Annotated in this window: 56 protein-coding genes and 1 tRNA gene (1 of these 57 running past the window's edge); 23 read left to right on the top strand and 34 right to left on the bottom strand. The window is 67.5% G+C overall.

All coding sequences use genetic code 11. The features are described 5' to 3' along the window. A protein-coding gene (locus A5771_RS05825) for a potassium channel protein (protein WP_064854250.1) crosses the window boundary here: on the top strand, nt 1-718 show its 3' portion. It extends 1,031 nt beyond the left edge of the window; only the last 718 of its 1,749 coding nucleotides appear in the window; its start codon lies beyond the left edge, outside the window; it ends in the stop codon at nt 716-718. Here the strand turns inward: A5771_RS05825 and A5771_RS05820 are convergent. The 5 genes from A5771_RS05820 to A5771_RS05800 form a co-directional block, all read right to left on the bottom strand. After that, complete coding sequence (locus tag A5771_RS05820) at nt 678-1,667, bottom strand: tellurite resistance/C4-dicarboxylate transporter family protein (RefSeq protein ID WP_064854249.1); 990 nt, start codon at nt 1,665-1,667, stop codon at nt 678-680. The genes A5771_RS05825 and A5771_RS05820 overlap by 41 nt on opposite strands. 6 nt (nt 1,668-1,673) lie before the next feature. Further along, nucleotides 1,674-3,092 (bottom strand): adenylosuccinate lyase, encoded by a 1,419-nt coding sequence (gene purB, locus A5771_RS05815; protein WP_064854248.1) that lies wholly within the window; start codon nt 3,090-3,092, stop codon nt 1,674-1,676. 42 nt (nt 3,093-3,134) lie between these two features. Beyond that, nucleotides 3,135-4,556, bottom strand: coding sequence for a Re/Si-specific NAD(P)(+) transhydrogenase subunit beta (gene pntB / locus A5771_RS05810; RefSeq protein ID WP_064854247.1), 1,422 nt, complete (start codon nt 4,554-4,556; stop codon nt 3,135-3,137). A 34-nt stretch (nt 4,557-4,590) separates the two neighbouring features. Then, on the bottom strand, nt 4,591-6,114 hold the full coding sequence (locus A5771_RS05805) for a Re/Si-specific NAD(P)(+) transhydrogenase subunit alpha (RefSeq protein WP_064854246.1): 1,524 nt from the start codon (nt 6,112-6,114) through the stop codon (nt 4,591-4,593). 118 nt (nt 6,115-6,232) lie between these two features. Further along, nucleotides 6,233-6,862 (bottom strand): TetR/AcrR family transcriptional regulator, encoded by a 630-nt coding sequence (locus A5771_RS05800; protein ID WP_064854245.1) that lies wholly within the window; start codon nt 6,860-6,862, stop codon nt 6,233-6,235. A gap of 76 nt (nt 6,863-6,938) precedes the next feature. On the opposite strand from A5771_RS05800, the gene A5771_RS05795 reads away from it, so the two are divergent. From A5771_RS05795 to A5771_RS05785, 3 genes are all read left to right on the top strand, one after another. Continuing rightward, nucleotides 6,939-7,757: an alpha/beta hydrolase-fold protein gene (locus A5771_RS05795; RefSeq protein WP_064854244.1), complete on the top strand. Its 819-nt coding sequence runs from the start codon at nt 6,939-6,941 to the stop codon at nt 7,755-7,757. Between the two features lie 220 nt (nt 7,758-7,977). Beyond that, entirely contained in the window at nt 7,978-9,771 is a 1,794-nt protein-coding gene (locus A5771_RS05790; protein WP_131808896.1) for a hypothetical protein, read from the top strand. Between the two features lie 38 nt (nt 9,772-9,809). Further along, nucleotides 9,810-11,771: a hypothetical protein gene (locus tag A5771_RS05785; RefSeq protein ID WP_064854242.1), complete on the top strand. Its 1,962-nt coding sequence runs from the start codon at nt 9,810-9,812 to the stop codon at nt 11,769-11,771. Between the two features lie 37 nt (nt 11,772-11,808). Here A5771_RS05785 and A5771_RS05780 read toward each other — a convergent pair whose 3' ends face one another. Genes A5771_RS05780 through A5771_RS05750 form a run of 7 tightly spaced genes read right to left on the bottom strand, consistent with a single transcriptional unit; the run spans nt 11,809 to nt 18,165 of the window. Next, complete coding sequence (locus tag A5771_RS05780; RefSeq protein ID WP_131808895.1) at nt 11,809-12,402, bottom strand: hypothetical protein; 594 nt, start codon at nt 12,400-12,402, stop codon at nt 11,809-11,811. Between the two features lie 39 nt (nt 12,403-12,441). After that, nucleotides 12,442-13,710: a phosphoribosylamine--glycine ligase gene (gene purD, locus A5771_RS05775; RefSeq protein WP_064854240.1), complete on the bottom strand. Its 1,269-nt coding sequence runs from the start codon at nt 13,708-13,710 to the stop codon at nt 12,442-12,444. A 39-nt stretch (nt 13,711-13,749) separates the two neighbouring features. Further along, nucleotides 13,750-14,619 carry an SDR family NAD(P)-dependent oxidoreductase gene (locus A5771_RS05770; RefSeq protein ID WP_064854239.1) on the bottom strand — a complete coding sequence of 290 codons (870 nt, stop codon included), beginning with the start codon at nt 14,617-14,619 and terminating at the stop codon, nt 13,750-13,752. Then, the gene (locus tag A5771_RS05765) at nt 14,616-15,044 is read right to left on the bottom strand and encodes a carboxymuconolactone decarboxylase family protein (protein ID WP_064854238.1); all 429 of its coding nucleotides are present in this window, start codon (nt 15,042-15,044) and stop codon (nt 14,616-14,618) included. The genes A5771_RS05770 and A5771_RS05765 overlap by 4 nt, the downstream gene beginning before the upstream one ends. A 10-nt stretch (nt 15,045-15,054) precedes the next feature. After that, nucleotides 15,055-15,918: an NAD(P)-dependent oxidoreductase gene (locus tag A5771_RS05760; protein ID WP_064854237.1), complete on the bottom strand. Its 864-nt coding sequence runs from the start codon at nt 15,916-15,918 to the stop codon at nt 15,055-15,057. Beyond that, entirely contained in the window at nt 15,915-16,667 is a 753-nt protein-coding gene (locus A5771_RS05755) for an SDR family oxidoreductase (protein WP_064854236.1), read from the bottom strand. The genes A5771_RS05760 and A5771_RS05755 overlap by 4 nt, the downstream gene beginning before the upstream one ends. 31 nt (nt 16,668-16,698) lie before the next feature. Beyond that, nucleotides 16,699-18,165: an aldehyde dehydrogenase gene (locus A5771_RS05750; RefSeq protein WP_064854235.1), complete on the bottom strand. Its 1,467-nt coding sequence runs from the start codon at nt 18,163-18,165 to the stop codon at nt 16,699-16,701. A gap of 165 nt (nt 18,166-18,330) precedes the next feature. Between A5771_RS05750 and A5771_RS05745 the strand changes: the two genes are divergently transcribed. From A5771_RS05745 to A5771_RS05710, 8 genes are all read left to right on the top strand, one after another. Further along, nucleotides 18,331-18,942, top strand: a complete 612-nt coding sequence (locus A5771_RS05745; RefSeq protein ID WP_064854234.1) for a TetR/AcrR family transcriptional regulator — start codon at nt 18,331-18,333, stop codon at nt 18,940-18,942. 14 nt (nt 18,943-18,956) lie between these two features. Beyond that, complete coding sequence (locus tag A5771_RS05740; RefSeq protein WP_064854405.1) at nt 18,957-20,177, top strand: cytochrome P450; 1,221 nt, start codon at nt 18,957-18,959, stop codon at nt 20,175-20,177. Then, nucleotides 20,178-21,005, top strand: a complete 828-nt coding sequence (locus A5771_RS05735) for an SDR family oxidoreductase (RefSeq protein WP_064854233.1) — start codon at nt 20,178-20,180, stop codon at nt 21,003-21,005. Then, complete coding sequence (locus A5771_RS05730) at nt 21,002-22,357, top strand: cytochrome P450 (RefSeq protein WP_064854232.1); 1,356 nt, start codon at nt 21,002-21,004, stop codon at nt 22,355-22,357. Before A5771_RS05735 ends, A5771_RS05730 begins: the two co-directional genes overlap by 4 nt. 14 nt (nt 22,358-22,371) lie before the next feature. Next, a complete protein-coding gene (locus A5771_RS05725; protein WP_064854231.1) occupies nt 22,372-22,578 on the top strand; it encodes a ferredoxin in 207 nt (68 codons plus the stop codon). Nucleotides 22,579-22,581: 3 nt separating this feature from the next. Next, nucleotides 22,582-23,133 (top strand): hypothetical protein, encoded by a 552-nt coding sequence (locus tag A5771_RS05720; protein ID WP_064854230.1) that lies wholly within the window; start codon nt 22,582-22,584, stop codon nt 23,131-23,133. Next, nucleotides 23,130-24,368, top strand: a complete 1,239-nt coding sequence (locus tag A5771_RS05715; protein ID WP_064854404.1) for a cytochrome P450 — start codon at nt 23,130-23,132, stop codon at nt 24,366-24,368. Before A5771_RS05720 ends, A5771_RS05715 begins: the two co-directional genes overlap by 4 nt. A gap of 140 nt (nt 24,369-24,508) precedes the next feature. Then, nucleotides 24,509-25,636 (top strand): NDMA-dependent alcohol dehydrogenase, encoded by a 1,128-nt coding sequence (locus A5771_RS05710; RefSeq protein WP_064854403.1) that lies wholly within the window; start codon nt 24,509-24,511, stop codon nt 25,634-25,636. 73 nt (nt 25,637-25,709) lie between these two features. On the opposite strand, the gene A5771_RS05705 is transcribed toward A5771_RS05710, so the two are convergent. Further along, complete coding sequence (locus A5771_RS05705; RefSeq protein ID WP_064854229.1) at nt 25,710-26,240, bottom strand: YceI family protein; 531 nt, start codon at nt 26,238-26,240, stop codon at nt 25,710-25,712. A 113-nt stretch (nt 26,241-26,353) separates the two neighbouring features. Between A5771_RS05705 and A5771_RS05700 the strand changes: the two genes are divergently transcribed. After that, entirely contained in the window at nt 26,354-26,758 is a 405-nt protein-coding gene (locus tag A5771_RS05700; RefSeq protein ID WP_064854402.1) for an HIT family protein, read from the top strand. Nucleotides 26,759-26,761: 3 nt separating this feature from the next. Here the strand turns inward: A5771_RS05700 and A5771_RS05695 are convergent, their stop codons facing one another. Both A5771_RS05695 and A5771_RS05690 read right to left on the bottom strand, forming a co-directional pair. Next, nucleotides 26,762-28,219 (bottom strand): sensor histidine kinase, encoded by a 1,458-nt coding sequence (locus A5771_RS05695; RefSeq protein WP_064854228.1) that lies wholly within the window; start codon nt 28,217-28,219, stop codon nt 26,762-26,764. 53 nt (nt 28,220-28,272) lie between these two features. After that, entirely contained in the window at nt 28,273-28,992 is a 720-nt protein-coding gene (locus tag A5771_RS05690; protein WP_064854227.1) for a response regulator transcription factor, read from the bottom strand. Nucleotides 28,993-29,100: 108 nt separating this feature from the next. Here A5771_RS05690 and A5771_RS05685 point away from each other — a divergent pair, with 108 nt between their 5' ends. Further along, complete coding sequence (locus A5771_RS05685; RefSeq protein WP_064854226.1) at nt 29,101-29,847, top strand: hypothetical protein; 747 nt, start codon at nt 29,101-29,103, stop codon at nt 29,845-29,847. Nucleotides 29,848-29,900: 53 nt separating this feature from the next. After that, nucleotides 29,901-29,975, top strand: a tRNA-Thr gene (locus A5771_RS05680). Between the two features lie 15 nt (nt 29,976-29,990). Here A5771_RS05680 and A5771_RS05675 read toward each other — a convergent pair. The 4 genes from A5771_RS05675 to A5771_RS05660 all read right to left on the bottom strand — a co-directional run bounded on the left by A5771_RS05675 (nt 29,991) and on the right by A5771_RS05660 (nt 33,549). Next, nucleotides 29,991-30,854: an alpha/beta fold hydrolase gene (locus A5771_RS05675; RefSeq protein ID WP_064854225.1), complete on the bottom strand. Its 864-nt coding sequence runs from the start codon at nt 30,852-30,854 to the stop codon at nt 29,991-29,993. 29 nt (nt 30,855-30,883) lie between these two features. After that, nucleotides 30,884-31,774: an SDR family oxidoreductase gene (locus tag A5771_RS05670; RefSeq protein ID WP_064854224.1), complete on the bottom strand. Its 891-nt coding sequence runs from the start codon at nt 31,772-31,774 to the stop codon at nt 30,884-30,886. 2 nt (nt 31,775-31,776) lie between these two features. After that, nucleotides 31,777-32,592, bottom strand: a complete 816-nt coding sequence (locus A5771_RS05665) for an SDR family oxidoreductase (protein WP_064854223.1) — start codon at nt 32,590-32,592, stop codon at nt 31,777-31,779. A gap of 66 nt (nt 32,593-32,658) precedes the next feature. Continuing rightward, nucleotides 32,659-33,549, bottom strand: coding sequence for an enoyl-CoA hydratase (locus tag A5771_RS05660; protein WP_064854222.1), 891 nt, complete (start codon nt 33,547-33,549; stop codon nt 32,659-32,661). A 63-nt stretch (nt 33,550-33,612) separates the two neighbouring features. Here A5771_RS05660 and A5771_RS22505 point away from each other — a divergent pair, with 63 nt between their 5' ends. Both A5771_RS22505 and A5771_RS05655 read left to right on the top strand, forming a co-directional pair. Then, a complete protein-coding gene (locus tag A5771_RS22505) occupies nt 33,613-33,783 on the top strand; it encodes a hypothetical protein (RefSeq protein ID WP_109401038.1) in 171 nt (56 codons plus the stop codon). Further along, nucleotides 33,784-35,205 (top strand): alpha,alpha-trehalose-phosphate synthase (UDP-forming), encoded by a 1,422-nt coding sequence (locus A5771_RS05655; protein WP_064854221.1) that lies wholly within the window; start codon nt 33,784-33,786, stop codon nt 35,203-35,205. It abuts the gene before it with no gap. A 1-nt stretch (nt 35,206) separates the two neighbouring features. On the opposite strand, the gene A5771_RS05650 is transcribed toward A5771_RS05655, so the two are convergent. The 13 genes from A5771_RS05650 to A5771_RS05590 form a co-directional block, all read right to left on the bottom strand. Next, on the bottom strand, nt 35,207-35,746 hold the full coding sequence (locus A5771_RS05650; RefSeq protein WP_082947075.1) for a hypothetical protein: 540 nt from the start codon (nt 35,744-35,746) through the stop codon (nt 35,207-35,209). Nucleotides 35,747-35,763: 17 nt separating this feature from the next. Next, nucleotides 35,764-36,252 (bottom strand): hypothetical protein, encoded by a 489-nt coding sequence (locus A5771_RS05645; RefSeq protein ID WP_064854401.1) that lies wholly within the window; start codon nt 36,250-36,252, stop codon nt 35,764-35,766. Beyond that, nucleotides 36,249-36,914 (bottom strand): hypothetical protein, encoded by a 666-nt coding sequence (locus A5771_RS05640; protein WP_064854219.1) that lies wholly within the window; start codon nt 36,912-36,914, stop codon nt 36,249-36,251. Before A5771_RS05640 ends, A5771_RS05645 begins: the two co-directional genes overlap by 4 nt. Then, complete coding sequence (locus tag A5771_RS05635; RefSeq protein ID WP_064854218.1) at nt 36,911-38,602, bottom strand: MCE family protein; 1,692 nt, start codon at nt 38,600-38,602, stop codon at nt 36,911-36,913. Before A5771_RS05635 ends, A5771_RS05640 begins: the two co-directional genes overlap by 4 nt. 6 nt (nt 38,603-38,608) lie before the next feature. Beyond that, entirely contained in the window at nt 38,609-39,796 is a 1,188-nt protein-coding gene (locus tag A5771_RS05630; protein ID WP_064854217.1) for an MCE family protein, read from the bottom strand. Next, on the bottom strand, nt 39,793-41,127 hold the full coding sequence (locus tag A5771_RS05625) for an MCE family protein (protein WP_064854216.1): 1,335 nt from the start codon (nt 41,125-41,127) through the stop codon (nt 39,793-39,795). The genes A5771_RS05630 and A5771_RS05625 overlap by 4 nt, the downstream gene beginning before the upstream one ends. Next, nucleotides 41,124-42,182: an MCE family protein gene (locus A5771_RS05620; RefSeq protein WP_064854400.1), complete on the bottom strand. Its 1,059-nt coding sequence runs from the start codon at nt 42,180-42,182 to the stop codon at nt 41,124-41,126. The genes A5771_RS05625 and A5771_RS05620 overlap by 4 nt, the downstream gene beginning before the upstream one ends. After that, nucleotides 42,169-43,206 (bottom strand): MCE family protein, encoded by a 1,038-nt coding sequence (locus A5771_RS05615; protein WP_064854215.1) that lies wholly within the window; start codon nt 43,204-43,206, stop codon nt 42,169-42,171. Before A5771_RS05615 ends, A5771_RS05620 begins: the two co-directional genes overlap by 14 nt. After that, nucleotides 43,206-44,378 (bottom strand): MCE family protein, encoded by a 1,173-nt coding sequence (locus A5771_RS05610; RefSeq protein WP_064854214.1) that lies wholly within the window; start codon nt 44,376-44,378, stop codon nt 43,206-43,208. Before A5771_RS05610 ends, A5771_RS05615 begins: the two co-directional genes overlap by 1 nt. A gap of 39 nt (nt 44,379-44,417) precedes the next feature. Next, nucleotides 44,418-45,260 (bottom strand): MlaE family ABC transporter permease, encoded by an 843-nt coding sequence (locus tag A5771_RS05605; protein ID WP_064854213.1) that lies wholly within the window; start codon nt 45,258-45,260, stop codon nt 44,418-44,420. 7 nt (nt 45,261-45,267) lie between these two features. Next, nucleotides 45,268-46,032, bottom strand: coding sequence for an MlaE family ABC transporter permease (locus tag A5771_RS05600; RefSeq protein ID WP_013830557.1), 765 nt, complete (start codon nt 46,030-46,032; stop codon nt 45,268-45,270). Nucleotides 46,033-46,243: 211 nt separating this feature from the next. After that, nucleotides 46,244-47,158, bottom strand: coding sequence for a 3-oxoacyl-ACP reductase (locus A5771_RS05595; protein ID WP_064854399.1), 915 nt, complete (start codon nt 47,156-47,158; stop codon nt 46,244-46,246). Nucleotides 47,159-47,238: 80 nt separating this feature from the next. After that, nucleotides 47,239-47,433 carry a ferredoxin gene (locus A5771_RS05590; protein ID WP_064854212.1) on the bottom strand — a complete coding sequence of 65 codons (195 nt, stop codon included), beginning with the start codon at nt 47,431-47,433 and terminating at the stop codon, nt 47,239-47,241. A 192-nt stretch (nt 47,434-47,625) separates the two neighbouring features. Here A5771_RS05590 and A5771_RS05585 point away from each other — a divergent pair, with 192 nt between their 5' ends. Beyond that, nucleotides 47,626-48,804 (top strand): acyl-CoA dehydrogenase, encoded by a 1,179-nt coding sequence (locus tag A5771_RS05585; RefSeq protein ID WP_064854211.1) that lies wholly within the window; start codon nt 47,626-47,628, stop codon nt 48,802-48,804. A 33-nt stretch (nt 48,805-48,837) separates the two neighbouring features. Beyond that, entirely contained in the window at nt 48,838-49,935 is a 1,098-nt protein-coding gene (locus A5771_RS05580) for an acyl-CoA dehydrogenase family protein (protein ID WP_064854210.1), read from the top strand. A gap of 5 nt (nt 49,936-49,940) precedes the next feature. Here A5771_RS05580 and A5771_RS05575 read toward each other — a convergent pair whose 3' ends face one another. Further along, nucleotides 49,941-50,423, bottom strand: a complete 483-nt coding sequence (locus A5771_RS05575; RefSeq protein WP_082947074.1) for a nuclear transport factor 2 family protein — start codon at nt 50,421-50,423, stop codon at nt 49,941-49,943. A 29-nt stretch (nt 50,424-50,452) separates the two neighbouring features. On the opposite strand from A5771_RS05575, the gene fadD17 reads away from it, so the two are divergent. From fadD17 to A5771_RS05555, 4 genes are all read left to right on the top strand, one after another. After that, a complete protein-coding gene (fadD17, locus tag A5771_RS05570; protein ID WP_064854209.1) occupies nt 50,453-51,970 on the top strand; it encodes a long-chain-fatty-acid--CoA ligase FadD17 in 1,518 nt (505 codons plus the stop codon). A gap of 138 nt (nt 51,971-52,108) precedes the next feature. Beyond that, nucleotides 52,109-52,897: a hypothetical protein gene (locus A5771_RS05565; RefSeq protein ID WP_234782963.1), complete on the top strand. Its 789-nt coding sequence runs from the start codon at nt 52,109-52,111 to the stop codon at nt 52,895-52,897. A gap of 39 nt (nt 52,898-52,936) precedes the next feature. Further along, nucleotides 52,937-54,490, top strand: a complete 1,554-nt coding sequence (locus tag A5771_RS05560; RefSeq protein WP_064854208.1) for a succinic semialdehyde dehydrogenase — start codon at nt 52,937-52,939, stop codon at nt 54,488-54,490. Between the two features lie 84 nt (nt 54,491-54,574). Beyond that, the gene (locus A5771_RS05555) at nt 54,575-55,960 is read left to right on the top strand and encodes a PE-PPE domain-containing protein (protein WP_064854207.1); all 1,386 of its coding nucleotides are present in this window, start codon (nt 54,575-54,577) and stop codon (nt 55,958-55,960) included. Here A5771_RS05555 and A5771_RS05550 read toward each other — a convergent pair. Continuing rightward, nucleotides 55,926-56,693: WS/DGAT domain-containing protein (locus A5771_RS05550; protein ID WP_131808894.1), on the bottom strand; the 768-nt coding region annotated here is incomplete at its 5' end. The two genes, A5771_RS05555 and A5771_RS05550, sit on opposite strands and share 35 nt — an antisense overlap.

Below are 56,693 nucleotides of genomic sequence, written 5' to 3'. Positions count from 1 at the left end.
CGAGCTCGTCAACCCGGCCGACGGTGCACCCGACATCTCCGGTGCGGTCGGGTTCATCGCCGGGACCCGCAACGACACCACTAACATCGCCCTGGCCGAGCAGGCCCGGTTGGCCAACCCCGATGTCTACCTGGTGGTCCGGCAGCAGCGAAACACCAAAAAGGCTCTGCTGGAGGCGCTACAGATCGACGAGGTGTACATCGCCACCGAACTCATCGCCCGCGAGACGCTCGCCCGGATCCTCACGCCGGTGTTCTGGAGCTTCGTGGAGCATGCGTTCGGCCGTGACGAGCAGTGGGCCGGCGCGGTGCGCGACCACCTGCAGGAGCGCTGCGGCCGCCGCACCCCCAGCCGCGATGTCATCACGTTGACCGACGAGCACGCTCCGGCCATCACCGACTGGTTGCGACGCGGGATGACCTTGACCCTGGCGGATCTCCTGCGGCGGCCCGACGATCGCGAAACCAGCTTGCCGCTGGCGGCGCTGGTGCTGGTCCATGACGGCGAACACACCTTCATGCCGCCCGACGACACCACCCTGGCCGTCGGAGATCAGGTGCTGCTGGTCGGAAAACGAGACGGTCTGTCGCAAGTAGGGGCGATCTGCCACGATCCGACGACGGTCGAGTACCTCTGCACCGGCCGCGACGTTCCGCTGACCTGGTTGTGGGCGTGGCTCACCGCTCGGCGCCGCCGCGCCGGCGTGCCTCGGGCGTGAGCCGCAGGCGCAGCAATCCGGCGACCGCCACGATCACCCACGCTGTCAACGCATTCCAGAAGAACACCAGCGACACCGTCTGCAAGGCAGCTGACCGGAGTTCTATGGCCATAGCCGCGGTGGCCACCGAGTACATCCCCAGCGGGAAGACCAGCGCCCACCACGCCCCGGTGAGTTGCAACACCGCCGGCCGCCGGTTGACCCGGTGCAGCACGAAGTAGACCAGCGGCGGGATCCACGCACTGGCCAGCACCCACGTCACGATCGTGACGACCCGCACCGGGCCGGCAAGCCACGCCACCGCTCCGGAGTAGATGGTGTGCCCGGCCAGGGTGGCGATCGCCAACGCCCCCATCAGGATCCAATCGTCGGGTGCGAAGCCATCGCGGTCCTTGCGTTCGTGCGCGGTGCGCCACAGGATCAGCCACGTCATCACGAGGTAGACCACGATCGCCAGCACCCAGATCACCACCGCCGCAGGCGCCCAGCCGCGATCACCGCTGTGCCGGGCGGCCCGCGCGGCAAGGATCGCCAAACCCGACGTGCCCACACTGGCCAGTTCCCAGGCGCCGTGGGCACGAGTGCGCAACTCCCCCAGGCCGCGAGACGCCATGTTGCGGCAGGTCAGGACCGTCAGCGCCAGCCACGCCAGCAGGGCCACGCCACCCAGCACACGCGCCGCGACCGGGTGGGCGGCCACACGAGAATCCAGCACCGCGCACGCGGCGACGAAGGTGAACAACCGCAGCGTCACGTCCGGGTCGCGAAGATCCCAGCGGGGCAGGGCGCGCACGGCGGCCACCGTCAGCATGACCAGCACGACAGCAGCCAGCACCCCGAAAGTGTCGGAGAGCCAACGGTAGTGGTGGTCGCGGGCGCCGATCGACAGGATGCCGGTGGCCATCACCACCGCGAAGGCGTCCGGCGCCGGCCACCGCGTCACGCCCATGCGCGGTTAGAGAATCGCGCCCGGAACGTAGCCGGCCGCCGACGGATACCGCTCGACCAACTCTTGCACCGCCGCAAACACCTGATCGACCTGGTCGGCGGCCGCGCCGGTGAACGCCTGCCGATCGGCGATCGCCGCCTCCAGGGCGGCCCGGTCCAGCGGCAGCCGCTCGTCGGCCGCCAGCCGGTCCAGCAAGTCGGGTTCGGCGCCGCGTTCGCGCATCGCCAGGGCGACGGCCACCGCGTGCTCCTTGATCACCTCGTGGGCGGCTTCGCGGCCCATCCCGGCGCGCACCGCGGCGATCAGCACCTTGGTGGTGGCCAAAAACGGCAGGTAGCGGTCCAGTTCGCGGGTGATCACCGCCGGGTAGGCGCCGAACTCGTCGAGCACGGTCAGAAACGTTTCGGTCTGTCCGTCGACCGCGAAGAACGCATCCGGCAGCGCGACACGGCGCACCACCGAGCAGAACACGTCGCCCTCGTTCCACTGGGCCCCGGCCAGTTCGGCGGCCATCGACGCGTAGCCGCGCAGCACCACCTGCAGGCCGTTGACCCGCTCGCAGCTGCGGGTGTTCATCTTGTGCGGCATCGCCGAGGATCCCACCTGGCCTTCAGCGAAGCCCTCGGTGACCAGTTCGTGGCCGGCCATCAGCCGGATGGTGTGGGCCAGCGACGATGCTCCGGCCCCGAGCTGCACCAGTGCCGAGAGCACGTCGTGGTCCAGTGAGCGGGGGTAGACCTGCCCGACGCTGGTCAAAACCGTTGAGAAGCCCAGGAAGTCGGCGGCCCGGCGTTCCAGCTCGGCGAGTTTGACGGTGTCGCCGTCGAACAGGTCCAGCATGTCCTGGGCGGTGCCCATCGGGCCCTTGATCCCGCGCAGCGGGTAGCGGGCGATCAGCTCTTCCAGCCGCCGCAACGCGATCAGCGTCTCCTGGGCGGCCGAGGCGAACCGCTTACCCAGCGTGGTGGCCTGGGCGGCGACGTTGTGGCTGCGCCCGGCCATCACCAGCTCACGATTGGCCTCCGCGTGCAGAGCCAGCCGGATCGCGACTGCCACTCCGTGTCGGTGCACCAGCCTCAGGGACTGCAGGATCTGCATCTGCTCGACGTTCTCGGTCAGATCCCGGCTGGTCATGCCCTTGTGGATGTGCTCGTGGCCGGCCAGCGCATTGAATTCCTCGATGCGGGCCTTGACGTCGTGGCGGGTCACCCGTTCCCGGTGGGCGATCGATGCCAGGTCGACATCCTCCAGCACCCGCTCGTAGTCGGCGATCGCCTGCTCGGGCACCTGCACACCCAGTTCGGACTGGGCCCGCAGCACGGCCAGCCACAGCCGGCGTTCGGCGACGATCTTGGCCTCAGGCGACCAGATGTCGGTCATCGCGGTGCTGGCGTAGCGGGTTGCCAGCACATTGGGGATGCTCACGAGCAGCTACCCTACCGTCGCGCTTGCGATCGCCGCGGCGCCCTACAGCGCGTGCAGGATGTCCTCGACCCGGTCCTTGGCGTCGCCGAACAGCATCGCGGAGTTCTGCCGGAAGAACAGCGGGTTCTGCACGCCGGCGTAGCCGGATGCCATGGAGCGCTTGAAGACGATCACGTTGTCGGCCTCCCACACGGTCAGCACCGGCATGCCCGCGATCGGGCTGGACGGGTCTTCGGCGGCGGCCGGATTGACGGTGTCGTTGGCGCCGATCACCAGCACGACCGAGGTGTCGTCGAAGTCCTCGTTGATCTCGTCCATCTCCAGGACGATGTCGTAGGGCACTTTGGCCTCGGCCAGCAGCACGTTCATGTGCCCCGGGAGCCGGCCGGCCACCGGGTGGATGCCGAACCGCACGTTGACGCCGCGTTCCCGCAGCTTGCGGGTCAGGTCGGCGACCCCGTACTGGGCCTGCGCCACGGCCATGCCGTAGCCCGGGGTGATGATCACCGAGTCCGCACTGCCCAGCAGCTCGGCCACCCCTTCGGCGGTGATCTCGCGGTGCTCGCCGTAGTCCTTGTCGTCGGACGGGCCGGCCTCGATCCCGAAGCCGCCCGCGATCACCGAGATGAACGACCGGTTCATCGCCTTGCACATGATGTAGGACAGGTAGGCACCCGAGGAGCCGACCAGCGCGCCGGTAATGATCAGCAGGTCGTTGGAGAGCAGGAAGCCTGAGGCCGCCGCCGCCCAGCCGGAGTAGCTGTTGAGCATCGAGACCACGACCGGCATGTCGCCGCCGCCGATCGAGGCCACCAGGTGCCAGCCCAGCGCCAGCGCCAACACGGTCACCGCCACCAGCAACCACAGGTTGGGTTCGATACAGAACCACACCGTCAGCGCCGCGAATGCCAGCAGCGCGCCGACATTGAGCAAGTTCTTGCCCGGCAGCATCAACGGCGCCGACTTCATCCGCGCGGACAGCTTGAGGTTGGCCACGATCGAACCGGTGAAGGTGACCGCACCGATGAACACCCCGATGAACACCTCGGCGGAGTGGATGCCGAACATCCCCTCGGCAGCCATCTTCACGGCGTCCTCGCCGTGCGGATGCGCCTCGACGTGCAGGTAGCCGTTCCAGCCGACCAGCACGGCGGCCAACCCCACGAACGAGTGCAGCAGCGCGATGAGCTCGGGCATGCCGGTCATCTCGACCACTTTGGCCCGCCACAACCCGATCGCGGCACCCACCACGGTGGCCCCGATCAGCAGGCCCAGGCCGAGCGTTCCGATGCCATGGTGGACGGCCAGCGTGATCGTCGCCGCCAGCGCCACCGCCATGCCGACGATGCCGAAGTTGTTGCCGGCCTTGGACGTCTCATGCTTGCTCAGGCCGGCCAGCGCCAGGATGAACAACAGGGCCGCGACGATGTATGCCGCCGAGGCGGCGGTCTGCACAGAGAACATTGCGGGGTCTACTCCAACTTGTCTTGGGCAGGCTCTAGCTGCGGGAGAACATGGCCAGCATGCGGCGGGTCACCGCGAAGCCACCGAAGATGTTGATGCTGGCCAGCAGAATCGCCGCCGTCGCCAGCGCGGTGATCGCCGGGTCGCCGTGGCCGACCTGCAGCAGCGCACCGACCACGATGATCCCTGAAATCGCATTGGTCACCGACATCAGCGGCGTGTGCAGCGCGTGGTGCACGTGTCCGATCACGTAGTAGCCGATCACGATCGCCAGCGCGAACACCGTCAGGTGGACCTGCAACGCGGCCGGCGCCAGCGCGACCAGCACGAACAGCACCGCCGCGGCGGAGACCACCAGTCCCAGCCGTCGCCCGGCCGTCATCGGCGCCTTCGCCGCCGGCGCGGCCACCGGCGCTTCGGCGGCCTTGGCCGGGGCGGCCGAGACCTGCACCGGCGGCGGCGGCCAGGTCAACTCGCCGTCGCGCACCACGGTCATCGACCGCTGCACCACGTCGTCGAAGTTCAGCACCAGCCGGCCGTCCTTCTCCGGCGTCATCAACTTCATCAGGTTGACCAGGTTGGTGCCGTAGAGCTGGGAGGCTTGCGCGGGCAGCCGACCGGCGAGGTCGGTGTAGCCGATGATCGTCACGCCGTTGTCGGTGACGACGGCCTGGTCCTTGACGGTGCCCTCGACGTTGCCGCCGTTGGCCGCGGCCATGTCCACGATTACGCTGCCCGGTTTCATCGACGCCACCATGTCGGCGGTGATGATCCGCGGCGCGGGCTTACCGGGAATGAGCGCGGTGGTGATGATGATGTCGACGTCTTTGCACTGCTCGGCATAGAGCGCGGCCTCACGCTGCTTGTACTCGTCGCCCATCTCTTTGGCGTAGCCGGTCGCCGACACCTCGGCTTCGGGATCTTCGATCGACAGGTACTCGCCGCCCAGGGACTTGACCTGATCGGCGACCTCGGGACGCGGATCGGTGGCGCGCACGATCGCTCCCAGGCTGCCGGCGGCACCGATCGCGGCCAGCCCGGCCACCCCGGCACCGACCACCAGCACCTTGGCCGGCGGCACCTTGCCGGCGGCGGTCACCTGGCCGGTGAAGAAGCGCCCGAACACGTGCGCGGCCTCCACCACGGCGCGGTAGCCGGCGATGTTGGCCATCGAGCTCAACACGTCCAGCGACTGCGCCCGCGAGATGCGCGGTACCGCGTCCATCGACAGCGCTGTGATCGGCCGGCGGGCCAGATCTTCCACCCGGTCCGGGTTCAGCGCCGGCGCCAGCAGGCTGACCAGCGTGGCGCCCGGCTTCATCGCGTCCAGCTGTTCGGTCGAGGGGGCGTTGACTCCGAAGACGATGTCGGCGGCGCGGGCGTCCCCGATGGTCGCGCCGGCTTCGACGTAGGCCTCGTCGGGGAAGTCCGATGCGGCGCCGGCGCCGGCGTCCACCACAACGTCGTAGCCGAGCTTGATCAGTTGAGCGACCGTCGCCGGCGTCGCCGACACACGCGTCTCACCGGGCTGCGCCTCGGATAGGACACCGATATTCATGACGTAGCTCTCCGCATTCGCTTCTCGTAGGCGTTTCTGGGCGTCTGGGCACCCCCCGGTTACCCGCCAGTAGCAAAGTAGCGACAGAGGGGTCGAGGCAGCATACCGTGTGAGGTTCTCAGGCTGACACGGCGCGTTGGTCCAGCGGCGCGAGCAGGTCGATGACGTCGATGAGCGCCGCCCGAGCAACGATCCGGGGCCCCTGCCGGTCGTCGACCAGGGCCGCCATCACCGCTCCGTCGACCATGCAGACCAGGGCATGGGCCATCTCGACCCGGGCGATCCGCCCGGAACGTTCGACGGCTTCGGCGACGGCGTCGGACCGTTGGTGCAGGATGCGGCGCTGGATTTCGCGCAGGGCAGGCTGACGGGCGCAGACGATGGACCGCTCATAGCGCGAGATGAGCTGCTCGGTGGCGTGGAGGCCGTTCTCCGGGTTCTCTCGCGACCCCACCAGCAGGTCCACCAGCATCTCCGCGGTGGTCTCGGCGCTACGGCGCCGGCGGGACAGCCCCGCGATGCGGGCGCGCAGCTGGGCGACCTCCAACATCCCGATGTGCTCCACCGCGCTGGCGATCAGGTCGTCCAGCGAAGAGAAATAGTAGGTGGTGGACGCCAGCGGCAGGCCGGCGCGCTGGGCCACCGCCCGATGCCGCACCGCTTCGAACCCGCCCTCACGCAACAGCTCGGCGGCAGCGCTGATCAGCGCATACCGTCGGCGTTCGCCCTTGGGCGTGACCGCTGTCATCACGCCTAGAGATGCTGCCAGCACAGCTATCGCCGCATCATGGGTTTCGTCTTTTCGGCCGAACAGCGGGGCTGGCATGATGACCGCCATGCCGGAGATGAGCCGACGGGCGGTGCTGCGTCTCGGGGCGGCAGCTGGTGCGGGCGCGCTGCTCGGCGCCCGGCCCGCGGGGGCCACCCCGGCGCTTCCGACCATGACGACGGGCTCGTTCGCTTCGGCGGCGCGCGGTGGCGTCACCACCAAGTGGGCGATCGCCCGGCCGCCGGGGCAGACCGAGCCACTGCGCCCGCTGATCGCGCTGCATGGCAAAGGCAGTGACGCCGCAACGGTGATGGCCGGCGGAGTGGAGCAGGGCCTGGCCGAAGCGGTCGCCGCCGGGCTACCGCCGTTCGCGGTGGTGGCCGTCGACGGCGGCGGCAGCTACTGGCACCGGCGCGCCTCCGGTGAGGACTCCGGCGCCATGGTGACCGACGAGTTGCTGCCGCTGCTGGCCGAGCAGGCGCTGGACACCTCTCGGGTGGGGTTCATCGGCTGGTCAATGGGCGGTTACGGCGCGCTGCTGCTCGGCGGCCGACTCGGTGCGCGCCGCACGGCGGCGATCTGTGCGGTCAGCCCTGCACTATGGCTGTCACCCGGCGCGGCCGCGCCGGGGGCATTCGACGGCGCGACGGACTTCGCGGCCAACTCGGTCTTCGGGATGCCGGCTTTTGCCTCGATCCCGATCCGGGTGGACTGTGGAAACGCTGATCCGTTCGCCGCGGCGACGCAGGCTTTTATCGATCAGCTCCCCAGCCCGCCAGCAGGCGGGTTTTCCCCCGGAGGGCACGATGGGTCATTCTGGAGCGCCCAACTTCCGGCGGAGTTGACGTGGATCGCCCCGCTGTTGACAACCTGAGCTCCACGTCCACCGATTTTGCATATTTCTCAGTGATTGCCGGCACAGGCGCCGACTAGTTCCGGAAACCGGACGCAACCTCCAGCACTTCGGAGAAAGTTGTCTTGTTTACGGGTCGGTAAATTATTGTGTGACGAAGAACACCTGGGTAAATTCAACAGCCTACTCATAAGTAACCCCCCGGTTTCTGAGCGTGACTCGAACGGATTGGACGGCTGTGATGACGAAACGACGGATGCGGGCGGCCGCTGTCGCCGCCACTGCGGGCGGCGGACTCCTGACTGCAGCGCTTCTGCAAGCCGCGGTCACGGTTGCCGCGCCCGGTGAGGATGCCTTCACCATCGACGGCACCGTGTTCGACCCGATACTGAAGGGCGGCGGCCAGGGCTTCAACCTGGTCGCCCCGCTCAATTTGGCTCCGCCGCTGCTGGGCCTGGGCGGCGGGACGGTGAGCCTTGGTAGAACCGGCTTGGATCTCGCTCCGCAGAGCTTTGATCTGTACCACGGCAGCACGGCGGTGGGCAGCATCAGCACCAACGAAACCGTCTCCTATCTATTCGGCCTGCCCAACACCGCGTTCACCGTCCTGGACAGCACCCCCGCCGACGGCGTCGACGCCGCAGCGCTTCCGGTCGCCGGAACCGTCTACGACGTGCTCAACCTGGGCGGCGGCTTCTACAACGTCTACGTCGCCACCCCGGGGGAGCACGGCACCGTCACCGACACCCTGGTGACGCCCTTCGGCAACACCGACCTGAGCGCACTGTTCGCCGACATGAACGCCGCCAACCCCCTGCAGCCCGGCGACGCCTTCGCCGCGCTGCAAGCCGGCGACAGCAGCATCGGCGACGACGCCTTCTCCATCGGCGGCTTCACCTTCAACCCGTTCGGCACCGCTGAGGACGGCACCGTGACCAACGGCTTCACCCCTGTCAGCTCGCTCGCCGCTATTCCACCGCTATTGAATCTCGGCGGCGGCCAACTGGTCATCAGCTCGTCGTTTCCCAACGTGCAGCCCACCCCGTTCGCACCCCAGGACTTCGCCGTCTACAGCGGAACCGGGTCGAGTGCCACCGAGATCGGTACCGCCCACACCGCGGTGGACGTGACGAACCTGTTGGGCATGACCAACACACAGTTCGTCGTCCAAAGCGTCACCGCGGCCGACGGCGTGGAGGCCTCGCAGCTGCCGGCCCTGGGATCGGTCTACGACGCGTTCAACCTCGGCGGCGGCTGGGCGAACATCTACATCGCCACCCCGGACGTCGTCGCCGAAGACGGCACCGTCACCCACGGCACCGTTCACGACACCCTGGTGACCCCGTTCGGCAACATGAGCCTGGACGCACTGTTCGCCGGCTTCAACGCCGCCAATCCGCTCGACCCGGGCGACGCCTTCACCGGTCTGCAGGTCGGCGACAGCTCCTACGGCGAGGACGCCTTCAGCCTCGGCGGTTACGTCTTCGACCCGTTCACCGGGACCGGCGACAATATGGCCGACGGCTTCCGTGCCATTCCAGCGCTGTTCGGCGCCGCGCCGCTGCTGAGCCTCGGCGGTGCCACCGTCGCTATCGGTGCGGGGGTGAACCCGATTAACTTTGCGCCGCAAGACTTCACCATCTACGGCGGGACCGACGACGCCGACCTCGGAACCATCAAGGCCAGCGTGAATGTGGCGAACCTGCTGGGCATGGCCAACACCGAGTTCACCGTCCAAGGCGTCACGGCCGCCGACGGTGTGGAGGACGCGTTGCTGCCGGTGAAGGGAACGGTCTACGACGTCCTCAACCTCGGCGGCGGCTGGCAGAACATCTACATCGCCACCCCCGGCGAAGACGGCACCATCACCGACACCCTGGTCACCCCGTTCGGCAACATCGACCTGAGTTCGCTGTTCGGCATCTTCAACGCCGCCAACCCGCTCGACCCGGGCGACGCCTTCACCGGTCTCGACGACGCAATGTCAACGGCCGCAGGCAGCTTCGACCTCTTCGACCCGAGCAGCTGGTTCTGACGTCCGTCCCCCGTTAACAGAGCGAAAGGTATGTGTCGATGAATCGACGTGTTAAAGCGGCCGCCGTTGCCGCCACAGCCGGTGGCGGGCTGCTGACCGCAGCGTTTCTGCATGCGGCGGTCGCGGTCGCCGACAGCGGATCCAACGCCGGGTTCACCATCGGCGATATCAGCTTCACCGACCCGGTGGCGATCGACGCGCTGACCGGCACGCAGACCGACGGCTATGAAGCTCTCACCCCGATGTTCGCCAATGCCCCGCTGCTCTCGCTCGGCAGCGACAACCTGCTGGGTCTCTTCAGCCTCGGCTCGCAGCAGTTCACCATCGAGGACAGCAGCGGCGAAACGCTCGGCACACTGCTGACCTCGACCAACGTTCAGAATCTCCTGGGCATCGTCACCGCGCAGTTCACCGTCACCAGCAGCACTGCGGCCGACGGCCTGACCGCCGCTCAAGCCGCCGAGCTGCCCGTCGACGGCACGGTGTACAGCATCACCAACCTCGGCGGCGGCTTCGCGAACGTCTACGTTGCCGTGCCCAACGCCGACGGAACGGCCGCGTCCAGCATCACCAACACGTTCGTCACCCCGTTCGGCAACTTCGACCTACCGACCCCCTATGACGCCATCGCACCGCTAGACCCGGGTGCCCCTCTGGAAGCCCTGGGGAACGCATCTGGCATCAGCGGGCTCAGCGACAACGCGTTCACCATCGGGGACACCACCTTCGACCCGGGCAGCGACGGCATCGACATCCCTATGCCGTTGTCCTTGTCCAGCTTCGCGCCGCTGCTGAGTCTGCAGGCCAGCGCCCTCAATATCTCCGGTAGCGGCCTGGAAGGTACCCAGGCGGAGCAGGAATTCACGGTGTACGCCGACGGTACCGACGCCGGCACGGTCCACACCTTCCTCTGGTACTCCGACGTGCTCGGGATCGACAGCACCCAGTTCACCGTCGGCGCCATCGACCCGGCCACCTCCACGCTCGAAAGCGCCCTGGCCGCCGACCTCGACTTCAGCAGCGCCGATTTCACCGCAGAAGACCTGGCGAATGCCTTGGCCGCCAACAGCGACGTCCTCCGCTACGGCACCGGCGAGATCACCAGCGGTGACGTTCTCGTCTCTCTGCTCCCCAGCGACGTCAACGTGACCGGCAGCGGCATCACCACCGATGAGATCGCCAGCGTGCTCAACGGCATCAGCCTTGCCGGCCTGCCCGCCCTCGGGACGGTCTACAGCGTCACCGATTTCGGTGGTGGCTTTGCCAATGTCTACGAAGCCACCCCGGGAACCGGCGGCGGATCGGCCACCATCACCAACACCCTGGTCACCCCGTTCGGCAACCTCAACCTACCGACGACCTTTGACGCGACCGCACCGCTGGACCCGGCTGCGCCGTTGGGTGCGCTCGCCGCGACGTCTGACAGCGCCGCCCTCAGCGACAACGCGTTCACCATCGGCGGTACCACCTTCGACCCGGGCGCCGACGGGTTCAGCACCGACGCCAGCTATCCGCTGTTCGGTATCGCACCGCTGCTGCAGATTTCCGGCGTCAACGCGCTCGGGGCCTTCCTGCCCACCCAGGACGGCATCTCGGTGTACGACGACAGCGGTGCCGCCCTGGGCACGGTCAGTTTCGGCGAGAACATGTCGAACATTCTCGGGATCGAGACCACCCAGTTCACCGTCACCTCGGTCGACGCGGCCTCCGGTCTCACCGACGCCCAGCTTGCGGACCTGCCGACGCTGGGCACGGTCTACAGCGTCACCGACCTCTGGGGCTTCACCAACGTCTACGAGGCCATCCCGAACGCCGACGGCACCGGCGCATCAAGCATCATTGACACGCTGATCACGCCGTTCGGCAACATCGACCTGTCGGGCATGTTCAGCATGTTCGATGCCGTCGCACCGCTTGACGCGGGCGATGCGGTGTCGGGCCTCGACATGGCCGCTGCCACGGCCGGTTTCGACCTCTTCGACCCGAGCAGCTGGTTCTGACCGGACGGTAATCCCAGCGCCCGGAAGGGCGCTGGGATTACTGGCAGAGCTTGCCCAGTTCGGCAATCCGCGCGTCGAGGTCGCGTCCCAGCTGCTCGCGATCTGAGTTCGGTTGCCCGACAAGGTAACTGAGATTCAGGTGCTCGAGCTCACCGGCCATCGCGCGGGCGGCGGTCACCACGTCGTGCGGCGTACCCGGGTTCGCTTCGAGCCGGCCCCGCAGGTAGGCGGCACTCGCAGTCAGTGACAGCCTCGCGTTGGCGGCCACCGCAAGCTGGGCAACCGGGTTCTGGGGATCGGGATTCTTCAAGTGCATGTTGTTGGCCACCGCCTGACGCGCAAGCACCGCTGCGGCACACACGTCCTTGGTCGCGTCGGCGGCCTTCTGGCCGGAGGACTTGGCCGATCCGGATCCGGGGTGCCACCAGGCGGCCACACCCGCACCGCCCAGGGCTCCGGCGACCAGCGCCACCGCTGCCGCCGCGACCACGGGCCGCCAGCCCGGACTCGCCGGCGCCTTGCCTGACGGCCTTTCCGGCTTGCGCGACGGCCTTTTCACAGGTTCGGGGTGGTCGGTCGGGCTTTCCTCGGTGGCCGACTCCGCGGAGTCCGGCTGACTTTCCTCAGACATAGTGAGCAATCCTACCGTCGGGGTTGCCGAGTTCGCCGGTTAGATCCGAATCTTGTTCTCGGCGGCAGCCAAGCCGATATCGGTGCGGAAGTGGCTGCCCGGCAAGCGAATCGAGCCGATCGTCCGGTAGGCGGCTGCGCGGGCGGCGGTCAGATCGTCACCGGTGCCCACCACCGAGAGCACCCGGCCGCCGCAGGACACCACCGCTCCGTCGTCGCGGTGGGTGGTGCCGGCGTGCAGCACCTGGTCGCCCTCGGCGCCTACGATCACGTCACCGACCCGGGGCCGGCCCGGATAGTTCTCGGCGGCCAGCACGACCGTCACCGCCGCGCCGTCTCGCCAGCGCAGCGCACCGAACTTATCGAGTCCGCCGGTGGCCGCGGCGTGCAGCAGTTGTCCGAGCGGTGACTCCAGCAGGGCAAGTACCGCCTGGGTCTCGGGATCCCCGAAGCGGCAGTTGAATTCGACCACCGCCGGCCCGCTCGACGTCATCGCCAGACCGGCATACAGCAGCCCGGCGAACCGGCTGCCCCGGCGCACCAGTTCGGCCGCGACCGGTGCGACGACGTCGGTGACGATGCCCGCCGCGGCCTCCCGGGACAGCCACGGCAACGGGGCGTAGGCACCCATACCACCGGTGTTGGGACCGGTATCGCCGTCGCCGACGCGTTTGAAGTCCTGGGCAGGCAGCAACGGCACCACCGTGTCGCCGTCGACGATGCAGAACAGCGAGAGTTCGGGCCCGTCGAGAAACGATTCCAACAGCACCGGGTGCCCAGCTTCGAGCAATCCCGCGGCGTGGGCGCGCGCCGCAGCCCGGTCGGGGGTCACCACCACTCCTTTGCCGGCGGCCAGGCCGTCGTCCTTGACCACCCAGGCCGCCTCCCCGGCGTCCGGGCCGAAGCGGCTGAGGGCGGCGTCCAGGTCGGCGGGGCTGTCGACGATCTCCGAGCGGGCGGTGCGCACACCTGCGGCAGCCATCACATCCTTGGCGAACGCCTTGGAGCCTTCGATGCGGGCGGCGTCTTTCGACGGCCCGAAACAGGCGATCCCGGCGGCGCGTACCGCGTCGGCCACGCCCAACACCAGCGGCACTTCCGGCCCGATCACCACCAGATCGGCCCCGACCTCGCGGGCCAGCGCGGTGACCGCCGGACCCGAGGTGATGTCGACGTCGCGCTGCTCGGCCACCGCCGTGGTACCGGCGTTGCCGGGGGCGATCACCAGGTGGTCCACCTTGGGATCGTTGCGCAATGCCAGTAGTAGGGCGTGTTCGCGGGCACCGGAACCGATCACCAAGACGCGCATGGGGCTCACCCTATCGGTGTCCACCGGGCGATCGCCTGATCAGCCGCCCGTCACCATGGTGTGCAGGTCCGCGATCGACCACGGTGCCGAATGCTGGTGATCGCGGTAGCCCAGCACCGCGGGGGCCGGCCGATCGAATCGGCCGACGAAACCTCCGGAAGCCACAAACACCGCCCCGGTCACGCTGCTGGCCAGATCGCTGGCCAGGTAGGCGTACAGCGGGGCCACATAGCCGGCCGGCGCCGGGGCCAGCGAGGCGGCCATGGTGAACTCATCGAGCAGGCCCCTGGCGTGCAGGTCGCGGATGTGTTGTTCGTAGTCGGCGCCGGTCGACAGCCGCGTCTTCGCGCCGGGACAGATCACGTTGGCTCGCACGCCGTACTCGGCGAGCTCGGCCGCCATCGCCAGCGTCAAGGCGTTGACCGCCCCTTTGCCGGCGGGATAGCCGGTGCCGCCGTAATGCCCCAGGGATGCCACCGAACCGCTGTTGACGATCGCCCCGTGTCGCTGCTCGGCCATGATCGGGGCGGCGGCCCGACAGGTGTGGAAAACCGTGCCGAGGTGAGCGTCGAGCAGTTCATGGAATTCGGCGCTGGTGATCGACAGAATCGAGGAGCCGGCCGGTTCGGCCACCCCGGCGCAATTGATGAGAACGTCGACGCTGCCGTATTCCTGCCGGCAGGCCGCCATGAGCGCCGCGGCGGTCCCCTCGGTACCGGCGGCTCCGGCCAGCCCGACGGCCCGCCCGCCCGAGCCGGTGATCGCCGCGACGGCATCGTCGACCGCCTCCTGCTCGCGGCCGTTGACCACCACCCCGGCGCCGCACGCCGCAAGCTGTTCGGCGACCGCCCGTCCGATGCCGAGGCTGCCGCCGACCACGACGGCTCCGCGGGCGGCGAGCAGGGTCACGACTCTCTGTTCATCCGCAGCGCGTCCTCGACGTTGGCCTTTTTGTCTTCGGCCTTGCCGGCCGCGGCGGCCTTGCGCCGCCTGGCCACCACGACGTCGACCGCGCCGTTGAGCGCCGAACCCAGCGGGAACCCCAGATACTGGGTCAGAAAGACCGCCATCTCCTTGAGTTCGGTCTCGGTGAGCTCCCCATTGAGCAGTGCGGCATTGATCTGGATCTCGGCCAAGTCGCGGTTGCCGATCGCGGTCACCGCCGTCAGCGTCATGATCCGTTTGTCGCGCATCGATAATCCGGGCCGGGTCCAGATGCTGCCGAACAGGTGATCCACGGTCAGGTCGAAGTAGGGGTCACCCTCGATGTTGGGCATCTCCCAGCCGTAGACCTCGTTCATCTTCGCCAGGCCGGTGCGGCGCAGTTCGTCCATCGGCTGTCTCCTAATCAGTGGTGTGCGGCACGCCCAGGCCCGCGGCGAGCTCGGCCAGCGCGATCCGGGCCAGCGGGAGCTCCACCCCGGTGGATTCGCCGAGCGCCAGCGCCAGACTCAGGTCCTTCTCCCCCAGTCCGCGGGTGTGGATGAACGCCTGGCGCAGGAAGTGGTCTTCGGCCAGCGGAGCGGTCGAGTCGAGCAGCATGATCGCCCCGGGCCCGCCGGTGAGCGCATCGGTGTGCCGCACCACCCGGCCCAGTGCCTGCAGATCCAGCCCGGCCGCCTCGGCCAGTTTCATCGCCTCGCCGGCCGCGGCGTAGGCGGTGAACGTCAACATGTTGCGCGCCAGCTTCATTCGGGTGCCGGCGCCGGGTTCTCCGGCGTGGATGACCAGCGACGCCCAGCACTTGAACGCCGGCTTGATCTGTTCGTAGATCGCGCGTTCGGCGCCAACCATGGTGGCCAGCTGGCCCTTCTCGGCGGCGCCGGCGCCGCCGCTGACCGGTGCATCGATAACGTGGATGCCCTGCGGCTTGAGCTGCTCGGCCAGCTCGGCGGCCGTGGTGTCGGCGATGGTCGAGTGGATCGCGATGACGGTGCCCGGCTTGGCATTGGCCGCCAGCTCGGCGACCACCTCGCGGACCTGGGCGTCGTCGAGCACCGTGACGCTGATGATGTCGGCGGCTGCGGCGACGTCGGCGACGCTGTCCGCGGGGCCGGCACCGGCCTGCACCAGCGGCGTCATCGCTTCGGTCCGCAGATCGAATACCGTTACGCCACCCGGCCATTCGACCATCCGCTTGGCCATCGGTGCACCCATGTTGCCCAGCCCGATGTAGCCCAGGCGGGCAGCTGCTTGCGTCGCGCTCATGATCGGATGATCTGTCCGCCGTCGACATTGAAGATCTGCCCGGTGATCCACGACGCCGAATCCGACAGCAGGAACAGGCACATCGGAACCAGGTCCTCGGGTGTGCCCATCCGGGCCAGCGGCAGCTGCTGCACCATCTGCTTGACGATGGCCTGCGGGGTGGTGACCCGGTTGGCCTCAGTGTCGATCGGTCCGGGCGCGATCGCGTTGATCCGGATGTTGCGCCAGCCCAATTCGCGGGAGAGCTGCTGGGTCAGGCCGTTGATGCCCACCTTGGCCAGCCCGTAGAAGTTCGCGTAAACCCATGCCGCGGTGGAGGACTGGTTGACGATGGCACCGCCACCGCGCTTGGCCATGTGCTCGTAAACCGCGCGCGTGCAGATCAGCGCGCCGTCCAGATTCACCCGCATGAACTTTTCGTAGTAGTCCCACGGCACGGTCAACAGACCGTCGAGCTTCATGCCGCCGAAGATCGCGGCGTTGTTGACCAGGTAGTCGATCCCGCCGAACTCCGCCACCGCCGCATCGGCCATGGCCTGCGCGGACTCCGGGTCGGAGACGTCGACCGGTACTGCGAGCGCTTTGCCGCCGTCGGCGACGATCTGCTTGGCCACGCTCTGCGCGCCGTCGGTGTTGATGTCGGCAACCACCACCGCGGCCCCCTCAGCGGCCAGCGCCTGGGCGTACGCCTGGCCGATCCCGCCGCCGGAACCGGTGACGATGGCCACCTTGTCGTCGAATTGCCCCATGCGTACTCTCCTTGAATCCCTAGATGTGAAGTCAGTTCGCTGCTGTCGCAATGGCTTTGGTTTCCAGGTACTCCTCGAACCCGGCGACACCCATCTCTCGGCCGTTGCCGGACTGCTTGTACCCACCGAACGGCACGTCCGCCGAATACCAGACCCCGCCGTTGACGTTGACGGTGCCGGCCCGCAGCCGGGCCGCCACCCCGGCCGCCCGATCGGCATCCGCGCCGTAGACCGTTGCCGACAGCCCGTAGGGCGAGTCGTTGGCGATGCGCACCGCGTCGTCGTCGCCGTCGTGCGCGATCACGGTCAGCACCGGCCCGAAGATCTCCTCGCGGGCCACCCGCGCCTCGTTGGTGAGCCCGGCGATCACGGTGGGTTCGATGAAGAAGCCGGCGGGCTGGTCGGCCGGGCGCCCGCCACCGCAGGCGAACTCACCGCCCTCGGCCAGGGCCAGGTCCAGGTAGCTCTGTACCCGGTCACGCTGGCGCGCCGAGATGACCGGCCCACAAACGGTTCCGGGCTTGGTAGGGTCACCCGGCCTGATCGAGCCCATGGTGCCGGCCGCGATAGCGACCGCCTCGTCGTAGCGGGCCCGCGGCACCACCAGTCGGGTGGTGATCGCGCAGCCCTGCCCGGCATGCAGGCAGACCGAGAATCCCGCCACCGAGCAGGCCGCGGCCAGGTCGGCGTCGTCGAGCACCACGAAGGCGGACTTGCCGCCCAGCTCCAGGAAGACCTTCTTGATGGTGGCGGCGGCATCGGCCATCACGCTGCGGCCGGTGGCCGTCGATCCGGTGAACGAGACCATGTCCACCCGAGGGTCTTTCGCGAGCATGGCACCCAGCGCGTGGTCGGTGGAGGTGACGATGTTGACCACGCCCGGCGGGATGTCGGTGTGCTCGGCGATCAGCTCACCGAGCACCGCGGCAACCCACGGGGTGTCGGGTGCGGGTTTGAGCACGATGGTGTTGCCGGCGGCCAGCGCCGGGCCGAGCTTGGCCAGGTTGATCTGGTGCGGGAAGTTCCACGGGGTGATGGCGCCGACGACGCCGACCGCCTCGCGCACCACCGACCGCCGGGTGGGAATGCCCAGTGGGGTGGCGTGGCCGAGATCCTGCGTCCACTCGTAGTTCTCGGCGGTGTCCGCGGCGAACCCGAGGTCGGTGACCGGCCCTTCCAGCTGGGCGCCGGCGGTGAGCATCCGCGGCGCCCCCACCTCGGCGATCGTCAGCTCGCGCAGCTCCTCCACGTGCCCTTGCAGCGCATCGCGCAGCTGGCGCACGCAGCGCACCCGCAGCGCGGTGTTGGTCGACCAGTCGGTGCCGTCGAAGGCTCGCCGTGCCGCGTCGATGGCGAGGTCCATGTCGACGGCGTCGGCGTTGGCCGCCTCGCCGAGCACCTCTTCGGTGGCCGGGTTGACGGTGGCGAAGCCGCCGGCCCCGCCGGGGGTCAGCTTGCCGTCGATGAGCAGCCGGCTCATACCGTCGATTAGCGCCATCAGTCACTCCCGCAGCTTGGGTGCCCGACCAAAATTGGACACTTGTCCGTTCTCGCTGGACCGAACCCTAACCGCAGCATCACCGCTGCCGCAAGCCGGATTGCGAAAAACTGTTGTTTCCCAGTGGACTTGCCCTACCGAGCTGCCGTCGACTACGTTGGACAGGTGTCCAGCGAATCGGTGGCGGCAGTCACATTGGCGAACGGCTCGTCGAATGGCGGGGCCCGCAACCGTCGCCAGGAAGAGACCTTCCGCAAGGTGCTGACCGCCGGCGTGGAGATGTTGCGCGAGAAGTCCTACGCAGACCTGACCGTGCGCGCAGTCGCCGCCCGGGCCAAGGTCGCGCCGGCGACCGCCTACACCTACTTCTCGTCGAAGAACCACCTGATCGCCGAGGTCTACCTGGACCTGGTCCGTCAGGTGCCCTACTTCACCGACGTCAACGAGCCGATGCCCCAGCGCGTCAACCAGGCGCTGCGGCACCTGGCGCTGGTGGTCGCCGACGAGCCCGAGGTCGCGGCGGCCTGCACGGCGGCACTGCTCAGCGGCAGCGGTGACCCCGCGGTGCGCACGGTGCGCGACCGGATCGGCGCGGAGATCCACCGGCGCATCACCTCGGCAATGGGACCGGGCGCGGATCCCCGGCAGGTCTCGGCGTTGGAGATGACGTTCTTCGGCGCCCTGGTCAACGCTGGCAGCGGCGCCTTCACCTACCACCAGATCACCGATCGGCTGGCCTACGTGGTCAGCCTGATCCTCGAATCAGGAGGCCAATGATGGTCCTGCCGGCTATGACTTCCAAGACGTCTGGTCCACCGGTCCTCAACCCCTACGACTACGACTTTCACGAGGACCCGTTCCCGTACTACCGGCGACTGCGCGACGAAGCGCCGGTGTATCACAACGAGGAGCTGAACTTCTGGGCGATCTCGCGTCATCAGGATGTGCTGCAAGGGTTTCGCAACAGCGACGCGCTGTCCAACCGCGACGGTGTCTCGCTGGACCCGGTCTCCCGCGGCCCGCACGCCCAGCTGGTGATGTCGTTTCTGGCGATGGACGACCCGCAGCACCTGCGGCTTCGCACCCTGGTGTCCAAGGGCTTCACCCCGCGCCGGATCCGCGAGCTCGAACCGCAGGTGGTGCGGCTGGCACGCCAGCATCTGGACACCGCGATCCAGCCCGGCGCGCGCGGCACCTGCTCGTTCGACTTCATCAACGACTTCGCCGGCAAGCTGCCGATGGACGTGATCTCCGAGCTGATGGGTGTCCCCGAAGCCGACCGCGCGCGCATCCGTGGGCTGGCCGACGGCGTGCTGCACCGCGAGGACGGGGTGACCGATGTCCCGCCGTCGGCGATCCAGGCGTCGGTGGATCTGATGACCTACTACAACGAGATGATCGCCGACTTCAAGAAGACCCCGGCGGACAATCTGACCTCGGCGCTGCTGGAAACCGAGGTCGACGGGGACCGGCTCGGCGACCAGGAAATCCTGGCGTTCCTGTTCCTGATGGTGATCGCCGGCAATGAGACCACCACCAAGCTGCTGGGCAGCTCCGTGTACTGGGGCCACCGCAACCGCGACCAGCTGACGTCGGTGTTCGCCGACCACTCCCGCATCCCGCTGTGGGTGGAGGAGACGCTGCGCTACGACACCCCCAGCCAGATCCTGGCGCGCACCGCCGCGCAGGACTACACGCTGCACGACACCACAATTCCGGCCGGTGACGTGGTGCTGTTGCTGCCCGGCTCCGGAAACCGCGACGAGCGGGTCTTCGAGTCCCCCGACGAATTCCGGATCGGCCGTGACATCGGCTCCAAGCTGCTCAGTTTCGGCAGCGGCGCCCACTTCTGCCTCGGTGCACACCTGGCTCGGATGGAAGCCCGGGTGGCGCTGGAAGAACTGTTCAACCGGATCAGCGACTACCAGGTCGACGAAGCCAACGCCGTGCGGGTGCATTCCTCCAACGTGCGCGGCTTCGCCGACCTCCCGATCACCGTCAAGGAGGCCTAAGTGCCACGTTTTGATCCACCCCCGGCCCGGCGGCCCGCTATCGTCGCGGGTGCGTCCTCAGGCATCGGTGCCGCCACCGCAGAAGAGCTGGCCCGCCGCGGCTTCCCGGTGGCGTTGGGCGCCCGGCGGACCGAGAAGCTCACCGAGCTGGTCGACAAGATCCGCGGCGAGGGCGGCGAGGCGGTCGCCTTCCCACTGGACGTCACCGACGTCGATTCGGTGAAATCCTTTGTGTCCCAGAGCATCGACGCGCTCGGAGAGATCGAGCTGCTGGTCTCCGGCGCCGGCGACATGTTCCCCGGACGTATCCATGAGCTGAGTACCGAGGCGTTCAACGACCAGATTCAGGTGCACTTGATCGGCGCCAACCGGCTCGCCACCGCGGTGGTGCCGGACATGGTGGCCCGCCGCCGCGGCGACGTGATCTTCGTCGGCTCCGACGTAGCGCTGCAGCAGCGCCCGCACATGGGCGCCTACGGCGCCGCGAAGGCCGCGCTGGTCGCGATGGTCAAGAACATGCGGATGGAGTTGGAGGGCACCGGCGTTCGGGCCTCGATCGTGCATCCCGGCCCGACCCTGACCGAGATGGGCTGGAAGCTCTCCGCCGAGCAGGTGGGTCCGATGCTCGAAGACTGGGCCAAGTGGGGGCAGGCCCGGCACAGTTATTTCCTTCGCCCGCAAGACCTGGCCCGGGCCATCGCCTTCGTCGCGGAGACACCGCGCGGGGCGCACATCGTCGACCTGGAGGTGCAGCCGGAGGCGCCGTTGCACGACACCGCCGCCGACCGTCAGCACCTGCAATTGGGTGAGGAAGGAATGCCGCAATGACCGTCAGTATTGAGGTTCCCCGGGTTTCCGGAGGCGAGGCCGAGCACGGCCACCTCGAGGAGTTCCGCACCGACCCGATCGCGCTGATGCAGCGGGTCCGCGACGAATGCGGGGACGTCGGCTGGTTCGACCTGGCCGGCCGCAAGGTGGTGCTGCTGACCGGCGCCGAAGCCAACGAGTTCTTCTTCCGCTCCACCGACGACGAACTCGACCAGGCCGCGGCGTACCCGTTCATGACCCCGATCTTCGGCAACGGCGTCGTGTTCGACGCGCCGCCGGAACGACGCGCGGAGATGCTGCACAACACCGCACTTCGCGGCGACCACATGAAAAGCCACGCCAGCACCATCGAGCACGAAGTGCGCCAGATGATCGCCGACTGGGGCGACGGAGGCGAGATCGATCTGCTGGAGTTCTTCGCCGAGCTGACCATCTACACCTCGACCGCCTGCCTGATCGGGCGGAAATTTCGCGAGGAACTCGATCACCGGTTCGCCGAGCTGTACTACGAACTCGAACGCGGCACCGACCCGCTGTGCTACGTCGACCCGTACCTGCCGATCGAGAGCTTCCGGCGCCGTGACGAAGCCCGCGTCAAGCTGGTCGAACTGGTGCAGGGCATCATGAACGGCCGGATCGCCAACCCGGAGACCGACAAGCGGCGCCGGGACATGATCGACGTCATGGTCTCGATCCCGGACGAGAGCGGCAACCCACGGTTCTCCGCCGATGAGATCACCGGGATCATCATCTCGATCATGTTCGCCGGCCACCACACCAGCTCGGGAACGTCCGCGTGGACCCTGATCGAGATGCTGCGCCACCCCGAGGCCCTCGCCGCGGTTATCAAAGAGCTCGACGGGCTCTACTCCGACGGCAGCGAGGTGAGTTTCCATGCGCTGCGCCAGATCCCCAACCTGGAGAACGTGCTCAAGGAGACCCTGCGGCTGCACCCGCCGCTGATCATCCTGATGCGGGTGGCCAAGGACGAGTTCGAGGTCTGCGGCTACCCGATCCACAAGGGCGACATGGTGGCGGCGTCACCGGCGGTCTCCAACCGGATCGCCGAATCCTTCCCCGAGCCCAACGAGTTCGTGCCGGAACGCTACAACGAGCCGCGCGAGGAAGACGTCATCCAGCGCTGGACCTGGATCCCGTTCGGCGCCGGACGGCATCGCTGCGTGGGGGCGGCGTTCGCCACCATGCAGATCAAGGCGATCTTCTCGGTGCTGCTGCGTGAATACGAGTTCGAGATGTCGCAGCCGCCGGAGACCTACCGCAACGACCACTCCAAGATGGTGGTGCAGTTGGCCCGCCCGGCCAAGGTGCGCTACCGCCGCCGTCGGCGATAAGGAGGCACTGCGCCATGACCTTTCACGTCAAAGTGGACCTGGACCTGTGCCAGGGCCACGCCATGTGCGAGCTGGAGGCACCCGACTATTTCCGGGTGCCCAAGCGCGGCAAGGTCGAGATCCTCAACGACGAACCGCCGGATGACGACCGCCGCCACATCGAAGAGGCCGTACGGGCCTGTCCCACCCGAGCGTTATCCATTCACGAGAAAAAGGATTGAAAGATGGCCCCGTTCCCCCGCGAAGAACTCGAAGACGTCGTCGACCGCTGGCTACAGGCCAACCGCGACGCCGAAAAGGCCGGCGACTGGCGCAATCTGGCGGCCTTCTACACCGATGACGCGACCTACGGCTGGAACATAGGCCCCAAGGAAGACGTCATGTGCGTCGGCATCGACGAGATCCGCGACATCGCGCTCGGCCAGGAGATGGAGGGCCTGCACGGCTGGACCTACCCGTACCAGAAGGTGATCATCGACGACCGGCAGGGCGAGATCGTCGGTTTCTGGAAGCAGGTCGCCAAAATAGGAGAAGCCGCCGACGAAGAACGCGAGATCTACGGGATCGGCGGCAGCTGGTTCCGCTACGCGGGCGACGGAAAGTTCAACTGGCAGCGGGACTTCTTCGACTTCGGCCACGTCTCGGCCCTCTACATGGACCTGATCAAGGCGGGCAAACTGTCGGCGGGCATGCAAAAGCGCATCGAACGCAGCCTGGCCGGCGAGAAGATCCCCGGCTACTACCCGCTGGGCAAGGCACCGGTTCCGCTGTGGTGACGTACACACCGTCCTGTCCGTTCGGACCCGGTTTCGACTTCACCGATCCGGATGTCCTATTGCACGGCATGCCGATCGCCGAGTTCGCCGAGCTGCGCAAGACCGCTCCGGTCTGGTGGAACGAGCAGCCCGCGCACAGCAACATCTTCGACGACGGCGGCTACTGGGTGGTCAGCAAACACCAGCACATCAAAGAGATTTCGCGCGACAACGAGGTGTGGTCGACCAACGCCAAGGGTGCGGTGATGCGGCTGCCCGAGGGCATCACCGCCGACCAGCTGGAGCTGACCAAGGCACTGTTGATCAATCATGACCCGCCCGAGCACACCCGGCTGCGCAAGCTGGTCTCCCGGCTGTTCACCCCGCGCTCCGTCGGTGCGCTCGAGGAGAAGCTCGCCCAGTCGGCCCGCGACATCGTCGCCGCCGCCGCCGAGAAAAACAGCGGCAACTTCGTCGATGACATCGCAATGCAACTGCCGCTGTTGGCGATCGCCGATCTGATCGGGGTGCCCGAGGCCGACCGGGAGAAGCTGTTTCACTGGACCAACTCGATCATGAACACCGACGACCCGGATTTCGACTCCGATCCGGCGATGGCCAACGCCGAGTTGATGGGCTACGCCTACACCATGGCCGAGCAGCGGCGGCGCTGTCCGGCCGACGACATCGTCACGCGGCTGGTGCAGGCCGACATCGACGGCGAGTCACTGGGCGAGACCGAGTTCGCGTTCTTCGTGATCCTGTTGGCGGTGGCGGGCAACGAAACCACCCGCAACGCCATGACCCACGGCATCAATGCGTTCGCGGAGAACCCCGACCAGTGGGAGCTCTACAAGCGCGAACGGCCCGAGACCGCTGTCGACGAGATCGTCCGCTGGGCCACGCCGGTGCACTGTTTTCAGCGCACTGCCAAGGTCGATACCGAACTCGGCGGAGTGGCCGTCGGACAGGGGCAGCGGGTGGGGCTGTTCTACAGCTCGGCGAACTTCGACGAAGAGGTCTTCGACCGGCCGTTCGACTTCGACATCCTGCGGGATCCCAATCCGCACCTGGCGTTCGGCGGGCAGGGCACGCACTACTGCATCGGCGCCAACCTGGCCCGCATGGAGATCCGGCTGATGTTCGATGAGATCGCCACTCAGCTGCCCGACATCGCCAAACTCGCCGAGCCGCAACGACTCCGCTCCGGCTGGATCAACGGGGTCAAAGACTTGCAAGTCTCCTACCACGGCTGATCGCGGCGATGCGCGATTCGAACAGAATCTTCCCGCGACGTGGTAGTCGGCGATAGGCTGCGACGGGTGGGCTGCCCGACGTCCCGAGCCAGGCCGGGGCCGTTCTCTAGCCGGATATCCGAGATGAAAGCAGGTTCGTGGTGAAGACAAAGGGTGCGTTGCTCTGGGAGTTCAACAAGCCGTGGTCGGTCGAGGAGATCGAGATCGGTGACCCCCAGAAAGACGAGGTCAAGATCCAGATGGAGGCGGCCGGAATGTGCCACTCCGACCACCACCTGATGACCGGCAGCATCCCGATGGCCGGCTTCCCGGTCCTCGGCGGCCACGAGGGCGCCGGCATCGTCACCGAGGTCGGACCCGGGGTGGAAGACATCGCCCCCGGCGACCACGTGGTGCTGTCTTTCATCCCGTCCTGTGGCGTGTGTCCGACCTGTCAGTCCGGACTGCGCAACCTGTGCGACCTGGGCGCCGGGCTGCTCAACGGCGTGGCGGTCAGCGACGGCACCTTCCGCGTCACGGCCCGCGGCCAGGGCGTCTACCCGATGACGCTGCTGGGCACGTTCTCGCCGTGGATGGTGGTGCACAAGTCCTCGGTGGTGAAGATCGACCCGTCGATCCCGTTCGAGGTGGCGTGCCTGGTCGGCTGCGGTGTCACCACCGGCTACGGGTCGGCGGTCCGCAGCGCCGACATCCGCCCCGGTGAGGACGTTGCGATCGTGGGTGTCGGCGGGGTAGGCATGTCGGCGCTGCAGGGTGCGGTCAACGCCGGTGCCCGCAACATCTTCGTCATCGACCCGGTGGAGTGGAAGCGCGACCAGGCGCTCAAGTTCGGCGCCACCCACGTCTACCCGGATATCTTCGCCGCGATGGGCGGCATGATGGAGGTCACCCACGGCGTGATGGCCCGCAAGGTGATCGTCACTGTCGGCGAGGTGCACGGTGCCGACATCGACAACTACATGGTGCTGACCGCCAAGGGTGGCACCTGCGTGCTCACCGCGATGGGGTCCATGCTTGACAACCAGGTCACACTGAACCTGGCGATGCTGACGTTGCTGCAGAAGAACCTGCAGGGCACCATCTTCGGCGGCGGAAACCCGCAGTACGACATCCCGCAGCTGCTGTCGATGTACTCGGTGGGCAAGCTGAACCTCGACGACATGGTGACCCGCCAGTACAAGCTGGAGCAGATCAACGACGGTTACCAGGACATGCTGGACGGCAAGAACATTCGCGGGATCATCCGCTACACCGACGCCGATCGCTAATAACCGTTGACTCTGCGTGTACCAGGCGACCTACCCGCACTTTTGCCTGGTACGCGCAGAGTCAACGCAAGGGTTAGACCTTCCGGAACACCAGGCTGGCCTTGAGCCGGGTCCGGTTGCCGACCATGCCCAAAAAGTTGCCCTCCACGGCGAACTGCTTGCGGGTGACGGTCGTCTCGGTGGTCAGCCGCACGGCCCCGTCGCCGATCGGGGTGACATCAACCTTGAGCGGCAACGGTCCGGTGATCCCCTTGACGGTCAGTTCGGCGTTGAGCCGGGCGGCATCACCCCCGGCCGGCTCCCCACTGGTGACCTGGACGGTGATGTCGGGGTAGCGGTCGGTGTCGAAGAAGTTCGACCGGCGCAGATCATGGTCGCGGGTACCCAGGCCGGTGTTCACCGAGGCAGCCTTGATGTCGACGCGGCCGGACACCGTCTTGGCGTCCTTGATCTCGCCGCTGCCGGAGAAATCGGTGAAAGCGCCACGCACCTTCAGCGCGCCCCACATCGTGCCGTTCTCGAACCGAATACTCGACTGCCCGGTATCCAGAGTCCAGGTGCCGACCGCCTCGGGGCTGCTGAGAAATGTTGTGACAACTGACATCTCATCTCCTCTACCGATGGCGCGTGGAGCTCGCGCCCGGCGGCGCCAGCTCGCTCTCGATAATACGCAGCGCACCCCGCTAAATCCGAGACTCGGCGCATATGCTGAAACCCATGAGCACCGTGTTCACCAAGATCATCAACCGGGAACTGCCGGGCCGGTTCGTCTACGAGGACGACGACATCGTCGGTTTCCTGACCATCGAACCGATGACCCAGGGCCACACGCTGGTGGTTCCGCGCGCCGAGATCGACCAGTGGCAAGACGTCGACGGCGCCGTCTTCGCACAGGTGATGGCCGTGGCGCAGCGCATCGGCAAGGCGGTGTGCACAGCGTTCGACACCGAGCGCGCCGGCATGATCATCGCTGGCCTGGAGGTCCCGCATCTGCACGTCCACGTCTTTCCGACCCGCAGCTTGTCCGACTTCGGCTTTGCCGGTGTCGACCGCAATCCGGCGCCGGAATCCCTCGACGAGGCGCAAGCGAAGATCAAGGCCGCGCTGGCTGAAATGCCCTGAGGCTCAGCGAATCTCGACGGGCAGCTCGGCTATGTCGACCGACGTGTCGGCAAGACGCGGGACCGCGACGCGAAACGTGCAGCCCTGGCCGGGTGGGGAACTCACGGTGACGGTGCCGCCATGCGCGCGGGTCAGCGAGTCGACGATCGAGAGTCCCAGCCCGGTGCCGCCACTGGCGCGCGCCCGCGACGAGTCGGTGCGAAAGAACCGCTCGAAGGCCCGCTGTACGTCCTGTTCACTCATACCGGGCCCCTGGTCGACGACCTCGAGGATCGCGTCGTCGCCGTCGGTGCCGACCCGCACGGTGATCGCAGCCTCTTCGGGGGTGTGCTGCAGCGCGTTGGACACCAGGTTGCTCAGCACCTGACGCAGCCGGGCCTCGTCACCGAGCACCTCCGGGGTACCCGGGCCGTCGAAGACCTCCAGTTCGACGGTCCGATTCGGCGCGATGGCGCGCGCGTCGTGCACGGCGTCGGTGGCCAGCACCAGCAGGTCGACCCAGTTCCGGTCCAAGGGCCGCTGGGCATCCATCCGGGCCAGCAACAGCAGATCCTCGACCAGCAGGCCCATCCGGCTGGCTTCGCTTTCGATGCGCGACATCAGCAGCTCGACGTCGCGGGCCGCGCCCTGGCGGTACAGCTCGGCGAAACCGCGGATCGTGGTCAGCGGTGTGCGCAGCTCATGGCTGGCATCGGTGATGAACCGGCGCATCCGCTCCTCGGAGACCCGCGCGTTGTCCGCCGAGGCCACCGAGGACGCCACCGCCTGCTGAATCTGCGCCAGCATGCCGTTGAGCGCCAGCGAGAGTCGTCCGACTTCGGTACGCGGATCGCGCTCGGGCACCCGGCGGTCCAACTGGCCGGCGGCGATCGCCGCGGCGGTCTGCTCGACTTCGGTCAACGGGCGCAGGCTCCGGTTGACCACCACATAACCGGCGGTCCCCAGCACCAGCAGCACCCCAACACCGATCGCCACCCGCGACCAGGCCAGATAGCGCAGTGTGGCCTTGGGGTCGGAAAGGTCCCTGGCCACGGTGATCAGCCTGCCGTTCTCACCGTGCACCGACAGCGCCCGCCATTGCACGCCCGACCCGTCGACCGAGCCGATCGTCACCGGTACCGAGCCCACGTCGTTGTCCGGCGGCAACTGCGGCTCGGCGTTCTGGTCGTTGACGACGGTCCAGACGCTGCCATCGGGGTCGACGTCGCGGACGTAGAAGCTCGTCGGCGGCCGGCCGGTGTTCGGATCCTCGTCCTCCTTCGACGGCGGCCGCCCACGCTGCTCCAGCGCCCAGCCGTGGGCCGCGTCGATCAGCGTGGCGTCGATCCTGCTGATCAGCCGGTGCCGCAGGATGGTCGTGACGGCGTACCCCTGCGCCAGCAAGCCGATGGCCACCATCGTCAGGGTGGCCGCGACCAGGCTGACTCGTAGTGGCAGCACACCACGAGGGGGTTTCACCATCCCCATATTCTTCGCCTTAAACCCCTCGCCCGGCCATCATGGGCAACATTGGTTCACCGCGGCTCGCGCAGCACATAGCCCACCCCGCGCAGCGTATGCAGCAGGCGCTTCTCGCCGGTGTCGATCTTGCGGCGCAGATAGGAGACATAGGACTCGACCACGTTGACGTCGCCGCCGAAGTCGTAGCGCCAGACGTGGTCGAGGATCTTCGGCTTGCTCAGCACGGTGCCGGCGTTGATCACGAAATAGCGCAGCAAGGTGAATTCGGTCGGCGACAGCGACACCGGCTGGCCGGCCTTCCACACCTCGTGGGTGTCCTCGTCGAGTTCGATGTCGGCGAAGGTCAGCCGCGAGTTGCGCGGCTCCCCCGCGCCCTTGCCCGCCCGGCGCAGGATGACCCGCAGCCGGGCCACCACCTCCTCCAGGGAGAACGGCTTGGTCACATAGTCGTCGCCGCCGAGGGTCAGGCCGGTGATCTTGTCCTGCAGCGAGTCACGCGCGGTCAAGAACAACGCCGGGGCGTCGATGCCGTCGGCGCGCAGCCGGCGCAGCACGCCGAACCCGTCCATCCCCGGCATCATCACGTCCAGGATCACCGCGTCCGGCCGGACCTCCCGGGCACGGTCCAGCGCCGCCGGCCCGCTGGAGGCGGTGTAGACCTCGAACCCCTGGAACTTGAGGCTGACCGACAGCAGCTCGACGATGTTGGTCTCGTCGTCGACGACCAGCACCCGGGCCTCTGGCGCAGCGTCTTGCGCAGCTGTTGCTCCCATGGGGTTAATTCCCTCGTGGTCGGGTGAAAATGAACTGGATATTAGCTGTGTGTTTGTTGTCAATCAAACTACCTGATATCGGTGCTGGATCGCCCATACACTGGCCAGATGAGCCTGGCCAGACAGCTGATCGCCGTATCGACCGCTCCGGCGCGCATCGGTCTGTCGATCGCCGACGCCGGACTCGGCGTGGCCACGGCCGCGCTCGGGCTGGCCCGGCAGACCCTCGGAGAGTCCCCAACTCCAGGACCGGCCAACTCCATGGCACACATGCTCGGGTTGGAGGACACCATCGCCCGGGCCAACCGGTTGGCCAAGCTAATGGACGACGACGCTCCGCTGGGGCGCGCGCTGGCCCCCGACGGCCCGGCGGACCGGCTGCTGGCACCCGGCGGGCTGGTGGACCAGCTGACCGGGCCCGGCGGTGTCCTCGATCGCCTCACTGCCGAGGGCGGTGGCTTGCAGCGGGCGCTGCAGCCCGGCGGGCTGGTGGATCAACTCACCGACGAGGACGGCTTGATCGAGCGATTGCTCTCCGAGGATGGTCTGGCCGACCGGCTGCTGGCCGAGGGCGGGCTGATCGACAAGCTCACCGCCCGCAACGGGCCACTGGAGCAGCTGGCCAACGTCGCCGACACGTTGAGCCGGCTGGCGCCGGGGATGGAGGCACTGGAGCCGGCCATCGAGACGCTGCAGGAGGCCGTCATCGCCTTGACGATGGTGGTCAACCCACTGAGCAATATCGCCGAGCGCATTCCGCTGCTGCCGCGCCGGTCGAGCCGCCGCCCGTCGTCGCGGCCGGTGCGCTCCGAGCGCGTCATCAACGCCGACAAACCCAGTGCCGACGGTTCCTGAGCCGGTTTCACACTCGGCGGCCGACTCCCGTTACGCTGGCACCGGCTAAACCCGCCTCCTTAGCTCAGTGGTAGAGCAACGCTCTTGTAAAGCGTAGGTCGTCAGTTCAATCCTGACAGGGGGCTCCACCACCGCGCGAGCGGTCAGTCAGCCCGGCGCAGGAAGTCCAGCACCACCGACTCGAAGGCGTCCTTGGCCTCGATCATGGTCCAGTGCCCGCAGTTGGGGAACACGTGCGTCTCGGCATTGGGAATGGTGCGCATCGGGATCAGCGCCATGTCCAGCGGGCTGACCCGGTCGTCCCGGCCCCAGGTGACCAGCGTCGGCACCTTGAGCCGGTGCATCATCGCCCACGGCAGCGGGCCCTTGGAGGCCTGCATCATCTTCACCATGTTAGTGAAGGCTTCCTTGCCGTACATCCGTCGGGCGCTGGCCAGGGTGTCGGGGTCGGTGGCCAGTGCCCACCGCTCCTCGATGAGCTCTTCGGTGATCACCTTGGGGTCGTAGACCATCGAGTGCAGCCAGCGCACCAGCGCTTCGCGGCTGGGGTTGTCGACGAAGTCCTGCAGCAGCCGGATCCCCTCGGCCGGGCCCGGGCTGAGCAGGTTGGTGCCGATACCGCCGATGGTCACCAGTTTGCGGACCCGGTCGGGGTTACCGATCGCATAGCCGATCCCGACGCCACCCCCCATCGAGTTGCCGACGATGCTGAACTGCTCCAGCCCCAGCGCATCGGCGAATGTCGGCACCGCGCCGAACGCGGTGACCATGGGATGCCCACCGAAGTCATCGCTGACCCCGAACCCGGGGAACTCCAGAACCAGGCAGCGGAAGTGCTCGGCGAAGGCCGGCAGCACGCCGCGATAATTGCGCCACCCGGTGACACCCGGCCCGGAGCCGTGCAGCAGCAGCAGCGTCGGACCCTCGCCGGCCTCGTGGTAGCGCAGCACCCCCTGCTCGGTGGTGACCTCACGCAGGGTCTCGTCGTGGCTCAGCTCTGCCGGCATTTGTCTCCTCACAGGTCCCGAACTCTTGGTCACGCTAACGCCGAACGATGCCGGTCACGGTGTCGGGGTCGCGATCCGGTCTTCGAGAACGACCTCATCCGCAGCAGGTAACCGAGCGCCCGGCGGGCCGGCACCGCACGCGGCCAGTCGTCGGCGCGGAAGTAGGCGTCCGTGCCGCCGTCGACGAAAACCACGCTGCCGCAGAGGAAGTCGGCGGCATCGGAGAGCATGAACAGCATCCAGTCGGCCAGTTGGCCGGGATCGCCGAAACCACCCACCGGCACCGGAAAGCTGCGGACGGCCTTCTCCTGCCCCGGGGTGGCGAGCTGTTTTTCCAGCAGCGGCGTCATGATCGCACCCGGCGCCAGGGCGTTGAGCCGGATACCCGCCCCCGCCCACGACGGCTCGACCGCCTGCCGGCGCACCCAGCGCGTCACCGCGATCTTGGACGCGGCGTACGCCAACGACGGCGCACCCGGGCCGAAGAGCCGCAGCCGGCGCACCGCCTTCGTCACATGACCGGCCAGCAGCGCCCGCACTGCGGCCCGCGGCACCGCCGGCACCGTGGTCGTCGAATTGCTAGCGACGACAACAACTTTGGCGCGTCCAGTGGCCGCCAGCGCCGAGCGCCACGCCTCCAGCAGGTCGACCACCCCGAAGTAGTTGACCTGCAGGATCAGTTGCGTCGCCCGCGGGGTGGGTCCGACGCCCGCCGCCAGCACCGCACCGTCGAGCCGGCCCCCGCACAAGGTCAGCACCTCCCGGGCTGCCGTCGCCCTGCCGTCGGGTCCGGACAAATCCGCGACCACGTCGGCGTCGCGCAGGTCGACCCCGATCACGGTGTGACCGGCCGCCCGCAGCTTGTCCGCCGCCTGGCGTCCCATCCCGGATGCCGACCCGGTCACCGCGTACACGCCCATGACTAGTCCCCCACGACCCCGCGCAGTCCGTCTGCGCCGAACGCCGGCTCCAGCATCGCCGAGAAGTCCGGGCCGCGACGCAGCATCTGCCCGCCGTCGACATTGATGACCTGGCCGGTGATGTAGCCGGCCGCGTCGCTGAGCAAAAACAGCGCCAGGTTGGCGACGTCGTCGACCTCGCCGGGCCGGGGCAGCGGCGTCGAGATGCGGTAGTCCTCGGAGAGTTCCGGCGAGTCCAGAATGGGGGCGACCAGCTCAGTGCGGGTCAGGCCCGGGCGGATGCTGTTGACCCGCACCCACGACGCACCCAGTTCGTCGGCGGCCAGCTGCATCAGGTGATCCAGCGCCGACTTGGTCGGGCCGTAAGCACCGAACCAGCGGTGGGTATTGCTGGCCGCGATCGAGGAGATCCCGACGAACGAGCCGCCGCCGCCGCGCACCAGCTCCCGGCCGGCGTGCTTGAGCACGTACATCGAACCGTTGATGTTGAGGTCGACGGTGCGCCGCCACGCCTCCGAGTCGATCTGGGTGATCGGCCCGATGGTCTCCGAACCACCGGCGCAGTGCACCACCCCATGCAGCCGGCCGTGCCGGCCGGCGGCGGCCTCGACGGCGGCGATCACGCTGTCCTCGTCGGTGATGTCGGCTCCGAAGTGACGGACCCCGATCTCGGCCGCCACCGCCGCCAGCCGCTCGACGCCCCGGCCGATGATCAGAACGTCAGCCCCGGCGGCGGCCAGGCCGCCGGCCACCGCCTTGCCGATGCCACTACCGCCGCCGGTGACCAGGTAGCTGCGGTCTTCGAAGGAAAGCTGCACACCGACCCCTCACATCAAAAACTGGAACGTGTTCTAGCTATCCAAGCACGCGGCCGACCACGCCCGCTAGGGCTGATCGCGGCGAGCCAGATCGGTGGCCTCGGCGGTGCGCCAGTCCGGCACCTCCGGCGGCAGCGCGATCGGGAACTTGTTGTCGTTGTGCGCCGACCAATGCGCATGGCCGAGCTGATGAATATGAAAGCCGTGCTTCAGCGCCTCGGTGAAACCCATGGCGTCCGCGGCGGCGTTCACCGAGTCCTTGATCAGCAGCGCGGCCATCGTCGGCAGCTGCGCGATCCGGCGGGCGAACTCCAGCGTGCGCTCGGCCAGGTCGTCAAGCGGGAACACCTTGGAGACCATCCCCAGCCGGTAGGCCTCGTCGGCGTCCAACGAATCCCCGGTCAGCAGCAGTTCCTTGGCCTTGCGGGGGCCGAATTCCCAAGGATGGGCATAGTATTCGACGCCCGGCATGCCCAGGCGCACCCCGACCACGTCGGAGAACCGGGCGTTGTCGGCGGCGACGATCAGATCGCACGCCCAGATCAGCATCAACCCGGCCGAGATGGCGTTGCCCTGCACCTGCGCGATGGTGATCTTGCGCAGTTCGCGCCAGCGGCAGGTGTTGGAGAAGTAGTAGTGCCACTCCTGCAGGTAGGTCTTCTCCACGACCGGTTCCCGGGTGCCGCCATGGATGCGAAACGAGGGGTGCTGCCCCGGGCCGGGCCGGCGCTCGGCCACGGCCGCCTCCGAGCCGAGATCGTGACCGGCCGAGAAATTCGCACCGCGCGCCGCCAGGATCACCACCCGCACGGTGTCGTCTGCCTCGGCACGCCCGAACGCTTCGTCGAGCTGCACCAGCAGGGTGCGATTCTGCGCGTTGTGGGTCTCGGGCCGGTTCAGCCAGATCCGGGCGATGCGCCCGTCGTCGAGGGTTTCATAGTCGACGAGATCGCTCATGCAGCCTCCACCCTGGTTGTCGTCCGCCCCACAGGCTACGGCGCACTTCGCTAGAGTCGACTTATGCCTGCTAAAACCGAACACGACATCGACGAGGTCGAGCCGCTGGCCGACAACACCGCACGCCAAGCCCGGCGAGTGGTGGCCGCCTACGCCGAGGACGCCGACGAGTGCCGGGTGTTCCTGTCCATGCTGGGGATCGGTCCGGCGAATACCGAGAAGCACGGGGCCTAGATGCCGGAGTCGGGTGCCGATTTCGTCGTGGTGGCCAACCGGCTGCCCATCGACATCGAGAAACTGCCCGACGGCACGACAGAATGGAAACGCAGCCCGGGCGGGCTGGTCACAGCGCTGGAGCCGCTGCTGCGTAAGCGTCATGGCGCCTGGGTGGGCTGGCCGGGAAGTCTGGACGTACCCGATGGGCCGATCGACGTCGAAGATCTGCGGCTGCACCCGGTCGCCCTGAGTGCCACCGACATCGCCGACTACTACGAAGGCTTCTCCAACGCCACCCTATGGCCGCTGTATCACGACGTGATCGTCAAACCGATCTACCACCGGCAGTGGTGGGACCGCTACGTCGACGTCAACCGCCGCTTCGCCGAGGCGACCTCGCGGGCGGCCGCCCAAGGGGCCACGGTGTGGGTCCAGGACTATCAGCTGCAGCTGGTGCCCAAGATGTTGCGGACCCAGCGCCCCGACCTGACCATCGGTTTCTTCCTGCACATCCCCTTCCCGCCGGTGGAGCTGTTCATGCAGCTGCCGTGGCGCAAGGAGATCGTCGACGGCCTGCTCGGCGCCGACCTGGTCGGCTTCCATCTGGCCGGCGGCGCCCAGAACTTTCTGTACTTGGCGCGCAACCTGACCGGCGCGGCCACCTCGCGGGGCGCGGTCGGGGTGCGCAGCCGGTTCGGCGAGGTGAGCCTGGCGGAGCGCACCGTGCGGGTCGGCGCCTTCCCGATCTCGATCGACTCCGGCGAACTCGACCACAAGGCGCGCGAGCGGGGAATCCGGCGGCGGGCCAAGGAGATCCGGGCCGAATTGGGCCACCCCCGCAAGATCCTGCTCGGGGTGGACCGCCTGGACTACACCAAGGGCATCGACGTCCGGCTCAAGGCGTTCAACGAACTGCTCGCCGAAGGCCGCGCCAAGCGGGACGACACCGTCCTGGTGCAGCTGGCGACACCCAGCCGGGAACGGGTGGAGAGTTATCAGATCCTGCGCGACGACATCGAGCGCCAGGTCGGCCACATCAACGGCGAGTACAGCGAGGTCGGCCACCCGGTGGTGCACTATCTGCACCGGCCGGTCCCCCGCGACGAGCTGATCGCGTTCTTCGTGGCCAGCGACGTCATGCTGGTCACGCCGCTGCGCGACGGGATGAACCTGGTCGCCAAGGAGTACGTGGCCTGCCGCAGCGACTTGGGTGGCGCCCTGGTGCTGAGCGAATTCACCGGTGCCGCAGCGGAATTGCGGCAGGCCTACCTGGTCAACCCGCACGATCTGGAGGGTGTCAAAGACGCCATCGAGGCGGCGGTCAACCAGACCCCCGATGAGGGCCGCCGGCGGATGCGGACACTGCGCCGCCAGGTGCTGGCCCACGATGTGGACCGCTGGGCGCGATCCTTCCTCGACGCGCTCGCCGAATCGGGATAGCTCAGCTACACAGGTGAATCGGATTGTCCTGACAGGTCAGCGGGTAGTGGATGACCGGGTTGGGCAGCGGCGAGACGTAGGTCAGGGTAAACGGGTGCTTCTCCAGTCCGGGCTGCCAGCCGCAGACGGCGTTGTGCGACTGGGTGTAGGTGCCGTTGAGCGCGGTGTCGAACTGGTACATCTCTTCGCTGGCGGCGGTGCTGCCGTCCGGGCACCTGGTGCCGGCCAGCAGCGGCGTGTGGTAGCTCCATCGACCGTTGGACAGCCGGTAGGAGCCGGCCTGCCCGGGCGGACCGTCGCTTTCGACCTGCAGCCGGCAACCGACCGCATCGTGCAGCGGGACCCGCCCGTCACCCACGGTCGGCACGCACAGCGGGTAGATCTTCCACCTCGCGGTGATGCCGTTGCCGTTGTAGGTGTAGATGCCCTCGAGGGTGCCTTCCGGTGCCGCGTCGTCGTCCGCGCCGGCCTCGACCGCCAGCCCGGTGGCCGCCGTCATCGCGACGCCGAAGGCCACCACGGCGCGAACAAGCTTCTTCACAGCGCACATCCTCTCAGCTAGATCGGCACGATGTTGCTGATCAGCCACTTGCGGTCGATCTTGCGGAACTCGACCCGCAGCCGACTGCCCTCGTAATACTTCTCCTTGGACTTACCCGAGACCGTGCGGTTGACGAAGACCAGCACCGAACCGGTGGTCCGCTTGGCGTCCAGCGCGCCGACACCGACGACGTCGACCTGGTTCACCAGCTGCTTTTCCCGGGCCTGCGGAATGATGTCGTTGATCGCCCGGGCCTCGAACTCGCGGCGGTAGTCGCCGGTGAACATCGGGTAGGTCTCGGTCAGGCTGCGTTCGACGGTGGTGTACTCGTAGCCGAGCACCTTGGGGATCTCGTCGGTCGTCAGCTGGGCCAGCTCGGCGCGGGCCACCTGTTCGCCCCGCGACTCGACCCGGCTCCAGTACAGCGATCCCGCGGTGGCGCCCAGACCCACGAAAATCCCGAGGATCACGGCCAACGCGGTGAGCCCCAACCAACGACGGGTCATCGGCTGCCGTCCGGCCACTTGAGGTCATAGGCGGTCATATTGCCGTCATCGTCCTCGTGCACGATGATCCGCAGCGCGTAGGGCTGCGACGGCTTGTTGACGCCCTCGACGTCGGTGGCCGTCGCCCGCATGGCCACCAGCACCGAGGCGTTGCCGGCGACCTCGTCGACGTTCTCCAGCGCCGCGGCGTTCACGACGGCCTCGGAGCTGTGCTTGGTCTCGCGCAGCAGCGCCTTGAGGTTCTCGGCGTTGGCGGCCATGGTGTCGCGCAGCGGGCCGCTGGTGCCCTCCACGAAGCGATTCACCTGGTCGTTGATGGTGTCCGGGGTGTAGGTGTACATGTTCAGCACGGTCTGGACCGCGGTGTCGACGAACCGCTGGTCACGGCTGTCGGACGCGGTGGCATTCCGGTGCTGCACCAGCAGCACGGCGACCAGCCCGCCCAGCACAATGCTGGCCGCCAGCACGGCGGCGCCGGCTACCTGGGCGGCCTTGCGTGCATTGGGCCGGCGCCGCGGCGGTGGGCCCGCCGGCCGGACCCTGGGCACGGCGGCTCGGCCGGAAACCGGCACCCGCACCGCGACCGGTTCGGCGGCGTCCCCGGCCGGGCCGGCTGCCCGCGATGCCCGGCGGCGGCCCTTCGCCTCCTCCGGACCGGTCACGTCTGCCTCGGCTCGAGCATCAGGTCAGCCCAGTTCTCGGCGGGCAACCACTTGTCGGCCCCCGAGACGAACACTCCGGTGCCACCTGCCGGGTCGACGAACTTTCCGGTGCGCTGGTCGTAGCTGCTGTAGGCGACCCCGTTGGCCTGCGCCTCGGCCGGCAACGGTCCGGGGGCCGGCCCCGGAGCCGGGTCCCGGTTGTAGGGCGGCAGGCCGCCGTTGCCGCCCGGGTTGGTCGGCAGGTTCTGGTCCGGCGGGGCGTAGTACGGCCACGGTGCCGGGGCGGGCCCGAGCTCGTTCGGCGGGTAGGGCAGCGGGTACGGCGGATTGGGCGCCGGCCCGGGCCCGGCAGGCACACCCGGAGGCAATGCGGCCACCGGCGGGCCGGGGTCGTAGTCGGCACTCGGCGGGATGTAGGGGAACTTGTTCATCGGGTTGAGCATGCGCGGATCGGTGATCGGGGTGTCGTACGGCACCGGCGGTCCGCGCCAGGCATTGCTGCCGATCGGGACGAAGCCCTTCGGGTCGCGGCAGAGCTGAATGGTCGGCGCCCGCTTACCCGGGTACTCCATGCACGGGTAGTTGCGCGCCCCGCGGACCGCGACCGCATCGTTCTGCGCCGCTTTGCAGTACAGCCCCTTGGGCAGCTCACGCACCGTCTCATCGGCCGGCGAACGCATCTCGGTGAACGGCAGAAACCCGACCGTGCACGGCGGCGGGTCGTGCATGTCGATCTTGAAGTCGAGCTTGACGCCCTCCTCCATCGGCACGCCACCGGCCACCGTGAGCAGTGCCGCCATCAGTGCCGGGAACACCACCAGCGCATGTTCGATGGAGTTGCGGTAGATCACCCCGACTCGTCCGAAGTTGGCCATGCTGGCCGCCAGGGTGGGGAACGATGCGCGGATACCGCCGAACGTGGTGTTGGCCTCGTCGGCGACCGAAGGCAGGACCTGCAGCACCTCCCGCAGCTGCGGGTCGGCCTCGCGCACCTCTGTGGTGACCGCCGCCAGCGACCGGGCCAACTTCTTGATGTCGTCGCCGCTGCGGATCTGGGCGTTCAGGAACGGCTCGAACTGGTCGATCAGCCCCGCCGTCGCGTCGAAGTTGGCGTTGGCCTCGTCGACCAGCTGCCGCGACGACGCAATCATCCGGGCCAGTTCCTGCCCCGAACCGTTGAACCCCTCGAACGCGTTCCGCAACAGATCACGCAGCCGGCTGTTGGCGACGCTGTTGACCAGGGTCTGGGCCTGATCGAGCATGCCGGCGATGTCCTGGCCGATCGCGGTGCGGTCCTGACCGATTCGGGCGCCGTTGTGCAGCGACCCGACGGCCGCAGCGTCCGCCGGAGGAACCAAATCGATGTACTGCTCACCGATCGCGGACATACTCTTGACGGTGGCGGTGACGTTGCCGGGGACCTTGGTGCTGCTGTTGAGCCGAATCAGGGCGTCGATCCCGTGGTCGGTGAGACGGACGTCTTCCACCCGGCCCACCGTGACGCCGCGGTAGGTGACGTTGGCGCTCTTGTAGATTCCGCCACCACCGATGAAATCGGCGGTCACCTTGTAGGTGCCGATACCCAGCCGGCTGGGCGCGTGCAGGTACAGGATCGAGATCGCGCCGACCGCGAGCACGGTGACCACAGCGAAGATCCCGAGTTGAATACGAACCAGACGAGTCAGCATCTCAGCTCAATCCCCGTAGTTGGCAGCGGTGCCGGGCGGGATCTTGAACGGGTCGGCGGCCTGTCCGGAGAGGTTGGCCATCTGACCGATCAAGAAGTCGGGCGGGTTCAGGACGTCATGCATGTGCGGCATGTTCGGATCGAAGGCGCCGGTGGTGAACACCGACTCGCCGAACCGCCGCAACGTCAAGTCGAAGGTGACGTAGACGTTGAGGAAGTCGCCGCGCACCGCGTTGCGCAGATACATCGACGGGAACGGGAACGTCGGGATGAATGGGAACGCCGTCACCAGTTCGTTGGCGTTGTCGGCGAACGACTTGACGACGGGGTAGAGGCCCTTGATGTCGGCGGCGAAGTCTTCTTTGGTCTCGGACAGGATCCGTGATCCGACCGTCGCCAGCCGCTGCAGCGCCCCGAATGCGTCGACGATGTTGGCGCGGTTGTCATTGAGCACCGCCAACGCCTCGGGCATGGTGTCCAGCGCGCGTGCCAGGCTGGGGGCGCTGCGGGCCAGGGTCGCCCCGACCCGGTTCAGGCCGTCAGCGGCGGCGATGATGTCGTGGGCCTGGCGGTCCAGCGACGCGGTGAGCTCGGCTAGCCGGGGCAGCAGCCCCGCGAACGTGCCGGCCCGGCCGGCGACCGCCGCGTACGCCTCCTCGGTGATGTCTTGCAGCGCACCGAGATTGCCCTGGTTGACCACCACACCCAGTGACGACAGCACCTCTTCGGTGCTGGGGTAGCGCCCGGTCCGGCTGAGCGGGATCTGGTCGCCGGGATTAAGCCGCCCGACCGGCGGCTCGTCGTGCGGTTCGGACAGGTCGATGTGCTGGGAGCCCAGCAGCGAGGTCTGGGCGACCTTCGCGACGGCGTTGGCCGGCAGCACGACGTCGCCGTCCAACGACAACTTGACCGCCGCGTAGAAGCTGCCGTCGGGCTGCTGCACGGCCTGCAGGCCGGAGACGCTGCCCACGGTGACGTCGTCGACCATCACCGGTGAGTTCTGCGGCAACGTGGTCACGTCCGGTAATTGCACCGTGATGCTGTAAGAGCCACGGCCGTGGCCGGCGGTGCCCGGCATGTTCAGCGAGTTCAGCCCGCCGAACTGGCAGCCGGACAGCACCAGCGCCCCGGCGCCCAGGGCAGCGCCGCGCCGACCGGCCCGCCGAACGGCGCCGGCAAGAGACTTCACGCTCATCCGCCCTCCCGTGGTGCGCCGGCCCCCGGCTGCTGCGGGCCGGTCGGGCCGGGCGCCGCGCCCAGCTGTCCCGGCGCCGGCGGCGGCAGGAACAGTGCGGCGACATCCTCGTTGCTCGGCGGCGTGACACCCGGCGCCGGCATCCATTTCAGGTAGGGCACCGGGGTCTGCGCCTTGGCCTCGGTGGCCGGGGTGTCGTAGATGATCTGGCCCTTGTAGGCGGTGATCGAGTTGATCGGGTGGAACAGGAACGGCACGAAGTTCATCGACCAGCGGCGCATGACCGGGCCCATCCGCTCCTTGCAGATCTCGGCCCTCTTGAAGTTGTCCGGCACCGAACCGATGTCGAAGACACCGCCGCAGATGAACTGCACCGGGTTGGCGAAGTCCGGCAGCGACAGTAGACCACTCAAGGTGCCCTGCGCGGGGTTGTAGATGTTGTAAAAGTTGGTCAGACCGTGCGGCGTGATGTGCAGCACCTGCTCGAAGTTCTCGCTCGAATCCGAGAGCACCTTGCTGAACTCCGACAGCTTGTTGACCTGGGTGATCAACGCGTCGTTGTTGTCGTGCAGGAAGCCGCGCACATCGCGCAGCGCCTGGTTCAGCGTGCCCAGCGTGGCGTCCAGGTCGGCCGAGCTGTCGGCCAGCACCGCCGACACCGCCGCGACATGGCCGGTGAACTGCACGAGCTGTTCATTGCTGCCCGACAGCGCGTCGACCAGAACCTGCAGATTCTTGACCGTGCCGAACAGGTCGGTACGTGAGTCGCCGAGCCGGCCGGTGGTCGCCGAGAGCTCGCGCAGGGCGCTGCGGAACGAGTCGCCGTTACCGTCGAAAGTGTCGGCGGCCTGGTTGACGAAGGCGCTCAGCGGCCCGTTGAGCTTGCCCTGCTCGGGTCCCAGTTGCGCGCTGAGCTGTGTCAGCTCCTTCTTGACCTCGTCCCACTCGACCGGCACCGCGGTGCGGTTCTCGTCGAGCACCGCACCGTCGGCCAACGTCTCGCCGCCGGTATAGGCCGGCGCCAGCTGAATCACCCGCGCCGACACGATGTTCGGCGCCATCAGCACCGCGTGTGCGTCGGCCGGCAGCGGCACGTCGTTGTTCACCGTCATGGTGATCTTGACATTCTCGGCACGGGGTTCGATGGACTCGACCCGCCCCACCGGCACCCCGACCACCCGGACGTCGTCACCCGGGTACAGGCCCACCGCCGAGGCGAAGTAGCCGGTGATCCGGTAGCCACGCTGTGCGGGCAGCACCACGTACACGCCGGCGACCAGAAGTGCGACGAGCACCCCGGCGAGAACAATGCGTGACAGGCGTTGCGTCATGGCGACTTCGGCTTAATCCAGGTGCGGTCGGTGATCATTCCACGCAGGTAGTCGGCCAGGCTGTCCGGGATCTTGCCGGGCTGGAAGTAGATGTCGAGCAGCACCTCTGACAAGGTGGGCGGCGGCAGACCGTACAGGTTGATCTGGAAGCCCGGACCCGAGGACACCACCTCGCCGAGCGTGGTGGCATATCCGGGCAACCGCTCCAGCGCTCCGGCGATCCGGTCCTTGCGTTCGATCAGATTGTCCAGCACCAGGTTGAGCTTGTTGAGCGTCGGACCGATCTGCTGCTGATTGTCGGCGACGACACCGGAAAGCTGTTGCGACACATCGTCGATGCCGCCGATCAAGGCGCCGAGGGCCTGCCGGCGCTCGTCCAGCGCGGCGAAGAGCTGGTTCCCGTCGAGCACCAGGCGGTTGACCTGTCCGGCCCGCTGATTGAGCACCCCGGTGACCGACTTGGCATGCGTCAGCAACTGGCCCAACGCTTCGTCACGGCGGTTGATGCTGCGTGATAGCGCGGCCACCCCGTCCAGCGCGCCGCGCAACTGCGGGGTCGCCTCGCGCATCGAGTCGGTGAGCACGCCCAGCGCCTCTTCGAATCGCGGCTTGTCCAGGTCGCGGACATTGCCCCCGAGGTCTTGCAGCGCGTTGTTGAGCGTGTACGGCGCCCGGGTCCGGTCCAACGGGATCGTCGTCACGGAGCCCGCGCCGCCGGGTGTGACCGACAGCGCCTTCTCGCCCAGCACGGTGTCGGTGCGGATCGCGGCCAGCGACTGATCGCCCACCCGGACCTTGCGGTCGACGGTGAAACTGACCTTCGCGCTGGCCCCGGCCAGCGCCACCTTGGTCACCTTGCCGACCCGGATCCCGGACACCGTCACGTCGTTGCCGGGAATGATGCCCCCGGCGTCGGCGAAGTAGCCCTGGTAGGTCTTGCCCTGCGGATAGAACGGCAGGCTGGAGTAGCCGAATGACACCAAGACCAGGCACGCGATCAGCGCGATGCCCAATGTGCCCGTGCGAACCGGGTTTACGCCATCAATTCTTGACAGGAGAGCACCTCCCCTTGGTGGTGTCGGCCTGGCCACCCATCGGCAGGATGATGTCGCTGCCGGCCGGCCCGTTGAACTTCATGGAGACTGTGCAGTAGTTGATGTTGAAGAACGAGCCGTAGGCGCCGAGCGCGTTGAGCCGCAGGTAGTTCTCCTCCAGCGGGTCGATCACCGCGTTGAGTTCGTCCTTGCGTCTGTCCAACACGGTGGCAAACGGCCGGACGTTCTCGATCACCCCTTGCAGCGGCCGACGAGTGCGGCGCAGGGTGTCGGTGAGGTCGTTCTCGACCGATGCCAGCGGGCCGATCGCGCCGGCGATCGCGTCCTTGCCCTCGGCCAGACCACTGATGAGCTGCTGCAGCCGGTCGACCGTGGCGTCGAACTGCTCGCTCTTGTCGTCGACGGTGGTCAGCACCGTGTTGAGGTTGTTGATGACGTCGCCGATCAGCTGATCGCGGGAGGCCAGCGTGGTGGTGAACGAGCTGGTGCTGGCCAGCATCTGCGTCAGCGCGCCGCCCTGGCCCTGCAGCAGCTCGATGATCGCGTTGCTGATCTCGTTGATTTTGTTGCCGTCCAGGCCTTTGAACACCGGGCGCAGCCCGCCCAGCAGCGCATCCAGATCCAGTGCCGGTTGGGTGTGATCCCGGTTGATGGTGCCCCCGGGCGGCAGCTTGCGCAGGTCGCCTGCGCCGGAGGCGATCTCCAGATACCGGTCGCCGACCAGGTTCTCGTACCGGATCAGTGCGCGGGTCGAGTCGTAGATCTGGTAGCGCTTGTCGACGTCGAAGGTGACGCTGACGCTGTTGTCGCGGGTCAGCTCGACGCGTTTCACCGTGCCCACCGGGATGCCGGCGATCCGCACGTCCTCGCCACCTTTGAGCCGGGACGCACTGGCGAAGTCGGCATGGTAGGTGTGGTTGGACGCGAACCGGAATTCGCCGAACACCACTACCAGCCCGGCCGAGACCAGCAGCATCGCCGCGGTGAAGAGGGCGACCCTGATCAGCGTGCTTCGATGGCTCATCAGTACTCATCCCGTTCCGCGTAGGCGCCGTTGAAGAGGAACTGCGCGGTGGAGGGGGCGTCGAACTGCACCTCGGTGTTCGGCTGGAACGGGATATAGGCGTTGTCGGTCACCAGGAACGGCGACCGGAACCAGGATCCGCCGAACTGCTTGCTGGGGATGTCCGGCAGCCCGCGGCAGTTCGGGCCGCCGCTCGCGTTGGCCACCGGCAGGCTCTCCGGGTAGGTGTAGGCCGGCGCGCCCGGCAGGAAGTTGGAGTGCACGTACAGCGCCGGCTTGGTGCCCCCCAGCGACGGGCCGAACTTCTCCAGCGCGCCTTTGATGCCCTTGAACAGGCAGCCGAACTCCGGCGAGTAGTCGCCCAGCAGAGTTGCCATGGCGCGGAAGCGCTGGATGCCGGCGATGAAGTCGTCGGCGGCCGGCGCGAAGGTGTCGTAGCCGTTGTTGGCCAGCCCGGTGGTCGCCAGCAGCGCCTTACTCAGGTTGTCGCGCTGGTCGACCAGTGTCTTGCTGATCGTCGGGATATTGTCAAAAGTCGTCGCCAGGTCCGGTGCCGCGTCCCCGTAGATGTTGCCGACGACCCCGGTCTTGGCGAAGCCCGTCTGCAGTTGCGGCAGTTTGGGATTGAACTTCTCCAGGTAGCCGTTCAGCCCGGACAGCAACCCGCCCAGGTTGTCGCCATTGCCCCGCAGGCCTTCGGCCAGCGCACTGATCGTCCCGTTGAGCTGCACCGGGTCGATCTTGTCGAGCACATCGGTGAGCTTTTCGAACAGCGTGTTGACTTCCAGCTGCACGTCGGAGGCCTGCACGTTGGTGCCGCTGCGCAACGCGTTGCCGGAAGGCACCGGCGGCGGGATGAACTCCACCGACTTGGCTCCGAAGACGGTGTTGCTGGCGATGTGCACCGCGGCGTTCGATGGGATGTAGGACATCGCCGAGCTGTCCATGGCCAGGATGAGTTTGGCCTGGTTGCCCTGGTACTTGATCGCCTTGACCTTGCCGACCTGGATTCCGCGGTACTTGACCTTGGCGTCCCGCTCCATCACGAGGCCGGCACGCGGCGACGTGACGGTGACCTTGTCGGTGGGGGTGAACACCGAGGTATAGGAAAGGTAGGTGAACACCGTGGCGGCAAGCAGGATGGCACCCAGGACTGCCGCAGCAATCCGCACCTGGGTACGACTCGATCCTGTGTTCACCTGATTCCCTTGCTATCCCGAGAGGTTGAAGTTACCGGACCCGCCGTAGACGGCAAGTGAAACGAACAAGGTGATGACGACCACCACGACCAGCGACGTCCGCACCGCCTGACCCACCGCGATGCCCACGCCGACCGGGCCGCCCGCCGCGTTGAAGCCGTAGTTGGTGTGCACCAGCATCACCGCGATCGACATGATGATGGCCTGGAGAAAGGACCACAGCAAGTCGGTCGGAATCAGGAAGGTGTCGAAGTAGTGGTCATAGAGACCGGGCGACTGCGAGTTGATGAACACCGTGGTGGAGCGGGCGGCGAAGAACGCCGCCAGCACCGACAGGGAGTACAGCGGGATGATCGCGATCAGGCCGGCCACCAACCGGGTGGACACCAGATACGACACCGCATGCACCGCCATCGATTCGACGGCGTCGATCTCCTCGGCGACCCGCATGGCCCCGAGCTGCGCGGTGGTGCCGGCCCCGATGGTGGCGGCCAGGGCGATCCCGGCGACCACCGGCGCCACGATCCGCACGTTGAGGAACGCCGATAAGAAGCCGGTCAACGCCTCGATGCCGATGTTGCCCAGCGAGGAGAAGCCCTGCACCGCGATCACGCCGCCGGAGGCCAGGGTCAAGAAGGTGGCCACCCCGACGGTGCCGCCGATGATCGCCAGCGCCCCGGTGCCCATGGTGATCTCGGCGATCAGCCGGATCGTCTCCTTGCGGTACTTGGTCAGCGCGTTCGGGACGTAGCGGATCGACTCGGCGTAAAACAGCGCCTGCTCGCCGAAGTTGTCGACGGCTTTGGGTGCCCAGCGGAACATCCGCTTGAACCGGAGCGTGGCGTCGTAGCTCATCGGTGGCTCACTTGACCAGGACCCGGACGCTGATCGCGGTCATGACGACGTTGATGACGAACAGGCAGATGAAGGCGTAGACGACGGTCTCGTTCACCGCGTTGCCGACGCCCTGCGGACCACCCTTGGCAGTCAGCCCGCGATAGCACCCGATCAGTCCGGCCGCCGTACCGAACAGCAGCGCCTTGATCTCGGCCATCACCAGCTCCCCGAGCCCGGTCAGCACGGTGAGCCCGTTGATGAACGCGCCCGGGTTGACGCCTTGCAGGAAGACCGAGAAGACGTAGCCACCGACCAAGCCGATCGCGCAGACCAGCCCGTTGAGCAGCAGCGCGACGAACGTCGAGGCCAGCGCGCGGGGCACCACCAGCCGCTGGATCGGGTCGATGCCCAGCACCCGCATCGCGTCGATCTCTTCGCGGATCGTCCGGGCGCCCAGGTCGGCGCAGATGGCGGTGGCACCGGCGCCGGCCACCACCAGCACGGTGACCACCGGACCCAGCTGGGTGATGGTGCCGAACGCGGTTCCGGCACCGGACAGGTCGGCGGCGCCGATCTCGCGCAGCAGGATGTTGAGGGTGAACGCCACCAGCACGGTGAACGGGATGGCGACCAGCAGAGTCGGCACCAGCGAAACGCGGGCGATCATCCAGGTCTGGTCGAGGAACTCGCGGTACTGGAACGGGCGGCGGAACATCGCCCGGAAGGTGTCTATCGACATCTCGACGAATCCGCCCACGGCCCGGGCCGGAACCGTGAGCTGTTCGATCAAGGCTCGTCCTTCCCTTGGGCATCCGGGGTTGCCGGTGGTCGCAAAACTGTATCCGGACGCGGCGTGTGACCGGTGTTGTTCGAGCGATTCAGACGGCGCCTCGCGTGAGCCGGATCATACTAACTAGAACAAGTTCGCAGTGTCAAAGAACACTAGGCTGGCTATTTGTCCTGGTCAGGACCATCGTGGCCAACCCTAGCTGAAACGCGTTCTAATCGGCGTCCATCAGCTCGGAGGCGGAGAACGTCCGGCGCGGATCCCGGCCGGAGAAGTAATTCGCCAGCGTGTCCGACAGCCCCGCCGGATCCCAAGCCTGACCTTCGGCGCTGAACTTTCGTTCCACCGTCGGCGCGGCCATCAGCGTCACCTCGGGTCCGTAGACCACGAAGACCTGTCCGTTGACCGCCGCCGACGCCGGAGACGCCAGGAACCGGACCAGGGTCACCACGTGCTCGGGCGACAGCGGGTCGATCTCGCCTTCGGCTACCTTCGCTTCACCGAACACATCGGCGGTCATCGCGGTGCGGGCCCTCGGGCAGATCGCATTGGCGGTAACGCCGTAGCGGCTCAGCGCCCGGCTCGCCGACAGCGTCAGCGCGGTGATCCCCGCCTTGGCCGCGCCGTAGTTGGCCTGCCCGACCGGACCCATCAGGCCGGCCTCCGAGGAGGTATTGACGATCCGGCCGTAGACGGTCCCGTCGGAATCCTTGGCCTTCTGCCGCCAATAGGCGGCCGCGTTGCGGGTCAGCAGGAAGTGTCCGCGCAGGTGCACCGCGATCACGGCGTCGAAGTCGTCGTCGGACATGTTGAACAGCATCCGGTCCCGGGTGATCCCGGCGTTGTTGACGACGATGCTCAGCCCGCCCAGGCCTTCGGCGGTGCTCACCAGGTCATCGGCGGTGGAGCGCTGGCTGATGTCACCGGCCACCGGAACACCTTTGCCGCCGGCGGCGGCGATCTGGTCGATCACGTCGGAGGATTCCAGCGCCGGCGCGATGTCGTTGACGACCACGGTCGCACCGGAGCGCGCCAGCCCGATCGCCTCCGCCCGGCCCAACCCGGCGGCGGCGCCAGTCACCACGGCGACCTTTCCGGACAGATCGGCCGCGTTGTCGTTCGCACTCATGTACGCCACTCCTCCTCGTCGCCGGCGCGCTGCATCGTCGCCGGCGGTATGAATACCTCTAGTTGCCTGTGGCTGGGAGGTTAGTCCTCGACCCGGCGCAGTGCGGCCCGCGGGCACTCGGCGATGGCCTGCATGGCATGGGCTTCGCGGTCGGCCGGGACTGGTGCCATCTTGACGACAGCCTGCTCATCATCGTTCAGATCGAAGAGGTCGGGGTCGATTCCGACGCAAATCGCGTTGCCCTCGCAACGATCCAGATCCACCTCAACTCGCATGACATCTCCTGTAAAAACCCTGCGCCGGACGGACATTTCCGCCCGTCATTGTCCGCTACTGTCACCCTACGATCCAACAGCTCGCGCACGCACCGAGCTAGGGCCGTTGGACCCCGAGACTAGAACGTGTTACAACGGGCTGTCGCCACAGAATCCTATCGTGACACCGATCACCAGCGAAGGACTCCCCCGATGCAGATCAGCTACACGCCCGCCCAAGAAGAGCTGCGGGCCGAACTGCGGTCCTATTTCACCGGGCTGATGACCCCGGAGCGTCGCGAGGCCCTGAGCTCGACGCAGGGCGAGTACGGCACCGGCAACGTCTATCGGGAGACCGTCGCCCAGATGGGCAAGGACGGCTGGCTGACCCTGAGCTGGCCGACGGAGTACGGCGGCCAGGCGCGCTCGTCGATGGAACAGTTGATCTTCACCGACGAGGCCGCGATCGCCGGCGCCCCGGTGCCGTTTTTGACCATCAACAGCGTCGCGCCGACGATCATGGCGTTCGGCACCGAGGAGCAGAAGAAGTTCTTTCTGCCCAAGATCGCCGCCGGTGACCTGCATTTCGCGATCGGCTACTCCGAGCCGGGCGCCGGCACCGACCTGGCCTCGCTGCGTACCACCGCGGTCCGCGACGGCGACGACTACGTGATCAACGGCCAGAAGATGTGGACGTCGCTGATCGCCTATGCCGACTACGTGTGGCTGGCGGCTCGGACCAACCCGGAGGCCAAAAAACACCGCGGGATCTCGATGCTGATCGTTCCGACCACGGCCGAGGGCTTCTCCTGGACACCGGTGCACACCATGGCCGGCCCGGACACCAGCGCCACCTACTACTCCGACGTCCGGGTGCCGGTGAGCAGCCTGGTCGGTGAGGAGAACGCGGGTTGGAAGCTGGTGACCAACCAGCTCAACCACGAGCGGGTTGCCTTGGTGTCGGCGCAGCCGATCTTCTTGGCGCTCGACGAGGTCCGCGACTGGGCGCAGAACACCAAAGACGCCCACGGCAACCGGATCATCGACTCGCAGTGGGTGCAGCTCAACCTGGCCCGGGTGCTCGCCAAGGCCGAGGTGCTCAAGCTCTACAACTGGGAGTTGGCATCCGCGACCGACGCTGCTCCTTCGCCGGCGGACGCCTCGGCGGCCAAGGTGTTCGGCACCGAGCTGGCCACCGAGGCCTACCGGCTGCTGATGGAGGTGCTCGGTACCGCGGCTACGGTGCGCCAGGACTCCCCCGGCGCACTGCTGCGCGGCCGGGTGGAGCGGATGCACCGAGCGTGTTTGATCCTGACGTTCGGCGGCGGCACCAACGAGGTGCAGCGCGACATCATCGGCATGGTGGCCCTGGGCTTGCCCCGCAACCGCTGATCTGACACTCACAGGACTTGGAGGCAAGCACTCATGGACTTCACCACCACCGAAGCGGCCGACGACCTTTCGGGTCTGGTCGGCACCATTGTGGATGCGGTGTGCACCCCGGAGCACCAGCGTGAGCTGGACGGGCTGGAGCAGCGCTTCGACAGCGGGCTGTGGCGCAAGCTCATCGACGCCGACGTCGTGTCCAGTGCCGCGAGCGAGGCGCTGGGCGGCGGTGGGTTCGGCGTCTTGGAGCAAGCGGCGATCCTGACCGCGCTGGGCCGCCAACTGGCCGCGGTGCCCTACCTGGAGTCGGTGGTGCTGGGCGCGGAGACGCTGGCCAAGTTCGGCTCCGCGCAGTTGCAGCAGGACTGGGGCGCACCGGCCGTGACCGGGGAGAAGATCCTCACCGCCGCACTCGACGGCGACATGGGTGAGGGCCCGGTGCGGGCTGCTAAAAGCGGCGCCGGCTTCCGGCTCACCGGCTCCCGCACCCAGGTCGCGTTCGCCCCGGTCGCCGACGCTTTCCTGGTGCCGGCCGAAACCGATTCCGGGACCAGCGTTTTCCTAGTTGCCGCGACGGACCCCGGCGTGACGGTGACGCCGTTGGCGACCACCGGCCTGGGCAGCGTCGGGCACCTGGAGCTGTCCGGGACCGAGCTGGATGCGGGCCGCCTCGTCGGCGGAGCCGAAGTACTCGACCACCTGACCAGTCTGTCTGCGCTGGGCCACAGCGCCTACCAGCTGGGGGTGCTGGAGCGTGGCCTGATCCTGACGGCCGAATACGCCCGCGAGCGCGAACAGTTCGACAAGCCGATCGGCAGCTTCCAGGCCGTGTCACAACGGCTGGCCGACGGCTACATCGACGTCAAGGGACTGCGCCTCACCCTGACCCAGGCGGCCTGGCGGGTCGGCGAAGGACTGCCGGCCGCCAGCCAGGTTGCCACGGCCGCCTTCTGGGCCGCCGAGGCCGGGCATCGGGTGGCGCACAGCATCGTCCACATCCACGGCGGGGTCGGCATCGACATCGACCACCCGATTCACCGCTACTTCCTGGCCGCCAAGCAGACCGAGTTCGCACTCGGCGGCGCCACCGGTCAGCTGTTGACGATCGGGCGGGAGCTGGCCGAGACCCCGGTCTAGGCGACTCAGCGGTGCAGCGCTTCTCCGAACGTCACCTTGAATCCGGGGATGTCCGTCAACGGCATGGTGGCGTCGTAGGTGCGCTGGTAGCCGGTGGAGCTGATCTTCCAGCCATCGGCGGTGCGCCGGTAGGTGTCGTGGTAGAACGCGGCACCGATCAGCATCAGGTTGTAGTCGGGAATGATCACCCGGTCCTGCAGGTACCAGATTCCGGTCGCGTTGTCGGGGCCGGTCAAGGTGATCTCGGGGTGGTTGACCCGGTGCTCGCTGATGATCGTCGCCGGCAGCGAGGAACGCATGAACTCCACCAGCGACTCGCGGTCGGTGAAGCTGTGGTCGCTGCCCATCGACTTGCCGTAGTCGGCGGTGACGTCCTCGGCCAGCGTGGTCGCGAAGTCGTCCCAATGTTTGGTGTCCAGCGCACGCAGGTAGCGGTACTTGACCTGTTTGATGGCGTCGATGGCGGCAATGGCGTCGATGTCAGTCACCGCCCTATTGCAGCACTAATCTGACCCCCATGTCAGCACCGGCCCTCATCGACGAACAGTCCACCGTCACAGCACTGCTGGCCCCCCTGGCTGAGGTGGACGACCGCGGTGTGTATTTCGAGGACTCGTTCGTCAGCTGGCGAGACCACATCGCGGCGGGGGCGGCGCTGGGTGCGGCGCTTCGGGCCCGCCTCGACCCGGACAAGCCGCCGCACGTCGGCGTGCTGCTGGGCAACACCCCGTTCTTCTCGACGGTGCTGGTGGCAGCTGCACTGACCGGACTGGTTCCGGTGGGCTTGAACCCCACCCGCCGAGGAGCAGCACTGGAGCGCGACGTCGCCCACGCCGACTGCCAGCTGGTATTGGCAGACAACAGCACCGACGCGTCCGTCCCGGGAGCGGTCGACGTCGAATCTTTTTCTTGGGAAGCGGAATTGGCCGCTTACGCCGGCGCTCCGGTGACGTTCCGCGACGCCGATCCCGACGACCTGTTCATGCTGATCTTCACCTCCGGCACCAGTGGGGACCCGAAGGCGGTGCGCTGCACGCAGTGGAAGGCGGCCTTCCCGGGCCTGCTGCTCTCGCAACGGTTCGGGCTGGGCCCCTCGGACGTCTGCTACCTGTCGATGCCCCTGTTCCATTCCAACGCGGTGATGGCCGGTTGGTCGGTAGCGGTGGCCGCGGGCGCGTCGATCGCGTTGCGGCGCAAATTCTCCGCGTCCGGGTTCATCCCCGACGTGCGGCGCTTCGGCGTGACCTACGCCAACTACGTGGGCAAGCCGCTGTCGTACGTGCTGGCCACTCCACCGCAACCCGACGACGCCGATAATCCGCTTCGGGTGCTGTACGGCAACGAGGGTGCGCCGCGGGATCTGGAACGGTTCGCGGATCGGTTCGGCTGTGTGGTGGTCGATGCCTTCGGCTCCACCGAGGGCGGGGTGGCCATCGCGCGCACCCCGGAAACCCCAGCCGGCGCGCTGGGCCCGCTGGTCGATGGGAACGCGATCATCGACGTCGAGACCGGAGAGGAATGCCCACCCGGCGTGGTGGGCGAGCTGGTGAATACCAGCGGGCGCGGCCAGTTCCGCGGCTATTATCGTGACCCCGATGCCGAGGCGGCACGGATGGCCGGCGGCATCTACCACACCGGCGACCTGGCCTACCGCGACGAAGCCGGCTACGCCTACTTCGCCGGCCGGTTGGGTGATTGGATGCGGGTGGACGGCGAGAACCTGGGCACCGCGCCGATCGAGCGGATCCTGTTGCGCCACAACGATGTCGCCCAGGTCGCGGTGTATCCGATCCCCGACCCTTCGGTGGGCGATCAGGTGATGGCCGCACTGGTCCTGGCTTCTGGGGCGTCGTTCGATCCCGCGGACTTTCGGGTGTTCTTGGCCGAGCAGCCCGATCTGGGGCCCAAACAATGGCCGTCGTACGTCCGCGTGGCCGCCGAACTGCCGCGCACCGAGACATTCAAGGTGCTCAAGCGGGTGTTGTCGGCCGAAGGTGTGGACTGCGGCGATCCGGTGTTCCGGATCGCCCGGTAGTCCGAGACCTCACCACCATCCTCTGCGGATAAGGGTGTGTTGTGTTCAGTTTGGATACCGCGGGCGATATCGGGGCTTCGGCCGACCCGCCCGCCGCGCCACCACCGATCTGACCGCCCGGCGCGCAATACTGAGGCAATGCCCGCAGCCCGCCGAGCACTCATCGCGGCCCTGGCCGTCGTCCTGGCCCTTGCCCTCGCCTCGCCCGTATCCGCCGAGCCACTGCAGGCCGGCTTCACCCGGCTGGCCACCACCATCCCGGCCAACGTCGGCATCGCCTATGCCCCGGTCGGCCAAAACGGTGCCGGCACGCTCGGCAACCTGCAGAACGGCGTCGCCTGGTCGACCATCAAGGTCCCGCTGGCGATCGCGGCGATTCACGCCAACCGCCCGAACGCACAGGACCTGGCCGCCCGGGCCGTCACCGCCTCCGACAACGACGCCGCCGAGAAGTTGTGGTCCGAGCTCGGGCCGGCGCCGCAGGCCGCCCAACAGGTGCAGGCCGTGCTGCGCGCCGGCGGCGACGCCGGCACCGCGGTCGAATCCCGGCGGCTGCGCCCGGAATTCAGTGCGTTCGGCCAGACCCAGTGGCCGCTGGCCCGCCAGGCCGTGTTCGCCGCCCACCTGCCGTGCATGCCCGCGGCAGCACCCGTCTACAGCCTGATGAACAACACCGTCTCCAACCAGCGTTGGGGATTGGCCGCCATCGGCGCCCCGACCAAGGGCGGCTGGGGCCCCGGCCCGGGCGGGGGCTATCTGGTGCGGCAGTTCGGCGTGGTGGGCACACCCCACGGCCAGCTGGCGGTGGCGCTGGCCGCCGAACCGAAAGACGGCAGCTTCGATTCCGGGGTGGCGGCGCTCAACCAGATGACCGAGTGGCTCAAAGCCAACGCCGCCCAGCTACCGGGTGGCCGCTGCGCGGGGTAGGTTGGCGGCTAAGCACTTACCCGCCAGTAGGAGATAGCCATGTCCGCTCCGTCCGCCGCAGATTTCGACCGGCTGCGCGCCCTGGTCGCCATCGACGACATCGACGCCCGGCAGTCGAAGACCATCGACGAGGTCTTCACCGGCAAAGCCCTTACCACCATCCCGATCGGGACCGCCGATGACGTGACGGCGGCCTTCGCCAAGGCCCGTGCCGCGCAGCAGCAGTGGGCCTCCCGCAACGTCAAGGAGCGCTGCGCGATCATCGAGCGCTACCGCGACCTGGTGATCGCCAACCGGGACTTCCTGATGGACGTCGCCCAGGCCGAGACCGGCAAGGCTCGCTCGGCGGCCCAGGAGGAGATCGTCGACATCATGCTCAACGCGCGGTACTACGCGCGTCAGGCCGCCAAGTTGCTGGCCCCCAAGCGGGTGCAGGGGCTGCTGCCCGGCATCGTCAAAACCGTGGTCAACCATCACCCCAAGGGCGTCGTCGGGGTCATCTCGCCGTGGAATTACCCGATGACGCTGTCGATTTCAGATGCCATCCCGGCTTTGCTGGCCGGTAATGCGGTGGTGGTGAAGCCGGACAGCCAGACTCCGTACTGCACGCTGGCCAATGCGGAACTGCTGTATCAGGCCGGGTTGCCGCGTGAGCTGTTCGCGGTGGTGCCCGGCCCGGGGTCGGTGGTCGGCACGGCGATCGTGCAGCAGTGCGACTATCTGATGTTCACCGGCTCCAGCGCCACCGGCCGGTCACTGGCCGAACAGTGCGGCGCCCGGCTGATCGGGTTCTCCGCGGAGCTGGGCGGCAAGAACCCGATGATCGTTACCAAGGGCGCGAATCTGACCGAGGTCGCCAAGGCCGCCACCCGTGCCTGCTTCTCCAACGCCGGGCAGCTGTGCATCTCGATCGAGCGGATCTACGTCGAGCGGGAGATCGCCGACGAGTTCGCCGCGAAGTTCGCCGAGCAGGTGCGGACCATGAAGCTCTCGAGCGCCTACGACTTCTCCGCCGACATGGGCAGCCTGATCTCCGAAGACCAGATCAAGACCGTCTCCAACCATGTCGACGACGCAAAGGCCAAGGGCGCCAAGGTGATCGCAGGCGGGAACGCCCGCCCCGACATCGGGCCGCTGTTCTTCGAACCCACGGTGCTGACCGACGTCACCGACGAGATGGAGTGCGGCCGCAACGAGACGTTCGGCCCGGTGGTCTCCATCTACCCCGTCGACAGCATCGATGAGGCGATCGCACGCGCCAACGACACCGAATATGGGCTCAACGCCAGCGTGTGGGCCGCGACCAAGGCCCAGGGCGAGGCGATCGCCGCCCGCATCAAGTCCGGCACCGTCAACGTTGACGAAGGCTATGCACTGGCCTTCGGCAGCACCGCGGCACCGATGGGCGGAATGAAGGCCTCCGGGGTGGGCCGGCGCCACGGCGCCGACGGCATTCTGAAGTACACCGAGTCGCAGACGGTCTCGACCGCCCGGGTGCTGAATCTGGATCCGCCGCTGGGGATTTCGGGTCCGTTGTGGCAGAAGCTGCTGACCCCGATGATCCGGGCCGTGCAGGCGCTACCTGGCCGGTAGCTGAAAACAACCTGTAGCCCCTTGTAGGCGTCTGCTGAGAGGTTTAGCGTCACTTCGTAGGTCGGCCCTGCGAAGGAGGCGGACATGCACGCATTTCGGCCCTACCTGACTACCGCGGTGCTGGGCGCCGGACTCGTCGTAGCACCTGCGGCTGCGCCCCACGACGTTCACACCACGTCGGTCCGGCTGGCCAGCGGCGAGCACATCGCGTTCGTCATCGGCGGCAGCGGCGATCCGATCCCCTCGGACCAGTATGTGGACACCAACAACACCCTCTACGTCCAGCCCAACTTCCCCGGATACGTCCCGCAGGCGCTGTTCACCCCGGAAGGCAACTACGCGCTCTACACCGGAGTCAAAAGCCTGACGCTGGATCAATCCGAAGCCCAGGGCGTGACGATCCTCAAGGACGCGATCGAAAAACAGGTCGCCGCAGGCAATCACGTCGCCGTGCTCGGCGACTCACAGAGCTCCACCATCTCCTCGATGACGATGAGCGAGCTTGCGGCCGACCACATTTCGAAAGACGACGTCGGGTTCGTGCTGCTGGCCGACCCCAATCAGCCCGACGGCGGGTTGTTCGAGCGGCTTACCGGGGTGACCATCCCGAGCCTGGGAATCACGTTCAACGGCGCCACTCCCGACGACCTGTACCCCACCACCATCTACATGCAGGCCTACGACGGCTTTTCGGACATCCCGCGCTACCCGATCAACTTCCTGGCCGACCTGAATTCGATTCTGGGCATCCAGTTCGTGCATCCCACTTACCAGGATCTGACGGCCGAGCAGCTGGCGTCCGCGGTCAAACTGGACACCGTCGGCGACACCATGACCACCTACTACGGGATTCCGCTCAGCGACGAGACGGTTCCGTATCTGCCGCTGCTGCAACCGCTGTTGCTCATTCCCGGCCTGGGCAAGCCCCTTGCTGACCTGCTGCAGCCGATCCTGACCCCACTGGTGAACCTGGGCTACGGCGACCCGGACTACGGCTGGGACACCGGCCCGGCCAATGTGCCCACCCCGTTCGGGTTGTTCCCGGACACCGACATGGTCGTCAAAGCGTTTCAGGAGGCGGCGGCCGGTGTGCCGACGGGAATCCAGGCGTTCACCGATGACCTGGGTTCGCTGGACCTGTCAAACTCGTCCAGCTCGGCGGTCTCGGCGGCGCTGGGCAGCTTCAATCTGACCGACTTCGTGAACTCGTTGACCGCGGCGTTCTCCACGGCCTATGCGGCGCTGCTGCCGACCGCCGACGTCATCACCGGGGTCACCACCACCATCCCGACCTATGACCTGCAGTGGTTCACCGAGGGCCTGCAGTCGGGCAACCTGCTGGAGGCGATCTTTGCCCCGATCGCCAACAACACCTACCTGTACACGCTGGCCGCCGGCTTCGAAGCTTTCGCGCTGATCAGTACAGCCGAATCGATCAGCGCCGACCTGTCCGGGATTTTCCCCGGCTAGCGGCCCGCTCCAACTCGGCCAGCGCCGGCTCGATCGCGTCGGCCATCTCGTCGATGTCGTCGGCGACCTCGGTGGTGGTGACGAACCCGAAATCGAGGTGGTCGCGGTAGGAGAAGCAGGTGATGTTCAACGCCACGTCCATGACCGGCGGGCCCAGCGGCACCAGCGATTCCAGTTCCGCCCCGGCCATGTAGAGCGGGAAGGGCGGGCCCGGCACGTTGGAAACGACGAGGTTGATCGGGGCCAACCGATTCGACAGCCCGGTCGCGGTGTAGGCACGCGCGGCAAGCTGCAGTAGTCCGGGCGGGGTGGTGTCGGTGAGTCCCATGATCTGATGCGCCGAGAGCGCCTTGGCCATCTGCTTGGCGCTCTGGGTGTTCTCGTGAATCATCTTGAGCCGGTGGTTCGGCCCTTCGATGTCGGTGGCCAACGAAACCGTCATCGAGCTGACCTTGTTGCCGATCTCACCCTGGCTGTCCTCCGTGCGGGTCGACACCGGAATCTGGGCGACCAGCGGCTTGTCGGGCAGTTCGCCGCGCTTGCTCAGATAGTCTCGGGCGGCACCGGCGACCATGGCCAGCACCACGTCGTTGAGCTTGACGCCGTAGGCGTCCTTGACCGCCTTGACCCGCTCGAGTTCGACTCGGGCACCGGTGATTCGCCGGTGCGGGGACACGCTGGCGTTGAATCGGGTCACCGGAGCGTCAAAGTAGCGCGGCGGCTTGCGGGTCAA

It is taken from the genome of Mycolicibacter sinensis (assembly GCF_001667375.1).
Classification (GTDB): Bacteria; Actinomycetota; Actinomycetes; order Mycobacteriales; family Mycobacteriaceae; genus Mycobacterium; species Mycobacterium sinense_A.
The sequence above is the reverse complement of the archived record's forward strand: the minus strand, read 5'-3'. Positions and strand labels throughout refer to the sequence as shown.

Bases quoted from the DNA above. Each gene is read 5' to 3' on its own strand.
- A5771_RS05725 (WP_064854231.1), top strand. From the start codon at position 22,372: ATGACCTTTCACGTCAAAGTGGACCTGGACCTGTGCCAGGGCCACGCC.
- A5771_RS05800 (WP_064854245.1), bottom strand. From the start codon at position 6,862: ATGACAGCGGTCACGCCCAAGGGCGAACGCCGACGGTATGCGCTGATC.
- A5771_RS05670 (WP_064854224.1), bottom strand. From the start codon at position 31,774: ATGGGCGTGTACGCGGTGACCGGGTCGGCATCCGGGATGGGACGCCAG.
- A5771_RS05700 (WP_064854402.1), top strand. From the start codon at position 26,354: ATGAGCACCGTGTTCACCAAGATCATCAACCGGGAACTGCCGGGCCGG.
- A5771_RS05730 (WP_064854232.1), top strand. From the start codon at position 21,002: ATGACCGTCAGTATTGAGGTTCCCCGGGTTTCCGGAGGCGAGGCCGAG.
- A5771_RS05795 (WP_064854244.1), top strand. From the start codon at position 6,939: ATGATGACCGCCATGCCGGAGATGAGCCGACGGGCGGTGCTGCGTCTC.
- A5771_RS05820 (WP_064854249.1), bottom strand. From the start codon at position 1,667: ATGGGCGTGACGCGGTGGCCGGCGCCGGACGCCTTCGCGGTGGTGATG.
- A5771_RS05630 (WP_064854217.1), bottom strand. From the start codon at position 39,796: ATGAGCGTGAAGTCTCTTGCCGGCGCCGTTCGGCGGGCCGGTCGGCGC.
- A5771_RS05805 (WP_064854246.1), bottom strand. From the start codon at position 6,114: ATGAATATCGGTGTCCTATCCGAGGCGCAGCCCGGTGAGACGCGTGTG.
- A5771_RS05615 (WP_064854215.1), bottom strand. From the start codon at position 43,206: ATGAGCCATCGAAGCACGCTGATCAGGGTCGCCCTCTTCACCGCGGCG.
- purD (WP_064854240.1), bottom strand. From the start codon at position 13,710: ATGCGCGTCTTGGTGATCGGTTCCGGTGCCCGCGAACACGCCCTACTA.
- A5771_RS05755 (WP_064854236.1), bottom strand. From the start codon at position 16,667: ATGGGGCAATTCGACGACAAGGTGGCCATCGTCACCGGTTCCGGCGGC.
- A5771_RS05625 (WP_064854216.1), bottom strand. From the start codon at position 41,127: ATGACGCAACGCCTGTCACGCATTGTTCTCGCCGGGGTGCTCGTCGCA.
- A5771_RS05705 (WP_064854229.1), bottom strand. From the start codon at position 26,240: ATGTCAGTTGTCACAACATTTCTCAGCAGCCCCGAGGCGGTCGGCACC.
- fadD17 (WP_064854209.1), top strand. From the start codon at position 50,453: ATGTCAGCACCGGCCCTCATCGACGAACAGTCCACCGTCACAGCACTG.
- A5771_RS05605 (WP_064854213.1), bottom strand. From the start codon at position 45,260: ATGAGCTACGACGCCACGCTCCGGTTCAAGCGGATGTTCCGCTGGGCA.
- A5771_RS05595 (WP_064854399.1), bottom strand. From the start codon at position 47,158: ATGAGTGCGAACGACAACGCGGCCGATCTGTCCGGAAAGGTCGCCGTG.
- A5771_RS05675 (WP_064854225.1), bottom strand. From the start codon at position 30,854: ATGCCGGCAGAGCTGAGCCACGACGAGACCCTGCGTGAGGTCACCACC.
- A5771_RS05720 (WP_064854230.1), top strand. From the start codon at position 22,582: ATGGCCCCGTTCCCCCGCGAAGAACTCGAAGACGTCGTCGACCGCTGG.
- A5771_RS05750 (WP_064854235.1), bottom strand. From the start codon at position 18,165: ATGGCGCTAATCGACGGTATGAGCCGGCTGCTCATCGACGGCAAGCTG.
- A5771_RS05695 (WP_064854228.1), bottom strand. From the start codon at position 28,219: ATGGTGAAACCCCCTCGTGGTGTGCTGCCACTACGAGTCAGCCTGGTC.
- A5771_RS05785 (WP_064854242.1), top strand. From the start codon at position 9,810: ATGAATCGACGTGTTAAAGCGGCCGCCGTTGCCGCCACAGCCGGTGGC.
- A5771_RS05660 (WP_064854222.1), bottom strand. From the start codon at position 33,549: ATGAGCGATCTCGTCGACTATGAAACCCTCGACGACGGGCGCATCGCC.
- A5771_RS05555 (WP_064854207.1), top strand. From the start codon at position 54,575: ATGCACGCATTTCGGCCCTACCTGACTACCGCGGTGCTGGGCGCCGGA.
- pntB (WP_064854247.1), bottom strand. From the start codon at position 4,556: ATGTTCTCTGTGCAGACCGCCGCCTCGGCGGCATACATCGTCGCGGCC.
- A5771_RS05635 (WP_064854218.1), bottom strand. From the start codon at position 38,602: ATGCTGACTCGTCTGGTTCGTATTCAACTCGGGATCTTCGCTGTGGTC.
- A5771_RS05685 (WP_064854226.1), top strand. From the start codon at position 29,101: ATGAGCCTGGCCAGACAGCTGATCGCCGTATCGACCGCTCCGGCGCGC.
- A5771_RS22505 (WP_109401038.1), top strand. From the start codon at position 33,613: ATGCCTGCTAAAACCGAACACGACATCGACGAGGTCGAGCCGCTGGCC.
- A5771_RS05780 (WP_131808895.1), bottom strand. From the start codon at position 12,402: ATGTCTGAGGAAAGTCAGCCGGACTCCGCGGAGTCGGCCACCGAGGAA.
- A5771_RS05590 (WP_064854212.1), bottom strand. From the start codon at position 47,433: ATGCGAGTTGAGGTGGATCTGGATCGTTGCGAGGGCAACGCGATTTGC.
- A5771_RS05655 (WP_064854221.1), top strand. From the start codon at position 33,784: ATGCCGGAGTCGGGTGCCGATTTCGTCGTGGTGGCCAACCGGCTGCCC.
- A5771_RS05790 (WP_131808896.1), top strand. From the start codon at position 7,978: ATGACGAAACGACGGATGCGGGCGGCCGCTGTCGCCGCCACTGCGGGC.
- A5771_RS05740 (WP_064854405.1), top strand. From the start codon at position 18,957: ATGACTTCCAAGACGTCTGGTCCACCGGTCCTCAACCCCTACGACTAC.
- A5771_RS05765 (WP_064854238.1), bottom strand. From the start codon at position 15,044: ATGGACGAACTGCGCCGCACCGGCCTGGCGAAGATGAACGAGGTCTAC.
- A5771_RS05560 (WP_064854208.1), top strand. From the start codon at position 52,937: ATGTCCGCTCCGTCCGCCGCAGATTTCGACCGGCTGCGCGCCCTGGTC.
- A5771_RS05580 (WP_064854210.1), top strand. From the start codon at position 48,838: ATGGACTTCACCACCACCGAAGCGGCCGACGACCTTTCGGGTCTGGTC.
- A5771_RS05585 (WP_064854211.1), top strand. From the start codon at position 47,626: ATGCAGATCAGCTACACGCCCGCCCAAGAAGAGCTGCGGGCCGAACTG.
- A5771_RS05690 (WP_064854227.1), bottom strand. From the start codon at position 28,992: ATGGGAGCAACAGCTGCGCAAGACGCTGCGCCAGAGGCCCGGGTGCTG.
- A5771_RS05565 (WP_234782963.1), top strand. From the start codon at position 52,109: ATGCCCGCAGCCCGCCGAGCACTCATCGCGGCCCTGGCCGTCGTCCTG.
- A5771_RS05645 (WP_064854401.1), bottom strand. From the start codon at position 36,252: ATGACCCGTCGTTGGTTGGGGCTCACCGCGTTGGCCGTGATCCTCGGG.
- A5771_RS05760 (WP_064854237.1), bottom strand. From the start codon at position 15,918: ATGAGCGCGACGCAAGCAGCTGCCCGCCTGGGCTACATCGGGCTGGGC.